We start from the raw sequence: 56,114 nt of genomic DNA, 5'->3' as shown, positions 1-56,114 counted from the left end.
ATGGCGCAGGCGGCCACGCCTGCGTCCACATAGTCGCGCAGCACGCGCTGCAGGCGCACCGGGTCGGGGGTGGTGAGGCCGGTTTCCTCCAGATGCGGCGGCACGCCCACGCCCAGCGTGCCGACCATGGCGCAGCCCCGGCGCTCGCCGAAGGACTGCCGCGCCAATGCATGCGCCAGCCACCAGGCCGTCGTGGTCTTGCCGTTGGTGCCGGTGACGGCCAGCACCTGCAGCGCTTCGCTCGGACGCCCGTACCAGAGCGCCGCGATCTCGCCGCTGGCGGCCTTGAGCCCGGGCAGCGCGGCAATGCGCTCGTCGGCAAAGCCGAAGGCCTCGACCCCCTGCGCCTCGACCAGGCAGGCCGCGGCCCCGCGCGCCAGCGCCGCGGCGACATGCGCGCGGCCGTCGGTGGCGGCGCCGGGCCAGGCAATGAAGGCGTCGCCTGCGGACACCTGGCGGCTGTCGGTCTGCAGCCGGCCGTTGATCCGCCCGCGCAGCCATTGCACCGCCTGCTGCGCCGAAGTCAGTTGCACCAGGCTCACAGCGGCTCCTCCACCGGATTGGCGACGATCTGCGGCACGACGGCGACATCGGGCGGCACGCCCATCAGCCGCAGCGTCTGCTGCACGACCTCGCTGAACACCGGCGCGGCCACCGTGCCGCCGTAGAAGCTGCCGGTGCTGGGTTCGTCCACCATGACGGCGACGATCACGCGCGGCTTGTCCACCGGCGCCAGGCCCGTGAACCAGGCGCGGTACTTGCCCGCGGCATAGTGCTTGCCGACCTGCTTGCGCGCCGTGCCCGACTTGCCGCCCACCGAATAGCCCACGGTCTGGGCCTTCTGGCCGGTGCCGCCCGGGCCGGCGGCCAGCGCCAGCATCTGGCGCACCTGGTTGGCGGTGCGCTCGGAGAAGATCGGCACGCCCACGGGCGGCTCGTCGCGCTTGAGCATGGTGGCGGGAATCACCCGCCCGTCATTGGCGAACACGGTGTACGAGCGCGTCATCTGCAGCAGGCTGGCCGACAGGCCGTAGCCGTACGACATCGTTGCCTGCTCGACCGGGCGCCAGCTCTTGTATGGGCGCAGGCGGCCGCTGGCCGCGCCAGGGAAGGAGATCTGCGGCTTCTGGCCGAAGCCGACGGCGGAATAGCCCTCCCACATCTGCTGCGCCGTGAGCATCTGGGAAATCTTGGTCGTGCCGACGTTGCTCGACTTCTGCACCACGCCGGCCACGGTGAGCAGGCCGTAGTTGTGCGTGTCGGAAATCGTCGAGCCGGTCACGTTGATGCGCCCGGGATTGGTGTCCACGGGCGTTTCGGGCTTGACCTTGCCGGCCTCGAGCGCGATGCCGACGGTGATCGGCTTCATGGTCGAGCCGGGCTCGAACACGTCGGTGATCGCGCGGTTGCGCAGCTGCTCGCCGGTCAGGTTCTTGCGCTTGTCGGGCACGTAGCTCGGGTAGTTGGCCAGCGCCAGCAGCTCGCCGGTGCGCGCGTCCATCACCACCACGCTGCCGGCCTTGGCCTTGAAGGCCTCGACCTGCTCGCGCAGCTTCTGGTAGGCGAAGTACTGCACCTTGCTGTCGATGGACAGCTGGATGTCCTGGCCGTCCATCGGCGGCACCTCTTCGCCCACGCCCTCGACGACGCGGCCCATGCGGTCCTTGATGACGCGGCGCGAGCCGGCCTTGCCGCCGAGCTCCGTGTTGAAGGCCAGCTCCATGCCTTCCTGGCCCTGGTCCTCGACATTGGTGAAGCCGACGACGTGCGCCGCGGGCTCGCCCTCGGGGTACTGGCGCTTGTATTCCTTGCGCTGGTAGATGCCCTTGATGCCCAGCGCCTTGATCTGCTCGCCGATGTCCCAGTCGAGCTGGCGCTTGATCCAGACGAAGGTCTTGTCCTCGTCGGCCAGCTTGGCATCGAGCGCGGCGGGCGTCATCTCCAGCAGCTCGGCCAGCCTGGGCATCTTGGCCGCGACCTCGGGGTCTTCCTTGTCGACGTCCTCGGGAATGGCCCAGATGCTGGCCGCGGGCACGCTCGAGGCCAGGATCAGCCCGTTGCGGTCGAGAATGCGGCCGCGGTTGGCCGGCAGCTCCAGCGTGCGCGCGAAGCGCACCTCGCCCTGGCGCTGGAAGAAATCGTTGCCGAACACCTGTACATAGGCGGCGCGCGCGCCCAGACCCACGAAGCCCAGCGCCAGCATGGCAACAATCATCTTGCTGCGCCACAGCGGCGTCTTGCTGGCCAGCAAGGGGCTCGAGGTGTAGAGCACGCTGCGCGTCATGGGGCGGTCTCCAGGCGGGCGTTGTCCTGCACGTATTGCGTGATGGCCGGCGTGGCGGAATGCATCTTGAGCTGCTCGCGCGCCATGGTTTCCACGCGCAGCGGCGTGGCCTGCGCGCGCTTTTCCACCTCCAGGCGCTGGCTTTCGGTCGCAAGCCGGCGCGATTCGCTGACGGAGCGGTCGAGCTCGGTGAACAGCCGGCGCGACTCGTACTGCGAGTGCACCAGGAAGATGGCGCTGCCCATGACGGCCAGCAGCAGGATCAGATTCAGGCGCAGCATGGCTGGCCTTTCCACACGGCCATGCGGCTGCCGCAGCACGAGCGCAGCGTCTGCTTCATGCTGGAACCTCTGTGCGCTGCGCTACCCGCATGACCGCCGAGCGCGAGCGCGGATTGGCCGCGACTTCCTCGGCGCTGGGCTTGATGCGGTCGAGCGCCACAAGGCGCATCGGCGTGGGCGCCGCAAACGGCGCGCGCCGGTCGAACACTTCCTTGGAATGCTTCGCGATGAACTGCTTGACGATGCGGTCCTCGAGCGAGTGGAAGCTGATGACCACCAGCCGCCCGCCGGGCGCGAGCACGCGCAGGCTGGCTTCTAGCGCCTGTTCGAGCTCCTGCAGTTCGGCATTGATGAAAATCCGAAGAGCCTGGAAGGTGCGGGTCGCGGGGTTCTGCCCGGCCTCGCGCGTGCGGACGGCGCCAGCCACGAGCTCGGCAAGCTCGCCGGTGGTTGCGAGAGGGCCTTTGTCCTGGCGCCGCGCAACAATCGCCTTTGCAATAGGCCCAGCAAACCGTTCTTCGCCATAGTCACGTATCACCTCCGCAATCTGCTGCATTTCCGCATCGGCCAGCCATTCGGCCACGCTCTGGCCCCGCGTGGTGTCCATGCGCATGTCGAGCGGGGCGTCGAAGCGGAAGCTGAAGCCGCGCTCCGGCGTGTCGATCTGGGGCGAGCTCACGCCCAGGTCCATCAGGACGCCCTGCACGCTGGCATCGGGCAGGTCGGCCAGGCGGCTGAAGCCCTCGTGCTGAATGGAAAAACGCGCATCGGTGATGCGCGCCGCTTCCTGGATGGCTTCCGGGTCCTTGTCGAAGGCCCGGAGCCGCCCCTGCGGCCCCAGGCGCTGGAGAATGAGACGGGAGTGGCCTCCGCGGCCGAAGGTGCCGTCGACCCATTCGCCGGCCGGGGCCGGGCCTGCCGCGCCCAGCAGTGCATCCACCGCTTCGTCGAGCAGAACCGTGATGTGTTGGAGGGGCTGGTTCAATCGCACGCCCTTTAAAAAGCAAAATCCTGGAAAACGTCGGGCATCTGGGCCTGCATGGCCTGTGCCTCCTGGGCGTCATAAGTGGCTTTGTCCCAAAGCTCGAAGTGGTTGCCCATTCCCAGCAGCACGGCGTCACGGCTCAGGCCGACGGCCTCGCGCAGTTCGGGCGAGATCAGCACGCGGCCGGTTCCGTCCATCTCCACGTCCATGGCGTTGCCCAGGAAAATGCGTTTCCACCACTGCGCGGACATCGGCAGCTGCGCGATCCGGTCGCGAAACAGCAGCCACTGCGGGCGGGGGAACAACATCAGGCAGCCATGCGGATGTTTGGTGAGAGTGACCTGCCCTTCGGCCATTTCATTCAAGGCGTCACGATGCCGGGTCGGCACCGATAGCCGACCCTTCGCGTCGAGACTGAGCGAAGAAGCCCCTTGAAACATGATTGCCCTTGGACTGGCGCCCGCCGGTTCGGCCGCTGAAAATGGCGGCGATGGCAGGTTTCACCACTTAATTGCACTTTTTTCCACTGTAGCAGCAAATCGCTGCGCCGCCACAGCGGGTGTGACAATTATTTGCAATGAAATCAAGGACTTAGAACGCTCACAGAAACCGTGTTTGGGCAAAAAGCCGTTGCCCCATAAGCACTTACTCAATTCAGTGCATGTGAACTCTCAGGCGCCTCATGACTGCGGATGTACACAGGCAGGTGCACAAGACGTATACAAGCGTTACTGGAACGGCGGCTTTCGTGGCGTAAATGTCACAAAATGAAACGTGACAGATCCTCATCCTGGCTCAGGGTCTGCAGCCGCGCATCGACATAGGCGGCATCGATGGTGACGGTCTGGCCCGAAAGGCGGGCCGCGAGGAAGCTGACCTCGTCCAGCAGCCGCTCCATCACCGTGGACAGGCGGCGCGCGCCGATGTTCTCGGTGCGCTCGTTGACCTGGAAGGCGGTATGCGCCAGCCGCGTGATGCCGTCGGGTGTGAACTCCAGCGCCACGCCCTCGGTGGCCAGCAGCGCCTGGTACTGCTTGACCAGCGAGGCATGGGTCTGCGTGAGGATCGCCTCGAAGTCCTGCACCGACAGCGACTCGAGCTCGACGCGGATCGGAAAGCGCCCCTGCAGTTCGGGAATCAGGTCGCTGGGCTTGGACAGGTGGAAGGCGCCCGAGGCAATGAACAGGATATGGTCGGTCTTGACCATGCCATATTTGGTCGACACCGTCGTGCCCTCGACCAGCGGCAGCAGGTCGCGCTGCACGCCCTGGCGCGAGACATCCGCGCCGCTGGCTTCCTGGCGCGCCGCGACCTTGTCGATCTCGTCGATGAACACGATGCCGTTTTGCTCGGCATTGGCAATGGCGCGGGTCTTGATCTCTTCCTCATTGACCATCTTGCCGGCTTCCTCGTCGATCAGCAGCTTCAGCGCCTCGGCGATCTTCAGCCGGCGCGTGCGCCGGCGCTCCTGGCCCATCTGGCTGAACAGGCCGCGCATCTGCTCGGCCATCTCCTCCATGCCCTGGGGGCCCATGATCTCGAGCTGCGGCTTCGCGTCGGCCAGGTCGATCTCGATTTCCTTGTCGTCCAGTTGCCCTTCGCGCAGCTTCTTGCGGAACACCTGGCGCGCCGTGCTGTCGGCGGGCGCATCGGCCGTGCGCGCCTGGGGCAGCAGCACATCGAGGATCCGGTCCTCGGCCGCATCCTCGGCGCGCACGCGCAGCTTGCGGACCTCGGCTTCGCGCGTCTGCTTGACGGCGATCTCCGCCAGATCGCGGATGATGGCATCCACATCCTTGCCGACGTAGCCGACTTCGGTGAACTTGGTGGCCTCGACCTTGATGAAGGGCGCATCGGCCAGGCGCGCCAGGCGGCGCGCGATCTCGGTCTTGCCGACACCGGTCGGGCCGATCATCAGGATGTTCTTGGGCGTGATTTCCTGGCGCAGGCTGCCTTCGACCTGCTGGCGGCGCCAGCGGTTGCGCAGCGCGATCGCGACGGCGCGCTTGGCGCCCTGCTGGCCGACGATATGGTGGTCGAGCTCGGAAACGATTTCCTGGGGGGTCATGGAGGACATGTGATTTCAATCCGGTGGGCCGGCGGCGCAGCAATGGCGGCCGGCAACAAGAGGCAGTGGCGCGTCAGAGCGTTTCGATCGTATGGTGCATATTCGTGTAGATGCACAGCTCGCCGGCGATCTCCAGCGATTTCTTGACGATGTCCGCCGCGTCCAGCTCGGTATTGGCCAGCAGCGCCTTGGCGGCCGAGTGCGCATAGGCGCCGCCCGAGCCGATGGCGACGATGCCCTGCTCCGGCTCGAGCACGTCGCCATTGCCGGTGATGATCAGCGAGGCACTCCTGTCGGCCACCGCCAGCATGGCCTCGAGGCGGCGCAGCACGCGGTCGGTGCGCCAGTCCTTGGTCAGCTCGATGGCGGCGCGCGTCAGGTGGCCCTGGTGCTTCTCGAGCTTGGCCTCGAAGCGCTCGAACAGCGTGAAGGCATCGGCCGTGGCGCCGGCAAAGCCGGCCAGCACCGTGCCGTGGTAGAGGCGGCGCACCTTGCGCGCCGTGCCCTTGACCACGATGTTGCCCAGGGTGACCTGGCCGTCGCCGCCGATGGCGACCTGGATGCCGTCCGCCGTCTGGCGGCGGACGCTGAGAATGGTGGTGCCGTGATACTGTTCCATAGCGCTGCCAGTTGGGGGCGGATGCGAGGATTGCAAGCCGCGGCCGCACCTGGCCGGCCGCGCCTGGCCGGCCGCACCTGGCCGGCCGCACCTGGCCGGCCGCACCTGGCCGGCCGCACCTGGCCGGCCACACCCTCAGTCGGTGCGCGGCACCAGCTGCGCATGGTCGCCGACACCGACCATGGCCAGGAACACCGCGACGAGCTGGTGCAGGCGCTCGAAGCGCAGCGCCACGCCGCGCGCCTGCAGCCGCGCTGCCCAGTTGAGCAGCGAGCCCGCGGCCGCGAAATCCAGGCGCACCAGCTCGGCGCAATCCACCACCAGCGGTTGCCCGGGCCGCGAGCGGCCCTCGAGCTCCGCCAGCCAGCGCGTGGCATCGCCGTCGATGCAGCCGGCCAGGCCGGTGCCTGCGGGCAGCGCCGGGGCATCGTCGGATGCAGTTTCCTCCAGCCCCTCGCGGTAGCTGCTGCGCGCCGGCACCCAGCGCGGCGGCGAAACCTCGTAGGTGACGCAATAGTCGAGCGCTACCAGTTCGAAGCTGTCGTGCTCGTCCATCAGGCGCAGCGCCGCCATGCGCAGCCGCCAGCCGGCCTCGGGCGCCTCGCGCTCGCCCGACGGGGTCAGCGCCTGCAGGCATTGCGCCAGCACCGGCGTGTCGATGAATACCAGCAGCCCGGGCGCCTGCGCCCATTCGGCGAACACCTGCTCGAGCGGCGCCACGGCATCGGCCTCGATGTGCTCCAGGGCGCTCCAGAACAGGGTCCAGGGCGCGGGCGCAGCCGCCTTGGCCTGCTGCAGCGCCGCCACCGCCTGGCGCGTCAGCACCCGCGGCGCGTTCCAGCGCCAGTCCTGCGCGCCGGAGGGCTCGGCCCCGGCCGCGTGGGGCGCGGCGGAGTCGCCAGCCCAATGGTTCTGTGCGGACAGGGCAAACCACAGCGGCGCCGAGCGCCCGAAACGCGTGGCGAAGTCGATCGCCAACCCCTCGAAGCGCTCGGCCAGCCCGGCCGCGCGGTACAGGTCGAACAGGGCCAGCCAGACGGGATACTGCCGCGCGGGGTACGCGGCGCGCTGCGCCAGCAGCGCCTGCAGCAGAACCTCGGCACCCGCGGCATCGCCATTGGCAAACGCGATGGCGGCCTCCTCGAAATCCGGGTCATGCACGAAGGTGCCTGAAGACAAGGGCTGCGCGGATGCGGCCCAGGCCGGGGGATCGAATGCCAGGGTGCTGGCAAAGCCCGTCTGCGCAGCGTTCGCTCCATGCGCCTGCGCCAGCGCGGCGCCAGTGTCGGCATTCCAGTCCAGCGGCGCGGTCGGTGCAAAGCCGGGCGCTGGCGGCGCGGGCGCGGCAGCCGCAACGTGGACCGAATCGGGCTGCGGAAAGCTGGACAGCAGATACATCGGCATGGTCGAGGCATCGGCGGGCTGCTTCCTGCGCCACCACTGCTGCGACATCTGCTCCTCGATGGCATCGATCTTCTGCAGCGTCACCGCGCGCGCATCGGGCGGGGTCAGGCTGCTTGGCATGCTGGTCGGCTGGCTGGAGGACTCAGCCTGCGCCTGGGCGCCCGCCGCCGCCTTCTGGCGCAGCCGGCGCAGCTGCTCGAACTCGCGCTGGCGCACCAGGTCGTTGCGCCGTTTGCGCTCGAGCGTCTGGCGCAGCACCTGCCGGTCGGCGGTGCCCAGGGGATCGTCTTGCGCCTCGGCTTCGGACCAATGCACGACGGGATGGCGCACAAAGCGCGCCACCCTGGAAAAAAGGCCACCGGGCTTGCTGTCATCCGTACTCATAGATGGTCAGCGTAGCGCAAGTGGCCTTGGGACGAAGCGAATCCTTTTAATCGCCGAACATTTTCTGCTTGAGTTCGCGGCGCTGCTGGGCTTCCAGCGACAGCGTCGCCGTGGGACGCGCCAGCAGGCGGCCTACGCCGATGGGCTCGCCGGTCTCGTCGCAGTAGCCGTAGTCGCCGGCGTCGATGCGGGCGATCGACTGCTCGATCTTCTTGAGCAGCTTGCGCTCGCGGTCGCGCGTGCGCAGTTCCAGCGCATGCTCTTCCTCGATGGTCGCACGGTCGGCGGGATCGGGCACGACCACGGTGTCCTCGCGCAGGTTTTCCGCGGTCTCGCCGGCGTTGTTGTGCATGTCCTGTTTGAGCAGCACAAGCTTGTGGCGGAAAAACGCCATCTGCTTGTCGTTCATGTACTCTTCCTCGGGCATGGCCAGGACTTCTGCGTCAAGCAGCTCTTCGGCGGGTTTGGTCTTCCAGTTGTTGGCCAATTGAGGATCTTTCTTTGCAGCAGTCAGGGATGGTGCTTGCATGGTAGTGGGCATGGTGTTGATGTAACTGGTTTTGGCAGCGTCAAAAGCCGCTGCCGGTGCCATGGAGGGAACGGTCAATTGGGTCAGACGTGCGGAAGGACGGACGCTGCGCGCGGGACCGGAAGAAGGTGCGGCGGCTGCAGGCGCCAGCGGAGGCGGCGCGGCATGGGCTCCAGGCGCCTTGGCAGTCTGGATGGCGGTCTTGGCAGTTGCTTTCGCGGCAGCCTTCTTGGCGGCTGCGGGCTTGGTCACTGCTTTCACTTTGCGGGTCTCGGCATTCACTTCCTGTCTCCTCTCGGTGCGACCGGCCCCTGGCTGGGGAGCAAGCCCAGTGGGGCTTTGCCTTCCGGGTTCTCTTTAGGGGCGCGATTGTATCGACCGCAGCCGGAGTCCAACAGAACGTTGTGTGGAACCTACATACGGGTAAACCAATGAATGCTGTCATTTGAGCCCAAATCCCATCAAAAATTGGCATTTCCCAACAACATCATTGAGCCACGCTGCAAAGCCGACGCAGCTTATAGCTGCCGTCCTACTTTCGAGCTTCCCACCCGAAGTCAGGTGACAAGCTCGACGCGCTCACACCAGGCACTGGTCGAGACCGGAGCGCAGGATGTCCTGCGGCAGGTCGATGCCGATGAAAACCATCTTGCTCTCGCGCTTCTCGGCGCCATCCCAGGCCGGGCCGAGGTCGCTGCCCATCAGCTGGTGCACGCCCTGGAAGATCACCTTGCGCTCGGTTCCCTGCATGTTGAGCACGCCCTTGTAGCGCAGCATCTTCGGGCCGTAGATATTGACGATGGCACCGAGGAAGTCCTCGAGCTTGGCCGGATCGAAGGCACGGTCCGCCCGGTAGACGAAGCTTTTCACGTCGTCATCGTGGTGATGGTGGTGCGGATGGTTGCAGGCTTCGCCGGGCGCATGGTCGTGCCCGGCGTGGGAGTCGTGCTCGCAATGGCCGTGGTCGTGGTCGCAGCCGTCGTGCGCATGGCCGTGGTCGTGCCCATGGTCGTGGCCGTGGTCGCCCTCTTCCTTGAGGAAGTCCGGATCGATGTCGAGCTTGGCATTGAGATTGAAGCCGCGCAGGTCCAGCACCTGGGCCAGGGGCACCGCGCCGAAGTGCACGGCCTGGATCGGCGCGCGCGGGTTCATGTGCTTGAGGCGGTGGATCAGCGCCTGTTGTGCCTCGGCGCTGACCAGATCGGTCTTGGACAGGAAGATCTGGTCGGCAAAGCCCACCTGGCGGCGCGCTTCCTGGCGCGTGTCGAGCTGCTGATCGGCATGCTTGGCATCGACCAGCGTGACGATCGAGTCGATCAGGTAGGTCTCGGCCACCTCGTCATCCATGAAGAAGGTCTGCGCCACCGGGCCAGGGTCGGCCACGCCCGTGGTCTCGATGATGATGCGGTCGAACACCACCAGGCCCTTGCGGCGCTTGGCGGCCAGCAGCTGCAGCGTCTCGCGCAGGTCCTCGCGGATGGTGCAGCAGATGCAGCCATTGCTCATCTGCACTATCTGCTCCTTGGACTCCGTCTTGAGGATGTCGGAGTCGATGTTTTCCTCACCGAACTCGTTTTCAATCACGGCAATCTTCTGGCCATGGGCCTCGCTCAGCACACGCTTGAGCAGCGTAGTCTTGCCGGAGCCCAGGAAGCCCGTGAGGATGGTGACAGGAATGAGAGACATGGAATCGCCTAGAAAGTGGGTGCGCGCCGGGCAGGCACCTGCGGCTCGGGAAGCCGCCGGCCCTGGATGAAAAAGGTGATATGGGGAGTCCAGCGGTTATTTCAAGAGGCCGTGGCGCAGCCGTTCAGCGCTTTCTGCGCGCGCGGGGGTGGGCGTTCTCGTAGGCTTGCGCGAGGTGCTGGAAGTCGAGGCGCGTATAGATCTGCGTGGTGGAGATGCTGGCATGGCCCAGCAGTTCCTGCACCGCGCGCAGGTCGCCGCTGGACTGCAGCAGATGGCTGGCAAAAGAGTGGCGCAGCACATGCGGATGCACCGAGCTCGTCAGCCCTGCCTGGCGCGCGCGCTCGCGCAGGCGCAGCCAGACCGACTGGGTGGTGAGGCGCGCGCCGCGCCGGCCGATGAACAGCGCCGGCTCCACCGTCTGCGCCTGGGCAAAAGCCTGCGGCCGCAGCTCGAGCCAGGCCTGAAGCGCCCGCAGCGCCGCGCTTCCCACGGGAACGATGCGCCGCTTGCTGCCCTTGCCCAGCACATGCGCCTCGCCGGCCGCCAAGTCGATCCAGCCGCGCGCCAGGCGTTCGGTATCGGGGCCGGGTGCGATATCCAGGCCTACAAGCTCGGCGACACGCAGGCCGCTGCCATAGAGGAGTTCAGCCATAGCCGCGTCGCGAGACTCTATCCAGGGATCGGCTTCTTCATCCTTGTGATTCACCAGTTGCAGCGCATCCTCCACCGCCAGCGCCTTGGGCAGCGGCTTGGGCGCGCGCGGCGCACGGACTCCGTCCACGGGGTTCAGCGGCACCAGCGCCTGCTTTGCGGCCCAATCGAAGAAGCCGCGCCAGCCCGAAAGTATCAATGCAATGCCGCGCGGGCTGCGCCCGGCGCTGTGCATCTGCGCGACAAAGCGGCGGATATGCGGGGCCTGCAGCGCCAGCAGTCCGATTCCGGCCGACTGCGCGAACGCCACCAGCTTGTGCAGATCCAGCGTGTAGAGCGTGTGCGTGCGCGCGGCCAGGCGCTTTTCCACGCGCACATGCTCGAGATAGGCCAGCGCCTCGGGCGGCAGCACGCCAGCCACAGGCTCCCGCGTCGCTGGCGCCGCGCGGCCCATGCTCAGACCGAAGCCAGCGTGCGCGGAGCCGGGCGCAGGCGCGCCAGCGCCGCGCTGGCCTGCTCGGCAATGCGCATCAGGAATTCGGTGCCCATGGTGGCGTCGAAGCGCAGCGGGTCGGGCGAGCCCAGCACCAGCATGCCGAATGCCGGCGAAGGCATGGCCAGAGCGCCTGGGCGCAACGGCAGCAGCGCCAGCGACTGCACGCCATCGGGCTTGGCGAGCCAGTTGGTCGGCTCGAAACCCAGGTTGGGGCCGCAGAAGGGCAGCGTCAGCGAGGAGGCAAAGGCCTTCACGTCGCTGCTCACGCCCATGGTGTAGAGCGCGCCGGAGAACGGCGGCGCCACGTCCCAGACGCGGATCGCGGCCTCGGGCACGTCGAATATCCGGCGCAGACCTTCGGTGATCGCATGCGGCAGCTCGCGCGCCTCGACGCAGGACGCGAGATCGCAGCTCCAGCGGTGGATCTTCTGCGCGATGGTCGCGTTCTCGCTGCTGTTGCGCATCATCTCCATGATGCGCTGCTCCAGGCCCTTGATCTTCTCGCGCAGCATCTCGGCCTGGCGCTCCTGCAGGCTCACCGCACGGTGGCCGTGGACGCTGGTCAGGCGCACGCCGGTCAGCACTTCGGCATGGCGTTCAAAGAACTCGGGGACCTCGGTCAGGTAGGAGGCGATGCTGTCTTCGCTGGTGGACAATGCGTGGACGCTGCTGGTGTCGTTCATGGTGCTTCGGGAAGTTCGATCTGGCCGTCAAAAACAAAGGTCGCGGGGCCGGTCATGAAGACGCTGTCGCCCTCGCCACCGGCCCAGGCAATCTGCAGCAGTCCGCCGCGCGTGTGGACCCGCACCTGGGTGTCGAGCAGGCCCTGGTGGATGCCTGCGACCACCGCGGCGCAGGCGCCCGTGCCGCAGGCCAGCGTCTCGCCCGTGCCGCGCTCGTAGACGCGCAGCCGCACCTCGCTGCGGCTCACGCGCTGCAGGAAGCCGACATTGACACGCTGGGGAAAGCGCGCATGCCGCTCGATCTGCGGGCCCACCGCCGCCACGGGCGCGGTATCCGCCTCGTCGACCAGCAGCACGGCATGCGGGTTGCCCATGGACACCGGCATGATCCACTGGGCCGCGCCGTCGGACAGGGGCAGCTGCCAGGTCTGCGCCCGGCCCACGGCACGGGATTGCAGGCCGGCAGCATCGAACGGAACCTGTTCCGGCCGCAGCTCGGGGCGGCCCATGTCCACGCGCACCTGGCCCTCGCCGACGATCTCGGGCGCAATGACGCCGGACAGGGTCTTGACGCGGATCACCTTCTTGGTGGTCAGGCCGCGGTCGTGCACATAGCGCGCGAAGCAGCGCGCGCCATTGCCGCACTGCTCCACCTCGCCGCCATCGGCATTGTGGATGGCATATTCGAAGTCGATGCCTTCGGCGGGCGCGGGGCGCACGCTGAGGATCTGGTCGGCGCCGACGCCGAAGTGGCGGTCGGCGAGAAAACGGTATTGGGCCGGCGACAGGCCGCGCTGGCCCTGCGTTTCATCGAGCACGACGAAGTCGTTGCCCGCGCCCTGCATCTTGGTGAAGCGGATTTGCATGGACGCAGATTATCCGCCACTCGCGCGCCGCTGCCATGACAGGGCCTGACACCGACGGGAAATGCCCGTTCGTCCGCAGGCCGCCTCCAGAGGCAGCCCGGGACCAACGGGCATTTCCATCGACATGCCGGCCCCAGGCCGGCAGGCGATCACATGTTGATCTTGTGGATGCGTGCACCTTGCAGCGACACACCGGCTTCCAGGCCGGCATTGGTCATCACGAAGCTCGACACGGGAGCCTGTGCGGTCTGCGTATCGATCATGCCGTTGGCACCGACGCGGCCGACGGCCACGGTGGCGTCGACGCCAGCCGACCAGCCATTGCCGTTGACGAATTTGTCCAGCGCGTCCTGGGTGTTGAACACATAGATCACGGCCTTGGACTGGCCGCCGGCCTGCCAGCCGATCGAGGCGGCAGTGGTGCTGTAGTAGCCGAGGGTGCGCGAGCCCGAGCGCAGTGCGCCGCGGCCGTGCTCGGCGCCGACCACGAAGCTGCCGCCGACCACCGTCGGGAACACCAGCACGGCCTTGGAGCGTGCCACCAGCTCGCGCGAGCCGGGAACGGTGGAATACAGGCGCGACAGCGTGGCGTCGACCTGCGCATCGACCGAGTTGCTCGTGGCGCGGGGCGCGGTCTTCACGTCGGAGGGAGTGGTCGTGGTGCAACCGACCATGGCCAGGCCGCCCACGGCGACAGCGGCAGCAATCAGCAGAGAGCGAGCGTTTTGGGTCTTCATGAATATTCCTCCTGATGTTGATGGCGCTTGCGCACGGCGAGATGGCGCAGCAAGCGTTTTCTGGGACCGGATTGACGGCCTGAAGCGATCCTAGAGGGGTTCAATGGCTTTGTTTCACTGCAGATGCAGCTCGGCCTGCACGCCTACACGGACCGGGGAAATCGGCTTGCAGCGCGGTAGGCGGTGAACCTTCGCTCACCACATGCCCTCAATTGGCGCGCACGCAACAGTCTTGTGCGCCATCTTGTGGCACAACTGCGGGCAGCCATCCACCTGTTGAGGAAACCCATGAATTTCTGGTCCCACCTGCACCATCCCCGCGCCGCCATCACGCTGCTGCGCATCACGCTGGCACTGCTGCTGCTGTTCCACGGCTGGGCCAAGATCACGCAGGGCATCGGCGGCATCGAGAAGATGGTGGCCAGCCATGGCCTGCCCTCGTGGCTGGCCTATGGGGTCTACCTCGGGGAGGTGGTGGCGCCGCTGCTGCTGCTGATCGGCGTATGGGTCGTGCCGGCGGCGCTGATTGTGGCCGGCAACATGCTGGTCGCACTGCTGCTGGTGCATACCGGGCAGTTCCTGTCGATCGGCAATACCGGCGGCTGGGCCCTGGAGCTGCAGGCGTTCTTCATCGTCACCGCCCTGGCCGTCGCGCTGGGCTACACCAAAGGCAAATAGGAAGCCGCGATGCAACGCCCCAGCCAGCTCCTGCGCCCGCAGCGCTCTCCCGTGGAACCCCGTCCTGCAGCCACCGTGCTGCTGCTGCGCGACCAGGGCGCGGGCGGCGGCATCGAAGTGCTCATGACGCGCCGCTCGCCCCATGCCAGCTTCCTGCCGGGCGCCTATGTGTTTCCGGGCGGCAGCGTCGATGCGCTCGACGCGCTGTCGCACGGCGCCGCCGCGCGCCGCCCGACGCAAGGCGACGCGCACCTGACCCAGGCCATTGCCGCGATCCGCGAGAGCTTCGAGGAGCTGGGCGTGCTGCTGGCGCGCCATGCCGACGGGCGCATGGCCGATGCCGCGGACATCGCGGCGCTGGACCGCGACGCGCCCTTCGTCGCCCAGTGCACGGCGCGCGGGCTGACGCTGGCGGCCGACGAGCTGCACGCGCTGGCGCACTGGACCGGCGACCGCACGATGCCCAAGCGCTTCGCCACGCAGTTCCTGGTCGCGCGCATGCCTGCGGGCCAGACCCCCGTGGCCGACGAGCGCGAGCAGTTCGAGCCGCAGTGGATCACGCCGGCCGAGGCGCTGCAGCGCCACGCGCAGGGCGTGTTCCCGATCATCTTCCCGACCATGAAGACGCTGGAGAAGCTCGCGCGTTTCGAGTCCGTCGACGCGCTGTTCGCGGCACTGGCGCACGAGGAGGTGCTGTGGGAATGCTGCCCGCGCACCGGCCTGATCGGCGGCAAGGAACGGCGCCACATGGAGGACGAGGCGGCCTACGGCGAGCTGGAGATGGTCAGCCCCGACGGCCAGGTGTTCCATCCACTGGACTGGCAGAGCGCGCAGCCGGTACAGCTGCGGCGCAACGTGCTGCGGCTCACGGCGCCCAATGCCGGCATGATGACCGGGCCCGGCACCAACAGCTACCTCGTGGGCGAGCCGCTGACCGGCTATATCGCCATCGATCCCGGGCCGAGCGATCCGGAGCACGTGCGGCGCCTGTTCGATGCCGCGGGCGGCGATATCCGGCACATCGTCTGCACCCACTCCCATGCCGACCACTCGCCCGGCGCCGCGCTGCTGCAGGCGCTGCAGGTGCAAGACGGGCGCGCGCCCGCCGCCGTGCGCGGCCTGCCCTCGGCGCCAACGGCGCGCGCCGCCAGCCGCTTCCTGCCCGACCAGCCGCTGGTGGACGGCGAGCGCCTGGCGCTGGCCGGCACCGGCGCCGAAGGCCCCGTCAGCCACACGCTGCAGGCGGTGTTCACACCCGGCCATGCGGCCAACCACATGTGCTTCCTGCTCGAGGAGGATGCGCTGCTGTTCAGCGGCGACCATATCCTCAACGGCAGCACCACCGTGATCGATCCGCCCGACGGCAACATGGCCGACTATCTCGATTCGCTGGCAAAGCTCGATGCGCTGTGCGCGCAGCATGGCGTCGAGTTCATCCTGCCCGCGCACGGCTATGTGCTGGGCCGGGCGCGCCAGGTGATTGCCCGGCTTCAGGCGCACCGGCTGGCGCGCGAGGCCAAGGTGGCGCGCGCGATGCAGGCCGCGCCCGACGGCACGCCCGAGGACTGGGTGCGCCTGGCCTACTCCGATGCCCCGCCCGCGCTCTGGCCGGTGGCGCAGAGATCCCTACTGGCCCATGTGGAACGCATTCGTGCCTTAGGCTTGAGGGATGTCTCAAACTGAATCCGTCCGCCTGTCCAAGCGACTGGCGGAACAACAAAACTGCTCGCGCCGCGAAGCCGAGCTGTATATCGAAGCCGGCCATGTGCAGGTCGACGGCCAGGTCGTGCTGGTGCCCGGCACCCACATCGGCATCGGCCAGCAGGTGCGCCTGGCCCCCGGCGCCAAGCCCGAGCCCGTGCCCCCCGTCACGCTGCTGCTGCACAAGCCCGCGGGCTACACCCAGGGCGACGCCTACGGCCGCGTGCCCAGCGCGCGCAGCCTGCTGACCGAGAAGAACCTCGCCGCATACGACGCGCCCGCCCCGGTGCGCGTGCTCGAACACCACTTTGCCGGCCAACTGGCGTACCTGCCGATCCCGGTGCCGGGCAGCGGCCTGGTGATCTACACCCAGGACCCGCGCATCGCGCGCAAGCTCGAGGAAGACGCCTATGCGCTGGAGCAGGAAATCGTCGTCGGGGTCAAGGGAAAGATTGCCGAGGGCGGCCTGCAGCGCCTGTGCCACGGCCTGATCGCCGACCGCCAGCCGCTGCCGCCGGCAAAGGTGAGCTGGCAGAACGAAGACCACCTGCGCTTTGCGATCAAGGGCTTCTGGCCCGACAAAATCGAGGCGATGTGCGCGGCGGTGGGGCTGCAGGTGGTGAGCTTGCGGAGGCTGCGGGTGGGGCGCGTTTCGATGGCGAAGCTGCCGCAGGGGCAGTGGAGGTATTTGCTGCCTTGGGAGAAGTTCTGAGGGGTTGCCACTTGCTGACCAACGTTGCGCTATGAATGGCCCGTCTTTTCCTGAAGGACAGGCCCGTTGCCCTTCGACAGGCTCAGGGCGAACGGTCCCTGGTGGCATAGCGTGGTTCTGTACCAAAGCTAGGACGCACAACAAAAACCGTTCGTCCTGAGCCTGTCGAAGGATGCACGTCCTGTCCTCAAGAAAGAAAAAAGCGCCTGGCATCGTCACCGACACCAGGCGCTTGCGCATGAATCTAGGGCGCACAACAAAAACCGTTCGTCCTGAGCCTGTCGAAGGATGGACATCCTGTCCTCAAGAAAGAAAAAAGCGCCTGGCATCGTCACCGACACCAGGCGCTTGCGCATGAAAAGTGTGAAGTCCACCGATAAGCCGGATTCTGTGCACCGCCGATTTCCTTGCGAAAACCGGCCGCGTGACCGCCATTAATCTGGGCTGGTGGTCGCCCAACCAGCTCGATGCTACCTACCCGCACACTCCGGGGGCCCCGTCAACGTGTGCCTACTTGGTATTGCTGCGCGTAGAGATTGCCCGTTTCACCCGCACTCAAGCGGCTCGTCTCTGTTGCTCTGATCCTCACCTCGCGGTGGACAGCCGTTAGCTGCTACGCTGCCCTATGCAGTCCGGACGTTCCTCCAGTGCGGCCTTTCGGCTCCAGCACCAGCGGCGGTCTGGTGGACTTCACGGCGCCGATTATCGCCCAGGCGCAATGCCCCGCGCCCGCACCCCGGCGCCGGAGCATAAGAATATGGCCGGAGCGCAGATCAACTGCGCCAGAATGTGCGTTCCACCGCAATCGCCGAAGGAGATTCCATGAAAGTCGACAGCATCCTGCAAACCATCGGAAACACCCCCCATGTGCGCATGAGCCGCCTGTTTGGCGCCAGCGCCCAGGTGTGGATCAAGTCCGAACGCAGCAACCCCGGCGGCTCGATCAAGGACCGCATTGCGCTGTCGATGATCGAAGACGCCGAGAAGACCGGCCGCCTGCAGCCCGGCGGCACGATCATCGAGCCCACCAGCGGCAACACCGGCGTCGGTCTGGCGCTGGTCGCGGCAGTCAAGGGCTACAAGCTGGTGCTGGTCATGCCCGAAAGCATGTCCATAGAGCGCCGCCGCCTGATGCTGGCCTATGGCGCGAGCTTCGACCTCACCCCGAAGGAAAAGGGCATGAAGGGCGCGATCGCGCGCGCCGAGGAGCTGGCCGCGCAGACGCCCGGCGCCTGGATTCCGCAGCAGTTCGAGAACCCGGCCAACGTCGCGGTGCACGAGCGCACGACGGCGCAGGAGATCCTCGACGATTTCCCCGAGGGCCTGGACGTGCTGATCACCGGCGTCGGCACCGGCGGCCACCTCACCGGCGTGGCGCGCCAGCTCAAGGCGAAGTTCCCGGATCTCAAGGTGTTTGCCGTCGAGCCCGCGGCCTCGCCCGTGATCTCGGGCGGCGCGCCCGCTCCGCACCCGATCCAGGGCATCGGCGCGGGCTTCATCCCGAAGAACCTCGACACCAGCCTGCTCGACGGCGTGATCCAGGTCGAGGCCGAACCGGCGCGCGAATACGCGCGCCGCGCGGCACGCGAGGAGGGCCTGCTGGTCGGCATCTCCTCGGGCGCGACGCTGGCGGCCATTGCCCAGAAGCTGCCGGAGCTGCCCGCGGGCGCTCGCGTGCTGGGCTTCTCCTATGACACCGGCGAACGTTACCTCTCCGTCGACGGTTTCCTCCCGACCTGATCGCCGGCCTGCGCGCCCCGGCCAAGGCACCGCCACTGCGGTGCCTTTTCATTTCCGCGTGACCAACACCTGCGCACGGCAGGGAATAGCCGGCAAGCTCACCCCCAATGCGGTCCTGGGCCTAATATCAGGCGTCAACGAAGGACTGATCTTGTTTGGATTTTTCGAAAAACGCGTTCCCCCCTACCCCGCGGCCGAGCCGCAGCCGCTGCCGCAGGGCTTCCTGGCATTCGTCTGGGCCTGCACCCAGGGCCTGCGCGGCTATGTGCTGTCGATGGCATTGCTTGCCGGCGTCACGGCGGCCTACGAGGCCTGGCTGTTCGCGGTCATGGGGCATGTGGTCGACTGGCTGACCCGCGTCGAGCCGGCGCAGCTGCTCACCGAATACCGTGGCCCGCTGATGGGGCTGGCGGCCATCATGCTGCTGAGCATCGGGCTGGTGGCGCTGCAGACCATGGTCAAGCACCAGGTGCTGGCCATCAACTTCCCGCTGCGGCTGCGCTGGAACTTCCACCGGCTGATGCTGGGCCAGAGCATGGCGTTCTATGCCGATGAATTCGCCGGCCGCATCACCACCAAGATCATGCAGACCGCGCTGGCCGTGCGCGACATGATCTTCACCACCACCGATGTGGTGGTTGGCATGACGGTCTACCTGGTGACGATGATGGCGCTGGCCGCCAGCTTCGACGGCTGGCTGCTGGTGCCGCTGGTGGTCTGGACCGCGGCCTATGTCGCCGCCTGCTGCTACTTCGTGCCGCGTCTGGGCGCGGTGGGCAAGGCCCAGGCCGATGCGCGCTCGCAGATGACCGGGCGCATCACCGACGCCTATACCAACATCGCCACCGTCAAGCTGTTTGCCCACACCCGCCGCGAAGCCGAATTCGCGCGCTCGGCGATGGAGGCCTTCCGCCTCACCGGCAATGCGCAGATGCGGCTGGTGAGCCAGTTCGAGATCGTCAACCACACGCTGGTCGTCTTACTGATCCTGGGCAGCAGCGGGCTGGCGCTGTGGCTCTGGTCGCAGGGCCAGATCGGCGCGGGCGCGGTGGCGGCCGTCACCGCCATGTCGCTGCGCATCTCGGGCCATGCGCAATGGGTGATGTGGGAGATGACCAGCCTGTTCGAGAGCGTGGGCACGATCCAGGACGGCATCAACACCCTGACCCACCCGCCCACGGTGCGCGACGCGCCCCGGGCGCTGCCGCTGCGGGTCACGCGCGGCGAGGTGGTGTTCGAGGATGTGGCCTTCGGCTACCGCGACGGCAGGGCCGTCATGGAGCATCTGAACCTGACGATCCGCCCCGGCGAGCGCATCGGCCTGATCGGCCGCTCGGGCGCGGGCAAGTCGACGCTGGTCAACCTGCTGCTGCGCTTCCACGACCTGCGCGCCGGCCGCATCCTGATCGACGGCCAGGACATCTCCCAGGTCACGCAGGACAGCCTGCGCCAGGCGATCGGCATGGTCACGCAGGACACCTCGCTGCTGCACCGCTCGATGCGCGACAACATCCTCTATGGCCGGCCCGACGCCAGCGAGGAGGAGCTGCAGGCGGCGATCGCGCGCGCCGAAGCCGCCGATTTCATTGCCCAGCTCAACGACCGCCACGGCAACCAGGGGCTCGATGCCCAGGTCGGCGAGCGCGGCGTCAAGCTCTCGGGCGGCCAGCGCCAGCGCGTGGCGATCGCGCGCGTCATGCTCAAGAACGCGCCGCTGCTGCTGTTGGACGAAGCCACCAGCGCGCTGGATTCGGAAGTCGAGGCCGCGATTCAGCAGAGCCTCTACAAGGTGATGGAAGGCAAGACCGTCATCGCCATCGCGCACCGCCTGTCGACCATTGCCGCCATGGACCGGCTGATCGTCATGGACAAGGGCCGCATCGTCGAGGAAGGCACGCACCAGCAGCTGCTGCAGCTCGGCGGCGTCTACGCGCGGCTGTGGGCGCACCAGAGCGGCGGCTTCCTGGGCGAGCCCATGGATGGCCCGCTCTGAAAGAAGCCACCACTGCGGCGCGCGTCAGACTCAACGCGGCTCGTGCACTTCCAGCGGACGGTAGAGATCGCCTTGGCTGCCGGCCTGGTTGCCGTATCCCTGCTGGCTGCTGCTTTGCTTCACGGCCGCGCCATCGGCACGCGTGTCGCTCCACGGCATCCAGGAGCGGACGGTGGAACAGCCGGACAGGGTGAGAATGGCGGCGACACAGGCCGCTGCCATGGCAGATTGATTGCGCTTCATATGTACCTTTCGAAGTTGAGAACACCCGCACGGGTAAACCCGTAGCCGAAAGGATGCGCGTTTGCAGCGGGATGCGGGTGCAGTTGAATATGCGGGCAAGGTAAGTTTCAGCTACAAAGCCAGTATTCGCTTCGACAATGTAATTTTTTTGAAACATGCAGTGCACGGTGCTTAATCCGATCGCCTGCAAAGGTCGCTGCGGCAGCGCATCCCGGCAGTGCGGCATTTGCCTTACCATCGCCGCCTTGCTTGATAGACCCGAGCCATGATCCGCATCGCAGAACTCAAACTTCCCCTGTCGGCGATCGCTTTCGATCCCGAGAACCACACCGAATTCCACCCCGAGGCGCGGCTGCGCACGCTGGCGGCGCAGTTGCTGGACGTGGCACCCGCCGGGCTGGGACGGCTGCAGGTGTTCAAGCGCAGCTTCGACGCGCGCAAGGCCGACCTGCAGGCGGTCTACATCATCGACCTGGAGCTGACCGATCCCGCGCAGGAAGCAGCGCTGCTGGCGCGCTTCGAGGGCCACCCCCATGTCTACGCCACGCCCGACATGGCCTGGAAGCCCGTGGGCCAGGCGCCGGCCGATCTGGCGCAGCGCCCGGTGGTCGTGGGCTTCGGCCCCTGCGGCATCTTTGCGGCGCTGGCGCTGGCGCAGATGGGCTTCAAGCCGATCGTGCTGGAACGCGGCAGGAACGTGCGCGAACGCACCCAGGACACCTGGGGCCTGTGGCGCAGGCGCGAGCTCACGCCCGAATCCAACGTGCAGTTCGGCGAAGGCGGCGCTGGCACCTTCTCGGACGGAAAGCTCTACAGCCAGATCAAGGACCCGCGCCACCTGGGCCGCAAGGTCATGCAGGAATTCGTCGATGCCGGTGCGCCGGCGGAAATCCTATATGCGGCACACCCGCATATCGGTACCTTCAAGCTGGTCAAGGTAGTGGAGAACATCCGCGCGCAGATCATCGCGCTGGGCGGCGAAGTGCGCTTCGGCCAGCGTGTGGAAGACCTGCTGCTCGAGGACGCCGACGCTTCGGGCATGCGCCAGGTGCGCGGCCTGGTCGTGCGCGACCTGGATACCGATAGCGTCAGCGAACTGGCCGCCTCGCAGGTGGTCATTGCGTTGGGCCACAGCGCGCGCGACACCTTCGCGCGGCTCTACCAGCGCGGCGTGAGCATGGAGGCCAAGCCCTTTTCCATCGGCTTTCGCATCGAGCACCCGCAAAGCGTCATCGACCGCGCGCGCTGGGGCCGCCACGCCGGCCACCCGCTGCTGGGCGCGGCCGACTACAAGCTGGTGCACCATGCGGCCAACGGCCGCGCGGTCTACAGCTTCTGCATGTGCCCGGGCGGCACCGTCGTCGCCGCCACCAGCGAGCCCGAGCGCGTGGTCACCAATGGCATGAGCCAGTACTCGCGCAACGAGCGCAACGCCAATGCCGGCATGGTGGTGGCCATCGACCCGCAGGACTTCCCGCGCTCTGCAGAGGCCTTTGCCGCGGCCTTCGACGGCGAGACCCACGGCGTGGAAAAGCTGGCCGAGGGCGAGTTCCATCCGCTTTCGGGCATCGTGCTGCAGCGCCAGCTCGAGTCGCGCGCCTATGTGCTGGGCGGCAGCAACTACAACGCCCCGGCCCAGCGCGTGGAGGACTTCCTCGCGGGCCGGCCGTCGACGGCATTGGGCGAGGTGGAGCCCTCGTACAAGCCCGGCGTGAACCTGATCGACCTGCAGGCGGCCCTGCCGGCCTATGCCATCGAAGCCATGCGCGAGGCCCTGCCGGCGTTCGGCAGGAAGATCCGCGGCTACGACATGCCCGACGCGCTGCTCACGGGCGTGGAGACCCGCACCTCCTCGCCATTGAAGATCGGCCGCGACGAGAGCCTGCAGAGCCTCAACACGCGCGGCCTCTATCCGGCTGGCGAAGGCGCGAGCTATGCGGGCGGCATCCTGTCGGCCGGTGTCGATGGCATCCGCGTGGCGGAAGCCCTGGCGCGGCAGGTCCTGGGCCTGCCCGTGCCCACGGGCCGGCGCTGAACATGACGCACCCCCTGGCTTTTGCCGCGCCCGCGCGGCGTGCACTGCTGCAGGGCGTGCTGGCCATGGCAGTGGTGGTGCTGGCTTCCAACGTCCTGGTGCAGTTCCAGATCAACGACTGGCTGACCTGGGGCGCGATCACCTATCCCTTTGCCTTCCTGGTCAGCGAGCTGGCCAACCGCTCCCATGGGCCGCACCACGCGCGGCGCATCGCCTGGGCCGGTTTCGCGGTGGCCGTGGCCGCCTCGCTGGCGCTGGCGCCGCTGCGCATCGCCCTGGCGTCGGGCATGGCCTTCCTGTGCTCGCAGCTGCTCGACATCCAGGTTTTCCACCGCCTGCGCCGGGGCCGCTGGTGGCGCGCGCCGCTGGTGGCGACGCTGCTGGCCGCGGTGCTCGATACGGCGCTGTTCTGGAGCATTGCCTTTGCCGGGGAAGATCTGCCCTGGGTGACGCTGGCCATTGGCGATCTGGGGGTGAAGCTGGGGATGGGGGTGGCATTGCTGCTGCCATTTCGGATGTGGATTGGGCGCAGGGCGGCTTGCTAACTCTCGGGCTGGCCGTCCATCCTTCGACAAGCTCAGGACGAACGGTTTCAATCCGCTCGTCTTGAGACCTGAGCTTGTCAGAGGACCGACGGACTCACCAAAAAACCGTTCGCCCTGAGCCTGCCTGGGCGGCCCCGTCGAAGGGCAACGGGCCAGCCCTATAAAAAAGCCCACGTCTTTCAACGCAGGCTCAGTTTCCATCAAGAGGGGCCTGCGCCCCCCACCTCAAGCGCGCTGTAGCGCCGCAATCCGCTCTTCCATCGGAGGATGGGTGGAGAACAGCTTGCCGATACCGCCGGTGATGCCCAGCGTGGCTGCGCTCTTGGGCAACTCGCCAGCGGGCATGCCGCCCAGGCGCGCCAGCGCGTTGATCATCGGCTGCTTGCGGCCCATCAGCTGGGCAGCGCCGGCGTCGGCGCGGAATTCGCGCTGGCGGCTGAACCAGGCGACGATCATCGCCGCCAGGAAGCCCAGCAGGATGTCCATCACGATGGTGGTCACGTAATAGCCGATGCCCGGGCCCGAGCTCTCGGAATCGTTGCGGCGCAGGAAGCTGTCGACCGCATAGCCGACGATGCGCGACAGGAACACGACAAAGGTGTTCATCACGCCCTGGATCAGCGTCATCGTGACCATGTCGCCATTGGCGATGTGGGCCACCTCGTGGCCAATGACGGCTTCGACCTCTTCGCGCGTCATGCCCGACAGCAGGCCGGTGGACACCGCCACCAGCGCGTTGTTCTTGAACGCGCCCGTGGCAAAGGCATTGGGCTCGCCCTCGTAGATGCCGACCTCGGGCATGCCGATGCCGGCCTTGTCGGCGAAGCCGCGCACGGTGTTGAGGATCCAGGCCTCGTCGGCATTGCGCGGCTCGGTGATGACGTGCACGCCCGACGACCACTTGGCCACGGGCTTGCTGATCAGCAGCGAGATGATCGCGCCGCCGAAGCCCATGATGAAGGCGAATCCCAGCAGCGCGCCGAGGTTCAGCCCGTTGGCCGTGAGGAAGCGGTTGACGCCCAGCAGGCTGGCGACGATGCCCAGCACCACCACGACGGCAATGTTGGTCAATAGAAAAAGGGCAATACGTTTCATGGGGATGAATTCTCCGTAGAGAGGATTAGCGGCGCATTCACCGCCTGTCCCATGTGGGGGCCGGTGATGCGCGGTTCAAGTCACGCAGCCGCGCCGTCCGTGTGTTGTATTGAGTTGTGGGGACGGGCGCTGCGAAACACGCAGGGATCATCATAAAAGCAAAGCTGTTCATTGCCCGTCCACCACCCCGGCACGCCCAGCACCGGCAAGGGACTAAAGGGCTTTTGCGCCAGCCAGGCCGCGCTGCATTGCGTGGCCAGCGCGGCATCGACCTCGTGCGGCGCTATGTGCTCCGGCAGGCACAGCACATGGGCGGTGATCGACTTGCGCGGCTGCACCAGCTTCTCCAGCAGCGCATGGCCCAGCGGCAGCAAGCGCGCGCGCTGCCACAGCGGGCGCAGGCCTATGCCGAGCTGCTGCCAGTCGCGGCGGCGCAGGGCTTCCTGCAGCGCGGGCGGCGCCAGCAGCAGCGCGCCGTTCTCGTCCAGCAGCGTGGCCGCATCGCGCAGCGGGCCGCGCCGGGCCCCTACGCCGTCCTGCGCGATCTGCTGCGCCTGCAGCGCATTGAGCTGGCGCTTGAGCCGCGGGTAATGCAGCCAGACCATGGCGTTGAAGAAGTCATGCAGGTTGCAGCGCGTGGGCACGGCATGCTCGCGGTGGATGAAGGCCTCGTAGGCCATGCCTGCAGGAAGCTGCTCCTGTGGCACAAAGCGCCATTGCGCAAGCTCTGCGAGCCGGCCCTGGGCCTGCAGCGCCGCCAGGCCAGCGTTCACGGTATCGGGCACGCTTTCACCGGCCGCGATGCGCTGCCACAAGGGCTCGGCCACGGCACGCATGCTCTGCAGCCAGGGCGCGGACCAGTCCACCTCTGCCCATGCCGCTTCAGGCGGCTGGGCCTTCATCGCCCTGCCCTGCAACGCTCAGACCATTTTCCAGGGAAGCGCTTCGCCCGAGCGCAGCGGCTTCAATTGCGCCTCGCCATAGGCATAGCTTTCCGGCGGAGTCCACGACTCGCGGCGCAGCGTGATCGTGCCGGTGTTGCGCGGCAGCGCATAGAAGTCGGGGCCGTGGAAGCTGGCAAAGGCCTCGAGCTTGTCGAGCGCGCCCGCGTTGTCGAAGGCCTCGGCATACATCTCGATGGCGGCATGCGCGCTGTAGCAGCCGGCGCAGCCGCTGGCATGCTCCTTGAGATGGGCCGCGTGCGGCGCGCTGTCGGTGCCCAGGAAGAATTTGGCGTTGCCGCTGGTGGCGGCCTCGACCAGCGCCAGCCGGTGGGTCTCGCGCTTGAGCACGGGCAGGCAGTAGTAGTGCGGGCGGATGCCGCCGGTGAAGATCGCGTTGCGGTTGAACAGCAGGTGCTGCGGCGTAATGGTCGCGCCCGTGAAGCGGTCGGCCTCGGTCACGTACTGCGCGGCCTCGCGCGTCGTGATGTGCTCGAAGACGATCTTCAGCTCGGGAAAATCGCGGCGCAACGGGATCAGCTGCTGGTCGATGAACGCCGCTTCACGGTCAAAGACATCGATCTCGTTGCCCGTGACCTCGCCGTGCACCAGCAGCAGCAGGCCCTCGCGCTGCATGGCTTCGAGCGTGGCGTAGGTCTTGCGCATGTCGGTCACGCCGGCATCGCTGTTGGTGGTGGCGCCGGCGGGATAGAGCTTGAGCGCCACCACACCCGCGGCCTTGGCACGCACGATCTCCTCGGCCGGGATGTTGTCCGTGAGATACAGCGTCATCAGCGGCTCGAAGTCCACGCCCTCGGGCACGGCCGCGAGAATGCGCTCGCGGTAGGCCACCGCCTGCGCGGCCGTCGTGACCGGCGGCTTCAGGTTGGGCATGATGATCGCGCGCCCGAACTGGGCGGCGGTGTGCGGCACGACGGTGCGCAGCGCCTCGCCGTCGCGCACATGCAGGTGCCAGTCGTCGGGGCGGGTGATGGTGATGGAATCGATGGGGGCGGTCATGGGGCGGTATTGTACGAAGCACCCCCTGAGCCGCTTACGCGGCTTCCCCCTCTCATCCTTCGGTGGAGGGGGACGGCAGCCTCGCTGCGGGGCGGCCCTTGCTCGCTGCCCCTGAGCTGAGACCCGCCCTTTGCGGAGGCTGTTGTCCGTAGCGGAAGCTATGGTCAGTGTTGCAGGATCTTGTTCAAGAACTCTTTAGTCCGCGGCTGGCGGGCTTCCGGGTTCTTGAAGAATTCGTCGCTGGAGCAGTCCTCGAGGATCTTGCCGCCCACGTCCATGAAGATCACGCGGCTGGCGACCTTGCGCGCGAAGCCCATCTCGTGGGTCACGCACATCATGGTCATGCCTTCGTTGGCCAGGCCGACCATCACGTCCAGCACCTCGCCGACCATTTCCGGGTCGAGCGCCGAGGTGGGTTCGTCGAACAGCATCACGATCGGGTCCATCGACAGCGCGCGGGCGATCGCCACGCGCTGCTGCTGGCCGCCCGAGAGCTGGCCCGGGAACTTGTCCTTGTGCGCCGTCAGGCCCACGCGGTCGAGCATCTTCAGGCCGCGCTGGCGCGCCTCGTCGGCGCTGCGGCCCAGCACCTTGATCTGGGCGATGGTCAGGTTCTCCGTGACCGACAGATGGGGAAACAGCTCGAAATGCTGGAACACCATGCCGACGCGGCTGCGCAGCTTGGGCAGGTTGGTCTTGGGATCGTGCACTGCGGTGCCGTCCACGAAGATCTCGCCCTTCTGGAAGGGCTCGAGCGCGTTGATGGTCTTGATCAGCGTCGACTTGCCGGACCCCGAAGGCCCGCAAACCACCACCACTTCGCCTTTGTTGATGCTCGTCGAGCAGTCGGTCAGCACCTGAAAGCTGCCATACCACTTGGAGACGTTCTTCATTTCAATCATTTGATGCTCTCCGTATCCATATCAGTTGCCCAATGCACTGGGCGCATTCTTGAACCTGGCGCGGCACAGGCGAGGGACGGCAAGCAAGGGCCGCCCCGCAGCGAGGCCGTCGTCCCTGAGCGGGCCTCCCCCTCCACCGAAGGATGAGAGGGGGAAGCCGGGGCCGGCCATCCGGCGTCAGCGGCTCAGGGGGTGCTATCGAATTATCGCGATCCGCTTGTGCAGCCGCTTGACCAGCCAGGACAGCGCGAAGCACAGCACGAAATAGACCACCGCCGCCGCGATATAGGCCTCGATCGGGCGGCCATAGTTCTTGCCCGCGACTTCGAAGCCCTTGAGCATGTCGTAGGCGCCAATCGCGTAGACCAGCGAGGTGTCCTGGAACAGGATGATGGTCTGCGTCAGCAGCACCGGCAGCATGTTGCGGAACGCCTGCGGCAGCACCACCAGGCGCATGTTCTGGCCGTAGGTCATGCCCAGCGCCTGGCCCGCGTTCACCTGGCCGCGCGCGATCGACTGGATGCCGGCGCGCATGATCTCGCTGAAGTAGGCGGCCTCGAAGGCAATGAAAGTGATGTAGGCCGACAGTTCCGCGCCGATCGGCTTGCCGATCAGCGCCGGCATCAGCAGGAAGAACCACAGGATCACCATCACCAGCGGAATCGAGCGCATGCCGTTGACGTAGACCGTCGCCGGCACTTCCAGCCACTTGCGGCCCGACAGGCGCATCAGCGCCAGCACCGTGCCGAACAGCACGCCGCCGATGGTGGCGACCACCGTCAGCATCAGGCTGAAATACAGGCCCTTGAGCACGAAGTTGCTCACCAGGTCCCAGTTGTAGAAACCAAAGTCGAGTTGCAGGTCCATGCTCAGTGTCCTCCTGCGCTCGAAGCGGAAATCATGCCGGGCACCCGGGCACGCTTTTCAATCCAGGCCATGAGCCGGTTGATCGTGAACGCCGAGACGACATACAGGCCGGTGACGGCCAGATACACCTCGATGCCACGGCCGGTCTCTTCCTGGGCCTGCATCGCAAACATGGTCAACTCCGTCACCGAAACGGCAAATGCCACCGACGAGTTCTTGAAGATGTTCATCGTCTCACTGGTCAGCGGCGGAATGATGATGCGCAGCCCCATGGGCAGCAGCACGTAGCGGTAGGTCTGCCAGGTCGTGAAACCCACGGCCATGCCCGCATAGCGCTGGCCGCGCGGCAGCGACTGCAGCCCGGAGCGCACCTGCTCGGCGATACGCGCGGAAGTGAAGAATCCCAGCGCCAGCACCACCAGCACGAAGCCCGGCACGGACTTCATCGCCGGCACCAGCGCGGGCACCACGTGGTACCAGAGGAAGATCTGCACCAGCAGCGGAATATTGCGGAACAGCTCGACCCAGGCGTTGCCGAAACGCACCAGCCACGGGCTGTCGGGCAGCGTGCGCAGCACGCCGATGATGCCGCCCACGATCAACGCCAGCACCAGCGCCAGCAGCGAAACCGATACCGTCCACCCCCAGGCCGACAACATCCAGTCCATGTAGGTGATGTCACCACCCTTGCCGAAGCACCCCTGCACCACGGTGCGGTCCAGGGTGTCTTCACAGAACACCTGCCAATCCCAAGCCATAGGGTTTCCTTTTCTAGCTCATACCGGGTGCACGCCGCACGCTGCACCACACAAAAAACCCCCTTCAAGACCAGCCAGAAGGGGGTTCATCCCGAACGTGGACCAGAGCTTACTTGTTGAAGGCTTCCTTGGGCTTGTTGTTGGGGTTTTTCCAGGCGTTCTTTGTGGCTTCGGACAGCGGCAGGCCGACCTTCTGGTTCGAAGGCGGGATCGGCTGCATGAACCACTTGTCGTACAGCTTTTCCAGGCTGCCGTCGGCGACCTGGCGCTGGATGCTGGTGTCCACGGCCTTCAGGAAGGCGGTGTCGTTCTTGCGCACCATGCAGGCGATGGGTTCGACCGACAGCACTTCACCGACGATCTTGAAGTCGTTGGGGTTCTTCGACTTGGAGATGTTGCCGGCCAGGATCGAGCCGTCCATGACGAAGGCATCGGCGCGGCCCGACTCCAGCAGCAGGAAGCTGTCGGCGTGGTCCTTGCCCATGACTTCGCGGAAGTCGATGCCCTGGGCGCGCTCGTTCTTGCGCAGGATCTGCACCGAAGTGGTGCCCGTGGTCGTGGCCACCGATTTGCCGTTCAGGTCCTTGATGCCGTTGATGCCGGAATTGGCCTTGGTGGCGATGCGCACTTCTTCCATGTAGGTGGTCATGGCGAAGTCGACATCCTTCTGGCGGTTGGTGTCGTTGGTGGTCGAGCCGCACTCGAGGTCCACGGTGCCGTTGGTCACCAGGGGAATGCGGTTCTGCGAGGTCACGGGCTGGTACTTCACGTCCAGCTTGGCCAGGCCCAGCTGCTTCTGCAGGTCGCGGGCGATCTGGTTGGCCATTTCGGTGTGGAAGCCCACATACTTGCCGTCGCCCAGCGTGTAAGCCAGAGCGCCCGAGGATTCGCGCACGCCCAGCGTGATCGTGCCGGAGGATTTGATCTTGGCCAGGGTGTCATTCGCCTGGGCCATGGCGGTGCTTGCGAGCAAACCCATGACGGCAGCTGCCAACAAATGTTTCTTCATAATCTTCTCCTCAGATGACTGCGAAATAAAAAGAGCGTCCAAACGCGCCGGGCCGGACTTCATTGTGGACCAAATTGACATTTTGCTACCTTCGGTCATTACCTATAGTGACAACCGCAACGAAACGCGTCATCCAAACCACAAACCTTGCCCATCGCAGGGTAAACACCTAGCAATAAGCGGGCCCGAACTGCCACCTGCGTGCCGTGGCTACCCCAATTCCAAGGTATTGCCATGCTCGAGCAGGAAGGTCCATAGATTCTGCGCCACGCCCTTGGGTGCATCCTTGGCCGTGGGCTTTTCGCGGTAGGCGCGCACATCCATGGGCATGCGGAACGACTCCTCCCCCGGCGGCTCGGCGCTGACCAGGCGCCCGGCCTGCAGCTCGTTGCGCACCGCGCTGTAGGGCAGGAAGGCGACGCCATGGCCCTCGAGCGCCATGGCCTTCAGGCCTTCGGCCATGTCGGTTTCATAGACGCGCTCCAGATGGATCGCCCCGCCCGCCTGCTTCAGGATCAGCTCGGTCACCTGGCCCAGATAGGCACCCGATGCGTAACCGAGATAGGGCAGCGGCTGGGACTGGGTGCCGGGCAGCTGGTAGAGCGGGCGGCCCTCGGCATCGGGCTTGGCATAGGGCGCGAGGATCTCGCGGCCCAGGCTGACCATTTCATAGCGGTCGGGATCGAGCTGAAAGGGCTGCGAGGGGTGGTGGTAGGCGATCAGCAGGTCGCAGCCGCCTTCGACCAGACGCAGCACCGCATCGTGCACATTGAGCGCGAACAGCCGGCTGCGGAACGGCCCGAACAGCCCATGCAGATTCGACACCCAGGCCGGGAAGAAGGTGAAGGCCAGCGTGTGCGGCACCGCGAAGCCGATCATGCCCTTGCCGGCGCTGACATGCGCGCGCAGCATGCTGCGCGTGCTCTGCAGCGACTGCAGCATCTCCAGCGCCTGTTCGTACATGGTCTTGCCCGCGGGCGTGAGCCGGGTCGGGTAGGAACTGCGGTCGACCAGATCGGTCCCGGCCCAGGCTTCGAGCGCCTGGATGCGGCGGGAAAACGCGGGCTGGGTCACATGCCGCAATTGCGCCGAGCGGCTGAAACTGCGGGTTTCAGCCAAGCTCACAAAATCTTCAAGCCATTTGGTTTCCATTTCGCCATTATCCGCGCGGCCGGGCCGCGGGCCTCGGGGCAACCCGCATGGTCAGCGCCTGGAGCGGGCTGGATAATGGTTTTGCCCACCCCACCCGGCGGGCGCGCGTCAGGCCCCCCGGTACACGACACCTTCGGGCACGGCGAAAGTCGTTTTCCCGTTGCCCAGCGTTTTCCTGACTGTCCGCGCCATGCCCTCTGCCCCATTGCCCCCCGACCAAGACGCGTCGGCCCCGCCCCGTTCCCTGCGCATCGAAGACTGGCTCACCGTGATCATCATGGCCGCGCTGGCGCTGATCACCTTCGCCAACGTGCTGGTGCGCTATCTCACCAACTCCTCCTTTGCCTGGACCGAGGAGATCTCGGTCTTCCTGATGATCCTGCTGGCCCTGGTCGCGGGCTCGGCCGCCGTGGCGCGCGACCAACACATCCGCATCGAATACTTCTCCCATGGCGGCTCGGCCGCGCGGCGCCGGCGCCTGGCGCGCCTGGGCTCGCTGATGGTGGCGCTGCTCTTCGGCCTGATCGCGGTGCTGAGCGTGCGCGTGGTCTGGGACGATTTCCGCTTCGAGGAAACCTCGCCCGGCATCGGCGTGCCGCAGTGGTGGTATTCGATCTGGCTGCCGGTGTGCTCGACGGCCATCGTGCTGCGCGCGCTGGGCCTGTACCGGCGCCAGGGCCTGCCGGCCGCCCCGACGGAAGACGCAACCCAAGACCGCCAGCCATGATCGCCGCACTGCTGTTCGCGGCCTTCGTGCTGCTGATGTGCGCGGGCGTGCCTATCGGCGCCGCGCTGGGCCTGGCGGGCGCGGCCTGCATCGCGCTGGCCAACGCCGACGCGCAATGGTTCGGCCTGCTGGCCGTGCCGCAGAACTTCTACGCCGGCCTGGGCAAGTACCCGCTGCTGGCGATTCCGATGTTCGTGCTGGTGGGCTCGATCTTCGACCGCTCGGGCGTGGCGCTGCGGCTGGTGAACTTCGCCATCGCCATCGTCGGGCGCGGCCCGGGCATGCTGCCGCTGGTGGCCATTGCCGTGGCGATGTTCCTGGGCGGCATCTCCGGCTCGGGCCCGGCCAATGCCGCGGCCGTGGGCGGCGTGATGATCGCCGCGATGAGCCGCGCGGGTTATCCGGGCTCGTTCTCGGCCAGCGTGGTGGGCGCGGCCGCCGCCACCGATATCCTGATTCCGCCCTCGGTGGCCTTCATCATCTATTCGGTGCTGGTGCCCGGCGCCTCGGTGCCGGCGCTGTTTGCCGCCGGCATGGTGCCGGGCGTGCTGGCCGGCATCGCGCTGATCGTGCCCGCCGTGTGGCTTGCGCGCCGCCACCGGATGGGCGCGCTGGAAGCCACGCTGCCGCGCCCGCCCTTCTGGAAGAGCCTGCGCGAGGCGGCCTGGGGGCTGGCCGCGCCGGTGCTGATCCTGGGCGGCATGCGCGCCGGCTGGTTCACGCCCACCGAGGCCGCGGTGGTGGCGGTGTTCTACGGGCTGTTCGTCGGCATGGCGATCCACCGCACCATTTCGGTGCGCGACCTGTTTCCCATCCTGCGCGAAGCCGGCGAGCTGTCGGCCGTCATCCTGCTGGTGGTGTCGCTGGCCGGCATCTTCGCCTTCTCGCTGTCGACGCTGGGCGTGATCGATCCGGTGGCCGATGCCATCGTGCATTCCGGCCTGGGCGAATACGGCGTGCTGGCGCTGCTGATCCTGCTGCTGATCACCGTCGGCATGTTCCTCGACGGCATCTCGGTGTTCCTGATCTTCGTGCCGCTGCTGCTGCCGATCATGCAGCACTACCAGTGGGACCCGGTCTGGTTCGGCGTGATCCTGACGCTCAAGGTGGCGCTGGGCCAGTTCACGCCGCCGCTGGCCGTGAACCTGATGGTCTCGTGCCGCATTGCCGGCGTGCGCATGGAGTCGACCGTGCGCTGGGTCGGCCCGATGCTGCTGGCGATGTTCGTGGTGATGCTGCTGGTCATTGCCTTCCCGCAGCTGGCGCTCTGGCTGCCACACCGCCTTGGATATTAAGTTCACTACCCGGAGGAGACAAGAAATGAAACTGCGCAGCTTCCTGACCACGACCCTGGCCGCCGCCGCGGCGCTGGCCTTCACCGCTCCCGCGGCGCTGGCCCAGAACAACTACAAGAGCGAGTACCGCATGTCGCTGGTGCTGGGCCTGCCCACGCCCTGGGGGCAGGCGGGCGACATCTGGGCCAGGCTGGTCAAGGAACGCACCCAGGGGCGCATCAACATCAAGCTCTACCCGGGCGTGTCGCTGATCCAGGGCGACCAGACGCGCGAGTTCAGCGCGCTGCGCCAGGGCGTCATCGATATGGCGGTGGGCTCGACCATCAACTGGTCGCCCCAGGTCAAGTCGCTGAATCTGTTCTCGCTGCCCTTCCTGATGCCCGACTACGCTGCCGTGGACGCGCTGACCCAGGGCGAGGTCGGCAAGGACATCTTCAGGAACTTGGAGAAAGCCGGCGTGGTGCCGCTCGCCTGGGGCGAGAACGGCTACCGCGAGATCAGCAACTCCAAGCGCGCGATCCACAAGCCCGAGGACCTCAAGGGCCTGAAGATCCGCGTCGTCGGCTCGCCGATCTTCTCCGACATGTTCAGCGCGCTGGGCGCCAACCCCACGCAGATGAGCTGGGCCGATGCCCAGCCGGCGCTCGCCAGCGGCGCGGTCGACGGGCAGGAGAACCCGCTGTTCATGTTCACCGTGCTGAAGCTGCACACCGTGGGCCAGAAATACGTGAGCACCTGGGGCTACATGGCCGATCCGCTGGTCTTCGTCGTCAACAAGGACATCTGGGCCTCGTGGACGCCCGCCGACCAGGCCATCGTGCGCCAGGCCGCGCTCGATGCCGGCAAGCAGGAGATCGCCATCGCGCGCAAGGGCCTGGTCGAGGCCGACAAGCCGGTGCTCAAGGACATGGCCGCCCTGGGCGTCACCGTGACCCAGCTCACGCCGGCCGAGCGCGAGGCTTTCGTCAAGGCCACGCGGCCGGTGTATGACAAGTGGAAGGGGCAGATCGGCGGCGATCTGGTGACGAAGGCGGAAAAGGCGATTGCCGCCAGGAAGCAGTGACGGACCTGCGCTGATTACCGGCCATCACCGTTCGCCCTAGGCGGTCCCTCCTGAGCCTCCCCAGGCGGGCCCGTCGAAGGGTGAGCGGCCGCTGCGACCAATGAAGTTGAGCCTTTGCGTAGCGAACGGACCCAGACTTGTGGGCAGGCCGTCCATCCTTCGTCCGGGCCGCGCAGGCAGGCTCAGGACCAACGGATGTATTTCGCGCTTAGCCACCCTCACCGTTCGCGCTGGGCCGCCCTCACCGTTTCGCCCTGAGCCGCCCTCACCATTCGCCCTGAGCCGCCCTCACCGTTCGCCCTGAGCCGCCCTCACCATTCGCCCTGAGCCGCCCTCACCGTTCGCGCTGGGCCGCCCTTACCGTTCGCCCTGAGCTTGTCGAAGGGTGAACGGCCGCTCTAAAGACTCCATCGGGCCTTTACGTAGCGAATTGAACCTGCCCCATAAGCAGGACAAAAGGATTCATACCGGGGACACCAGCGCCCTCCCCTACAGATGGCGGCGCACATTCGCCACCGCCGCTTGCGCCGCCTCCGGCGACCAGGCACGGCGGCGTCTGGATCAAGCGGTTCGGCCCGGAGCCATGACTCGCCCTGCCGTTCATGCACCCAGAGCAATAGTCAATAACAATTACTTTTTACAATGGATTGACTGATTGCAACATCTGCCTGGACCTCCTATGCTTTCAAGCAAGTGAAGAAATCACAAGATGGCACTTTCCTCGGGAGTCGCGTTGTCCAGTGCAGATCAAGAACTCGCGCAACAAAGGTCCATCTTTCAGGGCCTCCTCCAAAGCGGGATCGCTAAGGTTGGCGATTCATCTACAAGACCCACAGTAGACAAATATGCCTTATATTCATTTACTTTTGAATCAAGAATTCTCAGGTGATTCTGCCCAAGTCGTCGCCATTGCCAGACAATTGACACAAGCAGAACACAATGTGAAAGCATCCGAATATCAGGACAATGATCCCGAAATCGTCAATCAACTTTCCAGCAACTTGAAAAGCGTGCCAGGAAATGAAACCCATGTTTTATTGCTGAGCGGCAGCCATGGTTTGGATATGCTGAAAAATCAAGCCATGCAATCGGTATTGGAAAAACACAGCATGGTCATCGCCTGGGGTGGACATCAGGATCCAGGGCTCACCCCCTTGGCGGATTCCTTGCAGGTTGTAGGCTTGTTGAAAGAGGCATGCGCCCCCGCCTTACAAGAAACCTTCAAGGATAAACTCATTGCAACCAGCATGATTCCCAGCACTCTGGATAAGTCCAAGGTATTGTCCGCACTCAACGAGTGGAATACGCGCCATGAGAAAACTCCAGACGCCATCCCCCAATGGGATCAAGGATATATGGGGGTTTTCCTCGGCGGCGATGCGCCACAAAAAAATAAAAGCTTTCTGTTTTATGGAGCGGACGAAGCTTATGAGCAAGGCAAGGCATTTGGCTTGGAAGCGGCTCGAAAAAACAAGATGCTGCTCGTCACGAGCGGACCCCGCATCGGCAAATTCTATGCAAATTCACCCGATTTGAAAAATCCCACCCCACGTCAATTCAAAGGTGAATCCTGGCTTGATTTTTCGGAGCTCACTGAAGCACAAAAAACAAACCCTGCTCCAGACGCTCTGCCCCATACCGCCCATGCACCTCTCGATCCCGTCAGCAAAAATTTCTTACAAGGCATCAAAGACAGCTATTTGCCTGAATATCAATACAGGCTTATCGATTTCAAATTCGGCAAATCCGCTTACCAAGCCATGGTTGGCGCACTGTATCAAGCCAAAGACAAAAGTGAGGCCTTTTACAGTGCCGACTCCGTCTCATATGCCGAGTTGGGATTTACCATCCCGGCGACCTATGCTTTCAGAATTGGCAGCACCAACATCGACCATCAACAAACGTTGAAAAGGTTCATCGAAGAATTGCACATCGTTGGCGAAGCCAAGGTTACAGCAGACGGCATATATAGAAGCGTGATCGATCCGATCAAGAAGGAACACACGCTTGTCCACGGACCCGACCAAGACGCCCAGAAAATAGCGCACGCCATTCGTGCTGCCCTGCAACATGTGAAACCGCAGGCCCAGGCAGCCGCAGCCATGGAAAAACCTCAGGGATTGAAGGCCTCCACCCCCACCATGGACTTACAGGTCGCAGACTGACGGCCAAACAGCGCGGCCCATCTGGACTGGGCTGCGCAATCGGGCTCGTCGCTGGACATGCCAAAACCCGGCCCACTGCACGCTTGGGAAGGCGCAGGGCAAACGGAATTCAAACCGGCGACACCAACGCCCTGCCCTCCAGATAACACCTTACATTCGCCACGAACCGGTCCACCGCCGCCTGCACCGCCTCGGGCGACCAGCCGGCCACATGCGGCGTGAGCACCACCTTGTCGAGATCGAGCAGCTCGGCCGGAGGCTTCGGCTCGCTTTCATAGACATCGAGCCCCGCGCCCGCGATGCGGCCGGCGCGGATGGCATCGGCCAGCGCGGCGGTATCGACCACGCTGCCGCGCGCGATATTCACCAAATGGCCGTCCGGCCCCAGCGCATCGAGCACCTCGGCATTGACCAGGTGGCGCGTCTCGGGCCCGCCGGGGGTGGCGATCAGCAGCACATCGCACCAGGCCGCAAGCGCGTGCACATCGCCGAAGTAGCGGTGCGCCACGTCGCTGCGCTCGCGCCGGTTGTGGTAGCCGATCTCCATCTCGAAGCCCAGCGCGCGCTGCGCGATGCGCTTGCCGATGGTGCCCATGCCGACGATGCCCAGCCGCTTGTGCGACAGCTGCGGCGGCAGGGGCAGCGCCGTGCGCCAGACGCCCTCGCGCGTCAGCCGGTCCAGCCGCACGATGCCGCGCAGCGAGGCCAGCATCAGGCCCATCGCGTGGTCGGCCACGCTTTCGTCATTGGTGCCCGCGCCATTGCCCACCAGGATGCCGTGCGCATGCGCATGCTTGATATCGACGTTCTCGTAGCCCACCCCCAGCGTGCAGATCAGCTTCAAGCCAGGCATGGCCTGCATCTGCCCGGCGCTCAGGCCCAGCGTGCCGATGGTCATCACCACCTGCACGCGCGGGCCATGGGCGGCAATGGCCTCGGCCCACTGCGCGATGTCCGGCTGGTACACCAGCTCCAGCGTGGGAAAGGCGCGCGCCACCTGGGCGCGGTGCTCGGGGGAAAGAAAGCTCAGTGCAAGCAGTACAGGTTTCATGGGAACAGTTCAAAGTCCAAGGTAAAAACGGAATGCAGCTTTCAGGCCAGGGCCTCGGCGCCCTGGCTCTGCTGCATCGACCACATCCGTGCATAGCGTCCGCCGAGCGCCAGCAGCTGTCCATGGGTGCCGCGCTCGATGATCTCGCCGGCCTCCAGCACCAGGATCTCATGGGCATCGACCACCGTGGACAGGCGGTGCGCGATCAGCAGCGTGGTCTTGCCGCGCGCCGCGCTGCGCAGCTCGGCCTGGATCGCGCGCTCGTTGGCCGAGTCCAGCGCCGAGGTGGCTTCGTCGAAGACCAGGACCGGCGGGTCCTTGAGCAGCGTGCGCGCAATCGCCACGCGCTGCTTCTCGCCACCCGACAGCTTGAGCCCGCGCTCGCCGACGCGCGTGGCATAGCCCTGCGGCGTGCCGGCAATGAAATCGTGGATGCGCGCGGCGCGCGCCGCGGCCGCCACCTCCTCGTGGCTCGCGCCGGGGCGGCCGTAGGCAATGTTGTATTCGACGCTGTCGTTGAACAGCACCGTGTCCTGCGGCACGATGCCGATCGCCTGGCGCACGCTGGCCTGGGTCACGCCGCGGATGTCCTGCCCGCCGATCATCACCCGCCCCTGCTGCACGTCGTAGAAACGGAACAGCAGCCGCGCCAGCGTGGACTTGCCCGAACCGGAAGGCCCGACCACCGCCACGGTCTTGCCCGCGGGAATCTCGAAGCTGACGCCGCGCAGGATGGGGCGCGCCGGGTCATAGGCGAAGTGCACGTTCTCGAAGCGCACGGCCGGGGCATCGCCAGGCTGCAGCGGCTGCGCATCGGGCGCGTCAGCCACCTCGCGCTCGCGATCCATGAGCGTGAACATGCGGTCCAGATCGACCAGGCTCTGCTTGATCTCGCGGTAGAGCACGCCCAGGAAGTTCAGCGGGATATACAGCTGGATCATGAAGGCATTGACCATGACAAGATCCCCGAGCGTCAGCCGGCCGTCGACCACGCCCTGCGTCGCGCGCCACAGGATGGCGACCAGCGCGGTGGCGATGATGATCTGCTGGCCCGCGTTGAGCAGGCTCAGCGAGGACTGGCTGCGCAGCCGCACGCGGCGCAGCTCCTCGAGGTTCTCGTCATAGCGGCGCGCCTCGAAGCCCTCGTTGTTGAAGTACTTGACGGTCTCGTAGTTCAGCAGCGAATCCACGGCCTTGGTGTGCGCCGCCGACTCCTGGGCATTGGCCTCGCGCCGAAAACGCGTGCGCCAGCCGGTCACCAGCACCGTGAAGGTGATGTAGGTCAGCAGCGCCGCCAGCGTGATCACCGCGAACCAGGCATCGAAGCGCAGCGCCAGGATCGACAGCACCAGCGCCATCTCGATCAGCGTCGGCAGGATGCTGTAGAGCGAATACGAGATCAGCGACTCGGTGCTGCGCACGCCGCGCTCGATGTCGCGCGTCATGCCCCCGGTCTGTCGCTCGAGATGGAAGCGCAGGCTCAGCGCATGCAGGTGCTCGAAGGTCTTGAGCGCGATGGAGCGCGCCGCGCCCTGCGTGGCCTTGGCGAACACCAGCTCGCGCAGCTCGGTGAACAGCGAGGTGCAAAAGCGCAGCGCGCCATAGGCCAGCAGCAGGGCCGCCGGCACCACCAGCACCGCGGCCGGGTCGCCGGGCTTCAGCGTCAGCGCATCGACCAGTTGCTTGAGCAGCACCGGCACGCCGACATTGGCCAGCTTCGCCGCCACCATGAACAGCAGCGCGGCAAGCACACGCCATTTGTAGTCCCAGAGATAGGGCAACAGGCGCTTCAGCGTGGCCCAGCCGGCGCCGGATGCTGGGGAAGCGGATAAGGGTAAATCCGGAGAAGACTCGGCAGAGCGGCGCATCGGGGACAATTTCGGTTGTTGTATTCCCGATTGTGCCAATGCCTCCGCGTCCAGACCTTCCTCCCCACTCCTTGCCCGCAGACAAGGATCTCGTGCTCAAGGTGATTCCCATGCCGGCCGACGTCAACGCCAATGGCGACATCTTCGGCGGCTGGGTCATGGCGCAGGTCGATCTGGCCGGCTCGGTGCTGCCCTCGCGGCTGGGCCCGCGCATGGTGACGGTGGCCGTGAACGAATTCGTGTTCAAGCAGCCGGTGCGCGTGGGCGACATCCTGTCGTTCTACTCCAGCGTGCAGCGCATCGGCCGCACTTCGGTGACGGTGGATGTGGAGGTCTATGCCGAGCGCTTTCACGCCCAGGGCCGTTTCGTCAAGGTGACGGAAGCGCTGCTGACCTATGTGGCCATCGATGCCGAGGGCAAGCCGCAGGCCCTGCCCGAGAATGCGCAGATCGCGGCCTGGCGCCTGGGAATCAAGGAAAGCACCCCCTGAGCGGCTCACGCCGCTTCCCCCTCTCATCCTTCGGTGGAGGGGGACGGCACCCTCGGTGCGGGGCGGTCCTTCCTCGGTGCCCCTTAGTTAAGACATGTCAGTTGAGCCGCGAATATTTCAGGCCGATACGCTGACCGCTTGGCGCGGCTGGCTGGCCACCGCGGCGGGGGCGCTGGCGACCGAGGCCGGGATAGCCGCAGCGGCACTGGCTGCTGCATCCGATGCCTTGCTGGCTGCCGGCGCCGCGGTCTTGGAGGCCGGACCGGCCTCGATCTGGCCTGTCAGCTCGCCGCCCTCCTCGATCACGACCTTGCCGTAGCGGATCTTGCCGCTGACCTTGCCCGTGCCGTAGATGACCAGCTTCTGGCGCACGACCAGCGTGCCGTCGAATACGCCGCGGATCTCGGCCACGTCGATCTCGGCCGTGCCATGGAAGGCGCCCTGCTCGGCAATCTCGATGACGCGCGAATCCATCGTCGCCTCGACCGTGCCCTCGACGACCAGCGTGTCGCAATCGGTGATCTCCACGCCCTTGAGCTTGATGTTCGGCCCGACGATCAGGCGGCTGCCGCCTTCGCTTTGCGACTGCGATGTGCTGGCCGTGCTGGCCGTGCTTGCCGCGCTGGCGCTGCTGGAGCCAGCCGGTTGGCTGGCACCAAAGCTGGTGCCAGTCGAGGCCAAGCCGGTCGTCGCGGGGCTACGGGGGGTGAAACTGTCGTTGTCACGCTTGCCAAAAAAGGGGTTCTGCACAGCCATGGTCTCTCCTAGAAAGCGCCCATCCTAGAGGTCCAACCCAGCGGCAATTTCCCTTATCTCGCAATAAAAGTAACCAATCTGTTCGATTGACGCATCTGCTTGCAAGCGTTTCTTGATTACACAGCTACGAGCATCTGACTGACAGTCAATCATCTTCTACGGCTTGCGTAACCCCCCATTCTTTGAGCAAGCATGGCCCAGCCCAGGGGCACCGAGCAAGGGCCGCCCCGCCGCAAGGGTGCCGTCCCTAAGCCTCCCCCTCTACCGAAGGATGAGAGCGGGAAACGCGGGCCCGCCTAGGGCGACAGCCGCTCAGGGGGTGCACTCAGATCCTGCTGAAATCGGGGTGGCGCTTTTCCATGAAGGCCGATACCGCCTCGCGTGCCGCCGGCTCATGCAGCATGCGGCCAAAGCTCTCCCCTTCCTCGGCCATGCGCGTGCGCACCTGCGTGGCCTGCCCGGCTTTCATCAGGCGCTTGGATTCGATCAGCGCGCTCAGCGGCTTGGCCGCCAGCTTGCGCGCCTGGCGCTGCGCCAGCGCGTTGCACTCGCTGGGCGGCACCACGCGGTTGACCAGGCCGACCTCCAGCGCCGCTTCCGCCAGGAAGGGCTCGCCCAGCAGCAGGGCCTCGGCCGCGCGGTGGTAGCCCATGAGCTGGGGCAGCAGCAGGCTGGAGCCGAACTCGGGGCACAGGCCCAGGTTCACGAAAGGCAGCGAGAAAGCCGCGTTGTCGCCCGCATAGACCAGGTCGCAATGCAGCAGCAGCGTGGTGCCGATGCCCACGGCCGGGCCGCAGACCGCGGCGATGACCGGCTTGGGGAAGTCGGCGAGCTGGTGCATGAAGCGCATGACCGGGGTATCGCCGCCCAGGCTGTTGCCCGATGCGTTCAGGAAGTCGCCCAGGTCGTTGCCGGCGCTGAAGATCGCCAGGTCGCCCTGGAACACCAGCACACGCACCGCGGCGTCTTCGCGCGCCGCGGCCAGCGCATCGGCCATGGCGCCATACATGGCCTGGGTGATGGAATTCTTCTTCGCGACGCGGTTGAAGGTCAGCGTGCAGACACCGGCTTCGGTGTGCACCAGGATATCGGAGGTGGTGGTAGCGGTCATGGCGTCATTTTCTCCTGCGCAGCGCGCGTCTCATTCCTTGAAATAGACAATCTGGTGGCTGGTAGCCAGCAGATACCCGGCCTCGTTCCACAGCTGCGCCGTCTGGTCGAAGAAGCCATTGCGGAATTCCTGCCCGCGCGCCTGGCCCAGCACATAGCCCGTGCCCGTGGTCTGCAGCTGCGCCTGGCTGGCGTGGAAATACACCGTGATCGACACCGTGCCCGCCGGCACGCGGCGCGCGCGGCGCAGCCACACGCGCGGAAAGAACACGTCGGCCAGCGCCGCCAGCGCGCAGAAATCCAGCGGGCGCGGCGGATCGTCGCGCATCCACAGCTGCGACAGGCTGGGGTTGACCGAACCATCCCAGTCGCGCGGCAGCGCGCCGCGCACCGGGCGCATCTCGTAGCGCGAGAGCCATTCGACGCCAAAGCCCGGCGCGATGCGCTTGAGCTCACCGGGCCCGGCGACCTCGGGCATGGGCTCGTCGGAAATGCTCCAGGTCTCGCGGCGCACCGCCGTCACCACCGTGGCGGTGGTCGTCACCACCAGTTCGCCCTCGGCATCGGTCTGCAGAACCGACAGGGTCCAGTGCTGGGTCGAGCGGTTGGTGCGCACCGGCGTGACCTGCAGCGTGAAGGCGCCGGCCGCGAGCGCGCCCGCATAGTTCACCGTGAGAGACAACGGCTCGCCCAGGCGCTGCGGATGCTCCATCACGGCCTTGACCAGCGTCGCGGCCGTGATCCCGCCAAAGGGCCCGACCATATTCCAGTAGGCGGGGCTGGTCTGGCCCTCGTATTGGCCCGGGGAGACGGGCTGAAGCTGCAGTGCCGAATCAAGAGGATGGGTCATGGTCATGCGCCGAGTGTGGGCTGAAACCGGCGCCGGGCCGGTCCTTTTGGTGACTCTACCCGTCACACTCGCTCAAAGATACCGGCCGCCCCCTGCCCCATCCCCACGCACATCGTCACCATCCCGTATTTGAGCTGGTTGCGGCGCAGCGCATGCACCACCGTGGCCGCGCGGATCGCGCCGGTGGCGCCCAGCGGATGGCCCAGCGCAATCGCGCCACCCATGGGATTGACCTTTTCGGGGTCGAGGCCCAATGTATCGATCACGGCCAGCGACTGCGCCGCAAAGGCCTCGTTGAGCTCGAACCAGTCGATGTCCTGCTGGCGCAGGCCCGCATAGCGCAGCGCCGCGGGAATGGCCTCGATCGGGCCGATGCCCATGATCGCCGGCGGCACGCCCTTGCTGGCGAAGCTGACGAAGCGCGCCAGCGGCGTCAGGCCGAAGCGCTGGATGGCCGACTCGCTCGCCAGGATCAGCGCGCCCGCGCCATCGCTGGTCTGCGAACTGTTGCCGGCCGTCACGGTGCCGCGCGCGGCAAACACCGTGCGCAGTTTGGCCAGGCCCTCGGCGCTGGTGTCGGGACGCGGCCCTTCATCGAGCGATACCGTGCGCTGGTTCAATGCAATCCTGCCCGTGGCCAGATCCGGCGCGCGGTCGGTGACCTCGATGGGCGTGATCTCGTCGGCAAAGGCGCCCGCGGCCTGGGCCGCCAGGGCTTTTTGGTGCGAGGCCAGCGCAAACGCGTCCTGCGCCTCGCGGCTGACCTTCCATTGCTGCGCCACCTTCTCGGCCGTCAGGCCCATGCCGTAGGCGATGCCGACATCGCCATCGCGCTCGAAGATGCTCGGCGACAGGCTGGGCGCATTGCCCATCATCGGCACCATGCTCATGCTTTCCACGCCCGCGGCGATCATCACGTCGGCCTCGCCCACGCGGATGCGGTCGGCCGCCATCTGCACCGCCGACAGGCCGGAGGCACAGAAGCGGTTGACGGTGATGCCGCCGACGCTGGTCGGCAGCCCGGCCAGCACGGCCGCGATGCGCGCCACGTTCAGGCCCTGCTGCGCTTCCGGAATCGCGCAGCCGCAGACGATGTCCTCGATGGCGGCCGGATCGAGCCCCGGCACCTGGGCCAGCGCGCTCTTGAGCGTCGTCGCCAGCAGGTCGTCGGGCCGGTAGTTGCGGAAAAAGCCCTTGTGCGAGCGGCCGATGGGCGTGCGCGTCGCGGCAACGATATAGGCGTCCTGGATCTGTTTCATGTTCTTTTCCTTCAGTTCCGAAGAGGCTTGCCCGTGGAAAGCATTCCCAGGATGCGCTCCTGGCTCTTCGGGTGCGCGATCAGGCTGCAGAAGGCTTTGCGCTCGAGCCGCATCAGGTATTCCTCGCTGACCAGCGTGCCCGCATCGACGTCGCCGCCGCAGACCACCTCGGCAATCAGCGTCGCGATATGCTGGTCATGGTCGCTGATGAAGCCGCCGTCGCGCATGTTGACCAGCGAGCCGCGGATGGTGGCAATGCCGCTGCGCCCCGCCACCGGGAACAGGCGTTTATGCGGCGCGCGCCAGCCGCTGGCGGCCAGCGCGCGCGCCTCATTGAGCGCCACGAACAGCACCTCGTCCTTGTGCGCGACGATGATGTCGCTGTCGAGCAGATAGCCCAGTTGGCGCGACTCCAGCGCGCTGGTGCCGACCTTGGCCATGGCCGCGGCGGTGAAGCCCTCGGTCAGGAAGGGCAGCAGGTCCTTGCCCGTCGACGTGGCGGCATTCTCGGCCGCGCGGCGCGCGATATAGGTCAGCCCGCCCGCGCCCGGCACCAGGCCCACGCCGACTTCCACCAGGCCGATATAGCTTTCCATGTGCGCCACGCGGCGCGCGCAGTAAACGGCCAGCTCGCAGCCGCCGCCCAGCGCCATGCCGTGGATGCCGGCCACGACCGGCACCTGCGCGTAGCGCAGGCGCAGCATCAGCTGCTGCAGCTCCTGCTCGATGCTTTCCACCGCGTCGGCGCCGCCGACGACAAAGGCCGGCATCGTCGCCTGCAGGTCGGCGCCCACGCTGAAGGGCGCGTCGCCCGACCAGATCACCAGGCCCGCATACTCGGACTCGGCCAGCTTCAGCGCTTCCATCAGCCCTTCCATCACGGCCGGGCTGATCGCATGCATCTTGTTCTTGATGCTGGCGATCAGAACACGCTCGTCCCCATCATCATCCAGCGTCCACACGCGCAGCGCATCGGTCTCGCTGAGGGTGGTGCCAGCGGTCTCGAAGCCCGCGCCGGCCTCGCCCAGCAGCCGCTCGGGAAACAGCTGGCGCGCATAGACCGGCAGCTGGCGCCGCGGCACGAACTTGCGCAGCGCCGGGCTCCACGAGCCTTCGGCCGTATGCACGCCGCCGGCCTCGGCCACCGGGCCCTCGAACACCCAGGCGGGCAGCGGCGCGCGGCTCAGCGCCTTGCCCGCGTCGATGTCCTCCTGCACCATTTTCGCGACCTCGAGCCAGCCCGCCTCCTGCCATAGCTCGAAGGGCCCCTGGCGCATGCCGAAGCCCCAGCGCATGGCCAGGTCCACATCGCGCGCGCTCTCGGCAATGGATTCGAGATGCACGGCCGCGTAATGGAAGCTGTTGCGCAGGATGGCCCAGAGAAACTGCCCGGGCGCGCCCTCGGCATTGCGCAGCAGCTTCAGCCGCTCGGCCGCGGGTTTCTTCAGCATGCGCGCATAGACCTCGTCGGCCTTTTCGCCGCCGGGCACATAGTCTGCGCTTTCGAGCTCGAAGCGCAGGATGTCGCGCCCCACCTTCTTGTAGAAGCCCGCGCCGGCCTTCTGCCCCAGATGGCCCAGCTCCAGCAGCTTGCTCAGCACCGGCGGCGTGGCATAGCTGGCGTAGAACGGGTCGGTGTCGGCATCGAGGCTGCCCTGCAGCGTCTTGATCACATGCGCCATGGTGTCCAGGCCCACGACATCGGCGGTGCGGAAGGTGCCGCTGGAGGCGCGGCCGAGCTTCTTGCCGGTGAGGTCGTCGACCACGTCATAGCCCAGGCCGTAATTGCCGGCTTCGTGGATGGTGCCCAGCATGCCGGCAATGCCGATGCGGTTGGCAATGAAGTTCGGCGTGTCCCTGGCGCGCACCACGCCCTTGCCCAGCACGCTGGTGGCAAAGGCTTCGAGCTGATCGACCACGCGCGCCTCGGTGGCGGGCGTGGCGATCAGCTCCACCAGCTGCATGTAGCGCGGCGGGTTGAAGAAGTGGATGCCGCAAAAGCGCGGGCGCAGCGCTTCGGGCAGGGCCTCGCCCAGCTGCGTGATCGACAGGCCCGAAGTGTTGCTGGCCAGGATCGCATGCCTGGCGACATGCGGCGCGATCTTCTGGTACAGCTCGCTCTTCCAGTCCAGGCGCTCGGCAATGGCCTCGATGATGAGGTCGCAGCCCTTGAGCAGCTTGATGTGCTCCTCGTAGTTGGCCGGCTGGATCAGCTCGGCGTCGCCTGCCACGCCCAGCGGCGCGGGCTTGAGCTTCTTCAGATGGGCGATGGCCTTTTCGGCAATGCCGCTCTTGGAGCCTTCCTTGGCCGGGAGGTCGAAGAGGATCACCGGCACCTTGACGTTGACCAGATGGGCCGCGATCTGCGCGCCCATCACTCCGGCGCCGAGCACGGCGACTTTCTTCACAGCGAATCGTGACATCTTGGTTTCCATTGATGCGCCCGCGCGCAGGCGGGCGGAGCCTGTTTCATTGCACGCGCGACCAGGTCTGGGTGCGGCCGAAGGGGCCGACCGAGCCGCGCACATCGAGCTTGCTGCCGCCTTCGGCAGGCGTCAGGCGCAGGTTGTAGGTCTTGCCGGATTCGGGGTCGAGGATCCTGCCGCCCTCCCAGACCTCCTTGCCTTCGGCCTTCCTCGCGCCGCGGATGATTTCCAGGCCCACCATGGGCTGGTCCTTGCGTTCATCGGTGCAGGCGGTGCAGCGCGCCGCCGGGTCGGCGCCCGGGCGCAGCAGCTTCTCGATGCGCCCGCTGAGCTCGCCGCCCTGCTCGGTGATGCGGATCTCCGACTTCGGCTCGCCGGTCTTGTCGTCGACGCTCTTCCACAGGCCCACGGGCGACATCTGCGCCCAGGCGGGCGCCGTCACGGCCAGGCACACTACCGCAGCAAAAGCTTTGAACATAAGCACTTCCTGGAAAGAAAAAGCAAAGTCGGGACCGGATCGCGGGCCTCAGGCCAGCGCCGCGTCGCTGTCCATCAGCACCCGGCTGCCGGCGCGCGCGGTGCGCATCAGCGTCGCGGTTTCAGGGAACAGCTTGGCGAAGTAAAAGCGCGCGGTCTGCAGCTTGCCCAGATAGAACGGGTCGGAGTTGCCCGCCGCGATCTGGCGCAGCGCCACCTGGGCCATGCGCGCGAACAGGTAGCCGAACACCAGGTGGCCGGCCACGCGTAGATAGTCCACCGAGGCCGCGCCGACCTCATCGGGGTTCTGCATGCCCTTGAAGCCGATCTCGGTGGTGAACTTGGTCATCTGCTCGCCCAGCGTCGCGATGGGGTTGATGAATTCGGCCATCTTCTCGTTGACGCCTTCCTCCTCCACCAGCCGCGCCACCAGCTTGCCGAACTTCTTCAGGCTCGCGCCCTGGTTGCCCAGCACCTTGCGGCCCAGCAGGTCCAGCGCCTGGATGCCGTTCGTGCCCTCGTAGATCATGTTGATGCGCGCGTCGCGCACGAACTGCTCCATGCCCCATTCCCTGATGTAGCCGTGGCCACCATAGACCTGCTGGCTCAGCACGGTCGCGGCCAGGCCGTTGTCCGTGAGGAAGGCCTTGACGACGGGCGTCAGCAGCGCCACCAGCTCGGCGCTGTCCTTGCGCACCTTCTCGTCGGGATGGTGCAGTTCCTTGTCGATCAGCACGCAGCAGAAAGTGGACAGCGCCCGGCCGCCTTCGGCATAGGCCTTGGCCGTGAGCAGCATGCGGCGCACGTCGGGGTGGACGATGATCGGGTCGGCCGGCTTGTCCTTGGCCTTGGTGCCCGAGAGACTGCGCATCTGCAGCCGGTCCTTGGCATAGGCCAGTGCGTTCTGGAAGGCGATCTCGGTCAGGCCCAGCGACTGGTTGCCCACGCCCAGGCGCGCGGCATTCATCATCACGAACATCGCGGCCAGGCCCTTGTTCGGCTCGCCGACCAGCGTGCCCACCGCGCCATCGAGGTTCAGCTGGGCCGTGGCGTTGCCATGGATGCCCATCTTGTGCTCCAGCCCGCCGCAGAAGATCGGGTTGCGCGCGCCCAGGCTGCCGTCCTCGTTGACCAGGAACTTGGGCACGACGAACAGGCTGATGCCCTTGGAGCCGGCCGGCGCATCGGGCAGCCGGGCCAGCACCAGGTGCACGATGTTCTCGGCAAGGTCATGCTCGCCGGCGCTGATGAAGATCTTGTTGCCCGTGAGCTTGAAGCTGCCGTCGGCCTGGGGCTCGGCCCGGGTGCGCAGCAGGCCCAGGTCGGTGCCGCAGTGGGCTTCGGTCAAGCACATGGTGCCGGTCCATTCGCCGCTGGTCAGCTTGGGCAGGTACAGCTGCTTCTGCGCCTCGGTGCCATAGGTGTGCAGGGCCTCGTAGGCGCCATGCGACAGGCCGGGGTACATGGCCCAGGCCTGGTTGGCGCTGTTGAGCATTTCATAGAGGCACTGGTTGAGGACCATCGGCAGGCCCTGGCCGCCGTATTCCGGATCGCAGCTCAGCGCGGGCCAGCCGCCTTCCACATACCGGGCATAGGCCTGTTTGAAACCGCCGGGCGTGGCCACCTCGTGGGTGTCACGGTCCAGCCTGCAGCCCTCCTCGTCGCCGCTGGCGTTCAGCGGAAGGACCACCTCGGTGGCGAACCGTCCCGCCTCCTCGAGCACCGCGTTGATGGTGTCGGCATCGACCTCGGCGTGCCGCGGCATGGCCTGGAACTCCTGCGTGACCTCGAACACTTCATGCAGCAGGAACTGCATGTCGCGCAGGGGCGGTTGGTAGCTGGGCATGGATGGTCTCCTCTTTGGATGGTGATGTGTCTCAGGTGCCAGGCGCGCCGCAGCGCAGCAGGATGTTCTCGAAACCCTGGTGCGCGCGCTGCATCGCGCCCTGCGCGCGCAGGAATCGGGCCTCGTAATGCAGGGCCAGAATGAGCCCGTGCACTTCAAAGAGCAATTGGCTCTCGTCCGCGTCCGCGCGTAAGTCGCCATGCTCCCGGCACTGCACGATGGTGCGGCGCAGCGCCGCATGCCAGGTGCGCACCGAATCGGCCAGCGCGTCGTGCACCGGGCCGCTACGGTCGTCGAACTCGACCGCGCCGCTGATGTAGATGCAGCCCGAATCGATCTCGACCGAGGTGCGCTTCATCCACAGCTCGAACAGCGCGCGCAGCCGCGGCAGCCCGCGCGCTGCCTGCATGGCCGGATAGAACACCTCCTGTTCGAAGCGGCGGTGGTATTCGCGCACGACGGAGATCTGCAGTTCCTCGCGCGAGCCGAAATGGGCGAAGACCCCGGATTTGCTCATGCCGGTGGCCGCCGCCAGCGCGCCTATCGACAGGCCCTCGAGCCCGGCCTGCGAGGCCAGGTGCAGTGCCGCATCGAGGATATGGGCCTTGGTCTGCTGGCCCTTGTGCGGGCCGCGCGCTTCGCTGCGTGCAGTGGGCGGTTGGTCGGCAAGGGTGGAAGAAGCGGACATGGCACTCAATAAAACGAACGGTCGTACTATTTTGCGAGAAAATTTCGGCCGCGTCAGTGCAATCAAGGGTAAATCCCAGGGCAGGACCGCTAGAAAGCCTGGCGCGGCTGTGGAGTCAGAACCGCATATGCCGACCGCCAGGGCAAGGACATGGAGCGCCAGGCGCTTGGAGCATGTTGGAATTTTCCAACCCGCGGTGCTCTTGCCGTGCGGAATCCAAAAGGGAGAGCAATGAACCGACATTCAACGTATGCGAGCGCCCTCCTGGCGCTGTGTCTGTCCGCAAGTGCCTGGGGCCAATGGAGTACCGACCCTCAGCAGAACACTGCATTGACCAGCATCCCGGGCGCGGCACAGGTGCAGCCGCAGATCGCCGCCACCAGCGACGGCCACTGGTGGATCAGCTGGTTCAGCCGCAACCCGCAAAGCGCGCCACCCGGAGGCTATGGCGTCTATCTGCAGCATCTGGACGACCAAAGCAGCGCAGGGCTGGCACAGCAGGGGCTTGCCGTAGCCAAGCTCGGCCTGAGCTGGTTCGAGAACTATGGCCTCGCAACGGATGCCGAAGGCAACGCCCTGCTGGCCTTCCAGGACGACCGGTCGCACCCTCCGGCACGGCGCATCACGGCCACCAAGATCAGCCCGGAAGGCGGGTTGCTGTGGGGCTTCCAGGGTGTGGCCCCGTCCACCGCGGCCGGTGACCAGCATGCGCCGCAGATCGCGGCCCTGCCCCATGGCCAGGCCATCGTCGGCTGGACTGCGGACAAGGCCGTCCACCTGCAGAAACTCGACGCCCTGGGCCGCCCTGCCTCGCAGGCCACCGTGCTTGCCGCACCCGATGGGCAATACCAGCTGGCCGACCTGCAGGCCGCGGGCGATGGCGGCGTGCTCGTGTCTTTCGTGCGCAGCCGCGGCTTTGCAGGCGCCAGGCATCTGTATGCCAACAAGCTCGACGCGAACGGGGAACTGCTCTGGGGCGCAGAGCATGTCAAGGTGTTCGATGGCGGCTCCCTGCAGAAGGGCAACTTCCCACCCTTGCTGCCCGACGGGCGCGGCGGCGCGGTTTTCGCCTGGTACAGCGTGGCTCCACAGATGCAGGCCCATGTGCAGCATATCCAGGCGGACGGCAAGCCAGCCTTTGCACAGAACGGGGTGCCTGCTTCCAGCGACCAGATCCAGGCACGCAGCGATCCGGCGGCTGCCTACCAGCCGTCCACCGGCGAGATCACGCTGTTCTGGGCGGAATCCGGCAACGCCGCGCAGCAACGCGCGCAGGGCCTTTACGCGCAAAAATTCGATGCGCAGGGCGCACGCCAATGGGGAGACACCGGCCGCGCGATCCGACTTTCGCAGGAGCCCATCGGTAACCTGCGCAGCATTGCCGTAGCGGATGGCACGCTGGCCTTCTGGGTCGAAAGAGTATCCGGCACACCCCATGACAGCATCCAGGCCATCAAGCTCGATGCCATGGGCACGGCACTGTGCCCGCAGTTTGCCGTTTCCACGCGGACTTCCACCAAATCGCGCCTGGTCACCGGCGTATCAGGTGCCGGGCAGATGCTGCTCGCCTGGGAAGACCGGGTCGATGAGCCAGGCAGCGACATCTATCTGCAAAGCGTGCGCGCCGACTGCACGCTGCGCTGAGCGTCAGATCATCAGCGCCAGGCTCTGTTCGAGATGCTCGGTGGGCAGGCGGCGGAAACCCGAGCGCGAAAAGCGCTGCAGCCGGCCCAGGGCAAACGAGGTCAGCACGCTGGCCGCGATCTGCGCATCGACCGTCGGCTTGTCCGAGCCACGCGCGTCGGCCGCGGCGCGCAGGCACTGGCGCAGCGTGGACTCGATGCGGTCGAAGAACTGGTTCATGCGCTGCTGCAGGCGCTCGTGCTCGAACACCAGCGCATCGCCGACCATGACCCGCGCCATGCCCGGATTGCGCTCGGCGAACTGCAGCACCAGCGCGATGACGCGCGCCGCCTGGCGCGCGCCATCGCAGGCGGGCTGGTCGGTATTGAGCGCATCGCGGCCGACGATCTGCTGCACCAGCGAGAACACCGACTGCTCGACGAAATCGATCAGGCCTTCGAACATCTGCGCCTTGCTGGCGAAATGCCGGTAGAGCGCGGCCTCGCTCACCAGCAGATGCGCGGCCAGCGAAGCGGTGGTGATGCGCTCGGCACCCGGCTTCTCCAGCATGGTGGCCAGGGCCTGCAGGATCTGCTCGCGCCGCTCGCCCGGCTTGGGGCGCTTGCGCGGTGCAGGGCTCGCGGTTGTGGAGGAGGCATCGCTGTCGCCAACGCTGGCAGCAGGCACGGAAGGGGGGGACAGGACTTCAGACTCGGACATAGGCGGGTGAGGAATTTGTAAATAATTCTCTCACAGCCTCCCGCTCCCATGTCCTACTTCGTTGGACCTGAATGGCATTGACTTTTCTTGCATTTGTGGCAATACCCGTACAGGCCTCCGGGTTCAGGGCGCCGCCACGGGTTCGGGCGGGAATTCCAGCAGCACGCGCAGCCCCGCGCCGTCCGCGCCCTCGCCCAGCTGCAGCCGCGTCTGATGCAGCTGCGCGATCTCGTCGGCAATGGCCAGTCCGAGGCCCGAGCCTTCGCCGCTGGCGCCGGGCAGGCGGTAGAAGCGCTGCACGATGCGTTCGCGCTCGGCTTCGGGCACCCCCGGGCCGTCGTCCTCGACCTCCAGGAAGGCACTGCCGCCACGGACCCCGCAACGCAGCGTCACGCGCCCGCCGTCGGGGTTGTATTTGAGCGCGTTGTCGACCAGGTTGCTCAGCAGCTCGCGCAGCAGCCAGGCATGGCCCCAGACGCTGGCCGGCACGACCTCCAGGCCGAAGTCGATATCCTTGGCCGCCGCCTGCTCGAAAAACGCCTCGAGCAGGCTCTCGCACAGGTCCTTGAGGTCCACGCGCTGCAGCGGCTGGGCCTGGGCGTGGCGCGCGTCGGCGCGCGACAGCGCCAGCAGCTGGCGCGCGAGTTGCGAGGTGCGGCGCGTGGCATCGCGCAGCTGGTGGATCTGCGTGGCGCCCAGCACCAGCGTGCGCTCGCGCGGGCCGTCGGGTGCGGGCGCGGACTGGACCATCAGCGCCCAGGCCTCGACCTGCGCCTGCAGCGCCGCCAGCGGCGTGCGCAGCTGGTGCGCGGCATCGGCCACGAAGCGCCGCTGCTCCTGGGCCTGGACATCGACCAGCGCGAACAGCCGGTTGAGCGAGCGCACCAGCGGCCGCACCTCGTCGGGCGACGCGGCCTCGTCGATGGGCTGCAGGTCGCGCGGCGAGCGCCGCTCGACGGCGCCGGCCAGCGCCACCAGCGGCTCGAAGGCCTGGCGCACCGACCAGTAGATGGCCAGCCCCGCCGCCGCGATCAGCAGCACGTTGGGCAGCAGCACGCGCATCAGCAGCTGCTTCGCCCACTGCTGGCGCGCGTCCGAGCCATCGGCCAGCGCCACCACCATCTCGCCCGCGCCCGCGGTCTCCACGCGCACCACGGCCACGCGGTACATGATGCCGGCGAACTCCTGGCTGTGGAATTCCGCCGCCTTGGTGCTGGGCACCTCGACCCGGATCCAGGTATCGCCCGCGAGCACCCGGCCCTTGAGGTCGGCAATCGCGTAGCCGGCCTCGTTCTGGCGTTGGCGCAGGAACTCCTCCACCGTCGGCGGCAGCATGATCAGGGGCGGGGCCTGGTTGCTCAGCGACGGCGCCAGCACGGCCTCGGCCAGCGCCGGCAGCAGGCGCATCAGCCGCTGGTCGTGCTGGCCCGCGGCGGCTTCGGCCGAGCGGTAGGCAAACCACGCGCCCATCAGCGCCAGCACGCTCAGCGGCAGCACCAGCAGCAGCAGCAGCCGAAAGCGCAGGTTGGAGGTCATGTCAGGGCGCGCGGCGGCGCGAAAGTCATGCGGGCGCGGCCACCAGTTCCAGCCGGTAGCCGAAACCGCGGATGGAGCGCAATGCCACGCCATGCGGCTCGATCTTGCCGCGCAGCCGCGAGGCATAGACTTCGACGGCGTTCGGGGTGATTTCCTTGTCCCAGCCGGTCAGCGCCTGCAGCAGCTTGTCCTTGCTGGCGGGCTTGGGCGCATGGATCATCAGGTATTCCAGCACCGTCCACTCGCGCGGACCCAGGTCGATGGGCTGCAGGTGGCTGCCCTCGGCCGAGCCATCGCTCACGCGCGCGCCCACGCAGCGCGCCGCGGTGTCGAGCTCGAGCGGACCGAAGCTCAGCACCGCCGTGGTCGCCGCCTGCGAGCGGCGCAGCAGCGCGCGCAGCCGCGCCAGCAGCTCGGGCAGCTCGAAGGGCTTGACCATGTAGTCGTCGGCGCCCATGTCCAGCCCCTGCACCCGGTCGAGCAGCGCATCGCGCGCCGTGAGGATCAGGATCGGCATCGCGGCGCTGTCCATGCTGCTGCGGCGCAGCCGCTGGGTCAGCTCCAGGCCGCTGAGGCCCGGCAGGCCGATGTCGATCACCGCCAGGTCGAAGGATTCGCTGGCCAGCACTTCCAACGCGCGCTCGGCGCTGCCCACCCAGTCGACCGCGTAGCCGGCATCGCTCAGGCCCAGCTTGATGCCGCTGGCCACCATCACATCGTCTTCGACGAGCAGCAGCCGCATGGTGCTCAGTGGCTGCGGATCATCGTGCCGTAGGCCTGTTCGGTCAGGATCTCCAGCAGCATCGCATGCGGCACGCGGCCATCGATGATGTGCACCGCGTTCACGCCGGCCTTGGCCGCGTCGAGCGCGCCGGAAATCTTCGGCAGCATGCCGCCCGAGATCGTGCCGTCCTCGAACAGGGCGTCGATCTCGCGCGCGGTGAGGTCGGTCAGCAGCTGGCCCGACTTGTCGAGCACGCCGGGCGTGTTCGTCAGCAGCATCAGCTTTTCCGCCTGCAGCACGGTCGCCAGCTTGCTGGCCACCACGTCGGCATTGATGTTGTAGCTTTCGTTGTCCTCGCCAAAGCCGATCGGGCTGATGACCGGAATGAACGCATCGTCCTGCAGGGCCTTGACCACGCTGGGGTCGATGGCCACGATGTCGCCAACCTGGCCCAGGTCGTGCTGGATGCTCGGGTCCTTGCTGTCCGTCAGCTTGAGCTTCTGCGCGCGGATCAACCCGCCATCGCGGCCCGTGAGGCCCACTGCCTTGCCGCCGGCCTGGTTGATCAGGCCGACGATGTCCTGCTGCACCTCGCCGGCCAGCACCCATTCGACCACTTCCATGGTTTCGGCGTCGGTGACGCGCATGCCCTGGATGAACTCGCCCTTCTTGCCCAGACGGTTGAGCGCGGTCTCGATCTGCGGACCGCCGCCGTGCACCACCACCGGATTGATCCCCACCAGCTTGAGCAGCACCACGTCCTCGGCGAAGTCGGCCTGCAGGGCCGGATCGGTCATGGCGTTGCCGCCATACTTGATCACCATGGTCTTGCCATGGAACTTGCGGATGTAGGGCAGCGCCTGGGCCAGGATTTCGGCCTTGTCGCGCGGGGCAATGGAGAGAATATCGTTCATGGTGCAGGCAGGGAGGAAGTAATCAACAACAAGCGGGGCATTGTGCCGCAACTGCGGCGCCACGGCGCGCTTGCGGGGGGCGACGGCTCACTTCTGCAGCCAGCCGGGCACCTTGAAACGCACGATGGCCAGGTAGGCACAGACATAGCCAATCATAAACAGGGCGCAAAAGGCCATCAGGACCGGCGTATTGCTCCAGAACAGCACGGCGGGGAGCACCGTCAGCAGGGTGAAGGCCCAGAGATAGGGCGAGGTGCGGTTGTTGCGCATCAGCATCTGGCGCGACTCGTCGTCATGGAACACGCCCCAGACGATGCGCCGGTAGACCAGCTGGTGGAAATGCAGCGCGTCCGCCATGCCCGGCGACACGCCGCGCGCGAGCTTGCGGTACATCGAGAACACCGTCTCCCAGACCGGATAGATCAGCAGCAGCATGGGAAACCAGGGCGAGACCAGGCTGTGGCGCTGCACCAGCAGGATGCTGGAGAAAGCGATCACCACGCCCCAGATGTAGGCGCCGCCATCCCCGGCGAACAGCATGCCGCGCGGGTAGTTCCAGACCAGGAACCCGGCCGTGGCCGCCGCGGTGCTCAGCAGCAGCGCGGCCAGCGCGCGATCGCCCAGCTGCAGCGACACATGCGCCAGGGCCAGGCAGACGATGATCGCCACCATGCCCGCCAGCCCGTTGTAGCCATCGATGATGTTGAAGGCATGCGGCAGCCCGGCAATGGCCAGCAGCGCGATGCCCATGCCGATCCAGGGCCCCCAGGCCAGCAGGCCGTCGACGCCGGGCAGGTCCAGGCGCGGCACGTTCAGGCCCAGCAGCCAGATGCCCAGCACCGCGGTCAGGCCTGTCAGCAGCAGGCGCCAGCGCACCGACAGCCGCTGCGTGAGGTCTTCCGCCAGGCCGCCGAGCACCGCTGGCAGGATCGCCAGCATGAACCAGCCCACCCAGGGCTGCATGCGCAGGAACGAGGTGTCGCCGCGCAAGAGCGTCGAGACCATGCCCGCGCTCCAGCTCAGCAGCAGCGCCAGCAGCAGCGCCAGCCCGCCGATGCGCGGCACGTTGCCGCGGTGGAAGCGCTGGGGCTTGTCCTCGCCGTAGACCACGCGCAGCCGGCGCGACCAGCGCACGGTCATGCCGCCGCAAACCAGGGCGATCAAGAAGGCAGTGACGGATAACCAGACCATGGATTAGGGAACGATATGACCCAGTTGACGCAACTGACGGCGGGCCTGGGCATAGCCGGGAGAGCGCCACAGCCTCCACAGGCTCTGCACATGCCATTTGAAATGCAGCCACTGGCGGCTGCTGGCGCATTGGCCCGCATGCACGATGCGCACCGGCGCCGGCACCAGGCGCCAGCCCCGCAGCTGCACGCGCAGGCTCAGATCCACATCCTCACAGTACATGAAGAAACGCTCGTCGAAGCCTGCGACCGCATGCCAGACGGCTGT

General features: G+C 66.6%; 53 protein-coding genes and 1 other RNA gene (2 of these 54 only partly in view). 14 read left to right on the top strand and 40 right to left on the bottom strand.

Annotated features, from left to right (window positions below):
• The 5 genes in view from M9799_RS10655 to mraZ are tightly spaced (at most 55 nt apart) and all read right to left on the bottom strand, a layout consistent with a single transcriptional unit that may run on beyond the window.
• Positions 1-542 carry the 5' portion of a UDP-N-acetylmuramoyl-L-alanyl-D-glutamate--2,6-diaminopimelate ligase gene (locus M9799_RS10655; protein ID WP_231041658.1) on the bottom strand. The gene continues 958 nt to the left of window position 1, outside the view, so the window shows 542 of its 1,500 coding nt (coding positions 1-542); the start codon lies at positions 540-542; its stop codon lies off the left edge, out of view.
• Complete coding sequence (locus tag M9799_RS10650; protein ID WP_231041657.1) at positions 539-2,284, bottom strand: peptidoglycan D,D-transpeptidase FtsI family protein; 1,746 nt, start codon at positions 2,282-2,284, stop codon at positions 539-541. Before M9799_RS10650 ends, M9799_RS10655 begins: the two co-directional genes overlap by 4 nt.
• Positions 2,281-2,565, bottom strand: coding sequence for a cell division protein FtsL (ftsL, locus tag M9799_RS10645; protein WP_231041656.1), 285 nt, complete (start codon positions 2,563-2,565; stop codon positions 2,281-2,283). The genes M9799_RS10650 and ftsL overlap by 4 nt, the downstream gene beginning before the upstream one ends.
• 55 nt (positions 2,566-2,620) lie before the next feature.
• Complete coding sequence (rsmH, locus tag M9799_RS10640; protein WP_231041655.1) at positions 2,621-3,550, bottom strand: 16S rRNA (cytosine(1402)-N(4))-methyltransferase RsmH; 930 nt, start codon at positions 3,548-3,550, stop codon at positions 2,621-2,623.
• An 11-nt stretch (positions 3,551-3,561) separates the two neighbouring features.
• Entirely contained in the window at positions 3,562-3,990 is a 429-nt protein-coding gene (gene mraZ / locus M9799_RS10635) for a division/cell wall cluster transcriptional repressor MraZ (protein WP_231041654.1), read from the bottom strand.
• On the opposite strand from mraZ, the gene M9799_RS10630 reads away from it, so the two are divergent.
• Complete coding sequence (locus M9799_RS10630; RefSeq protein ID WP_231041653.1) at positions 3,989-4,321, top strand: hypothetical protein; 333 nt, start codon at positions 3,989-3,991, stop codon at positions 4,319-4,321. The genes mraZ and M9799_RS10630 overlap by 2 nt on opposite strands.
• On the opposite strand, the gene hslU is transcribed toward M9799_RS10630, so the two are convergent.
• From hslU to M9799_RS10585, 9 genes are all read right to left on the bottom strand, one after another.
• On the bottom strand, positions 4,311-5,627 hold the full coding sequence (gene hslU, locus M9799_RS10625; protein ID WP_231041652.1) for an ATP-dependent protease ATPase subunit HslU: 1,317 nt from the start codon (positions 5,625-5,627) through the stop codon (positions 4,311-4,313). The two genes, M9799_RS10630 and hslU, sit on opposite strands and share 11 nt — an antisense overlap.
• Before the next feature lie 64 nt (positions 5,628-5,691).
• A complete protein-coding gene (gene hslV, locus M9799_RS10620) occupies positions 5,692-6,237 on the bottom strand; it encodes an ATP-dependent protease subunit HslV (protein ID WP_231041651.1) in 546 nt (181 codons plus the stop codon).
• Between the two features lie 135 nt (positions 6,238-6,372).
• Complete coding sequence (locus M9799_RS10615) at positions 6,373-8,025, bottom strand: STAS domain-containing protein (RefSeq protein WP_231041650.1); 1,653 nt, start codon at positions 8,023-8,025, stop codon at positions 6,373-6,375.
• A gap of 46 nt (positions 8,026-8,071) precedes the next feature.
• Entirely contained in the window at positions 8,072-8,836 is a 765-nt protein-coding gene (gene dksA, locus M9799_RS10610) for an RNA polymerase-binding protein DksA (protein ID WP_422688381.1), read from the bottom strand.
• A gap of 297 nt (positions 8,837-9,133) precedes the next feature.
• Positions 9,134-10,240: a CobW family GTP-binding protein gene (locus tag M9799_RS10605; protein ID WP_231041648.1), complete on the bottom strand. Its 1,107-nt coding sequence runs from the start codon at positions 10,238-10,240 to the stop codon at positions 9,134-9,136.
• 124 nt (positions 10,241-10,364) lie between these two features.
• Positions 10,365-11,348 (bottom strand): tyrosine recombinase XerC, encoded by a 984-nt coding sequence (locus tag M9799_RS10600; protein ID WP_231041647.1) that lies wholly within the window; start codon positions 11,346-11,348, stop codon positions 10,365-10,367.
• Positions 11,349-11,350: 2 nt separating this feature from the next.
• Positions 11,351-12,073, bottom strand: coding sequence for a DUF484 family protein (locus M9799_RS10595; protein ID WP_231041646.1), 723 nt, complete (start codon positions 12,071-12,073; stop codon positions 11,351-11,353).
• On the bottom strand, positions 12,070-12,939 hold the full coding sequence (gene dapF, locus M9799_RS10590; protein ID WP_231041645.1) for a diaminopimelate epimerase: 870 nt from the start codon (positions 12,937-12,939) through the stop codon (positions 12,070-12,072). Before dapF ends, M9799_RS10595 begins: the two co-directional genes overlap by 4 nt.
• Before the next feature lie 149 nt (positions 12,940-13,088).
• Positions 13,089-13,676 (bottom strand): BPSL1445 family SYLF domain-containing lipoprotein, encoded by a 588-nt coding sequence (locus M9799_RS10585; RefSeq protein WP_231041644.1) that lies wholly within the window; start codon positions 13,674-13,676, stop codon positions 13,089-13,091.
• A 288-nt stretch (positions 13,677-13,964) separates the two neighbouring features.
• Here M9799_RS10585 and M9799_RS10580 point away from each other — a divergent pair, with 288 nt between their 5' ends.
• Genes M9799_RS10580 through M9799_RS10570 form a run of 3 tightly spaced genes read left to right on the top strand, consistent with a single transcriptional unit; the run spans position 13,965 to position 16,767 of the window.
• The gene (locus M9799_RS10580; protein WP_231041643.1) at positions 13,965-14,354 is read left to right on the top strand and encodes a DoxX family protein; all 390 of its coding nucleotides are present in this window, start codon (positions 13,965-13,967) and stop codon (positions 14,352-14,354) included.
• A 9-nt stretch (positions 14,355-14,363) separates the two neighbouring features.
• Positions 14,364-16,037 carry an MBL fold metallo-hydrolase gene (locus M9799_RS10575; RefSeq protein WP_231041642.1) on the top strand — a complete coding sequence of 558 codons (1,674 nt, stop codon included), beginning with the start codon at positions 14,364-14,366 and terminating at the stop codon, positions 16,035-16,037.
• The gene (locus tag M9799_RS10570; RefSeq protein WP_231041641.1) at positions 16,024-16,767 is read left to right on the top strand and encodes an RNA pseudouridine synthase; all 744 of its coding nucleotides are present in this window, start codon (positions 16,024-16,026) and stop codon (positions 16,765-16,767) included. Before M9799_RS10575 ends, M9799_RS10570 begins: the two co-directional genes overlap by 14 nt.
• Positions 16,768-17,128: 361 nt before the next feature.
• On the opposite strand, the gene rnpB is transcribed toward M9799_RS10570, so the two are convergent.
• An RNA gene (gene rnpB, locus M9799_RS10565) (RNase P RNA component class A) lies at positions 17,129-17,459 on the bottom strand.
• Between the two features lie 130 nt (positions 17,460-17,589).
• Here rnpB and cysK point away from each other — a divergent pair.
• Both cysK and M9799_RS10555 read left to right on the top strand, forming a co-directional pair.
• The gene (gene cysK, locus M9799_RS10560; protein WP_231041640.1) at positions 17,590-18,507 is read left to right on the top strand and encodes a cysteine synthase A; all 918 of its coding nucleotides are present in this window, start codon (positions 17,590-17,592) and stop codon (positions 18,505-18,507) included.
• Between the two features lie 151 nt (positions 18,508-18,658).
• Positions 18,659-20,500, top strand: a complete 1,842-nt coding sequence (locus tag M9799_RS10555; protein ID WP_231041639.1) for an ABC transporter ATP-binding protein — start codon at positions 18,659-18,661, stop codon at positions 20,498-20,500.
• A gap of 30 nt (positions 20,501-20,530) precedes the next feature.
• On the opposite strand, the gene M9799_RS10550 is transcribed toward M9799_RS10555, so the two are convergent.
• Positions 20,531-20,743 (bottom strand): hypothetical protein, encoded by a 213-nt coding sequence (locus tag M9799_RS10550; protein WP_231041638.1) that lies wholly within the window; start codon positions 20,741-20,743, stop codon positions 20,531-20,533.
• Positions 20,744-21,008: 265 nt separating this feature from the next.
• Between M9799_RS10550 and M9799_RS10545 the strand changes: the two genes are divergently transcribed.
• Both M9799_RS10545 and M9799_RS10540 read left to right on the top strand, forming a co-directional pair.
• Positions 21,009-22,778, top strand: a complete 1,770-nt coding sequence (locus tag M9799_RS10545; protein ID WP_231041637.1) for an NAD(P)/FAD-dependent oxidoreductase — start codon at positions 21,009-21,011, stop codon at positions 22,776-22,778.
• A gap of 2 nt (positions 22,779-22,780) precedes the next feature.
• Entirely contained in the window at positions 22,781-23,323 is a 543-nt protein-coding gene (locus tag M9799_RS10540) for a VUT family protein (RefSeq protein WP_231041636.1), read from the top strand.
• A 225-nt stretch (positions 23,324-23,548) separates the two neighbouring features.
• On the opposite strand, the gene htpX is transcribed toward M9799_RS10540, so the two are convergent.
• From htpX to M9799_RS10500, 8 genes are all read right to left on the bottom strand, one after another.
• A complete protein-coding gene (gene htpX / locus M9799_RS10535) occupies positions 23,549-24,418 on the bottom strand; it encodes a protease HtpX (RefSeq protein WP_231041635.1) in 870 nt (289 codons plus the stop codon).
• 80 nt (positions 24,419-24,498) lie between these two features.
• Complete coding sequence (locus tag M9799_RS10530) at positions 24,499-25,320, bottom strand: DUF3025 domain-containing protein (protein WP_231041634.1); 822 nt, start codon at positions 25,318-25,320, stop codon at positions 24,499-24,501.
• An 18-nt stretch (positions 25,321-25,338) separates the two neighbouring features.
• Entirely contained in the window at positions 25,339-26,379 is a 1,041-nt protein-coding gene (gene pyrC, locus M9799_RS10525) for a dihydroorotase (protein ID WP_231041633.1), read from the bottom strand.
• Between the two features lie 164 nt (positions 26,380-26,543).
• The gene (locus M9799_RS10520; protein ID WP_231041632.1) at positions 26,544-27,281 is read right to left on the bottom strand and encodes an amino acid ABC transporter ATP-binding protein; all 738 of its coding nucleotides are present in this window, start codon (positions 27,279-27,281) and stop codon (positions 26,544-26,546) included.
• A 195-nt stretch (positions 27,282-27,476) separates the two neighbouring features.
• Positions 27,477-28,148 carry an amino acid ABC transporter permease gene (locus tag M9799_RS10515; RefSeq protein WP_231041631.1) on the bottom strand — a complete coding sequence of 224 codons (672 nt, stop codon included), beginning with the start codon at positions 28,146-28,148 and terminating at the stop codon, positions 27,477-27,479.
• A gap of 2 nt (positions 28,149-28,150) precedes the next feature.
• Positions 28,151-28,906 carry an amino acid ABC transporter permease gene (locus M9799_RS10510; RefSeq protein ID WP_231041630.1) on the bottom strand — a complete coding sequence of 252 codons (756 nt, stop codon included), beginning with the start codon at positions 28,904-28,906 and terminating at the stop codon, positions 28,151-28,153.
• Positions 28,907-29,015: 109 nt separating this feature from the next.
• On the bottom strand, positions 29,016-29,915 hold the full coding sequence (locus M9799_RS10505; RefSeq protein WP_231041629.1) for an amino acid ABC transporter substrate-binding protein: 900 nt from the start codon (positions 29,913-29,915) through the stop codon (positions 29,016-29,018).
• A 210-nt stretch (positions 29,916-30,125) separates the two neighbouring features.
• Entirely contained in the window at positions 30,126-31,067 is a 942-nt protein-coding gene (locus tag M9799_RS10500) for a LysR substrate-binding domain-containing protein (RefSeq protein WP_231041628.1), read from the bottom strand.
• 190 nt (positions 31,068-31,257) lie between these two features.
• Between M9799_RS10500 and M9799_RS10495 the strand changes: the two genes are divergently transcribed.
• From M9799_RS10495 to M9799_RS10480, 4 genes are all read left to right on the top strand, one after another.
• Positions 31,258-31,794, top strand: coding sequence for a TRAP transporter small permease (locus M9799_RS10495; RefSeq protein WP_231041627.1), 537 nt, complete (start codon positions 31,258-31,260; stop codon positions 31,792-31,794).
• The gene (locus tag M9799_RS10490; RefSeq protein WP_231041626.1) at positions 31,791-33,089 is read left to right on the top strand and encodes a TRAP transporter large permease; all 1,299 of its coding nucleotides are present in this window, start codon (positions 31,791-31,793) and stop codon (positions 33,087-33,089) included. The genes M9799_RS10495 and M9799_RS10490 overlap by 4 nt, the downstream gene beginning before the upstream one ends.
• 25 nt (positions 33,090-33,114) lie before the next feature.
• Positions 33,115-34,152 (top strand): DctP family TRAP transporter solute-binding subunit, encoded by a 1,038-nt coding sequence (locus tag M9799_RS10485; protein ID WP_231041625.1) that lies wholly within the window; start codon positions 33,115-33,117, stop codon positions 34,150-34,152.
• Between the two features lie 845 nt (positions 34,153-34,997).
• Positions 34,998-36,317: a hypothetical protein gene (locus M9799_RS10480; protein WP_231041624.1), complete on the top strand. Its 1,320-nt coding sequence runs from the start codon at positions 34,998-35,000 to the stop codon at positions 36,315-36,317.
• Positions 36,318-36,426: 109 nt separating this feature from the next.
• Here the strand turns inward: M9799_RS10480 and M9799_RS10475 are convergent, their stop codons facing one another.
• The gene (locus M9799_RS10475) at positions 36,427-37,368 is read right to left on the bottom strand and encodes a 2-hydroxyacid dehydrogenase (RefSeq protein ID WP_231041623.1); all 942 of its coding nucleotides are present in this window, start codon (positions 37,366-37,368) and stop codon (positions 36,427-36,429) included.
• A 41-nt stretch (positions 37,369-37,409) separates the two neighbouring features.
• Positions 37,410-39,236 (bottom strand): ABCB family ABC transporter ATP-binding protein/permease, encoded by a 1,827-nt coding sequence (locus M9799_RS10470; protein ID WP_231041622.1) that lies wholly within the window; start codon positions 39,234-39,236, stop codon positions 37,410-37,412.
• 38 nt (positions 39,237-39,274) lie between these two features.
• Here M9799_RS10470 and M9799_RS10465 point away from each other — a divergent pair, with 38 nt between their 5' ends.
• The gene (locus M9799_RS10465; protein ID WP_231041621.1) at positions 39,275-39,727 is read left to right on the top strand and encodes an acyl-CoA thioesterase; all 453 of its coding nucleotides are present in this window, start codon (positions 39,275-39,277) and stop codon (positions 39,725-39,727) included.
• A 117-nt stretch (positions 39,728-39,844) separates the two neighbouring features.
• Here M9799_RS10465 and M9799_RS10460 read toward each other — a convergent pair whose 3' ends face one another.
• From M9799_RS10460 to M9799_RS10425, 8 genes are all read right to left on the bottom strand, one after another.
• A complete protein-coding gene (locus M9799_RS10460) occupies positions 39,845-40,483 on the bottom strand; it encodes a bactofilin family protein (RefSeq protein ID WP_231041620.1) in 639 nt (212 codons plus the stop codon).
• Between the two features lie 325 nt (positions 40,484-40,808).
• Positions 40,809-41,594 (bottom strand): enoyl-CoA hydratase, encoded by a 786-nt coding sequence (locus tag M9799_RS10455; RefSeq protein ID WP_231041619.1) that lies wholly within the window; start codon positions 41,592-41,594, stop codon positions 40,809-40,811.
• Positions 41,595-41,624: 30 nt separating this feature from the next.
• Positions 41,625-42,449, bottom strand: coding sequence for an acyl-CoA thioesterase (locus M9799_RS10450; RefSeq protein ID WP_231041618.1), 825 nt, complete (start codon positions 42,447-42,449; stop codon positions 41,625-41,627).
• 56 nt (positions 42,450-42,505) lie between these two features.
• A complete protein-coding gene (locus M9799_RS10445) occupies positions 42,506-43,702 on the bottom strand; it encodes an acetyl-CoA C-acyltransferase (RefSeq protein ID WP_231041617.1) in 1,197 nt (398 codons plus the stop codon).
• Between the two features lie 11 nt (positions 43,703-43,713).
• Entirely contained in the window at positions 43,714-46,125 is a 2,412-nt protein-coding gene (locus M9799_RS10440) for a 3-hydroxyacyl-CoA dehydrogenase/enoyl-CoA hydratase family protein (protein ID WP_231041616.1), read from the bottom strand.
• A 46-nt stretch (positions 46,126-46,171) separates the two neighbouring features.
• Positions 46,172-46,606, bottom strand: coding sequence for a DUF2147 domain-containing protein (locus M9799_RS10435; RefSeq protein ID WP_231041615.1), 435 nt, complete (start codon positions 46,604-46,606; stop codon positions 46,172-46,174).
• Between the two features lie 48 nt (positions 46,607-46,654).
• Entirely contained in the window at positions 46,655-48,451 is a 1,797-nt protein-coding gene (locus tag M9799_RS10430; protein ID WP_231041614.1) for an acyl-CoA dehydrogenase C-terminal domain-containing protein, read from the bottom strand.
• Positions 48,452-48,482: 31 nt separating this feature from the next.
• Positions 48,483-49,139: a TetR/AcrR family transcriptional regulator gene (locus tag M9799_RS10425; protein WP_231041613.1), complete on the bottom strand. Its 657-nt coding sequence runs from the start codon at positions 49,137-49,139 to the stop codon at positions 48,483-48,485.
• 330 nt (positions 49,140-49,469) lie between these two features.
• On the opposite strand from M9799_RS10425, the gene M9799_RS10420 reads away from it, so the two are divergent.
• Entirely contained in the window at positions 49,470-50,783 is a 1,314-nt protein-coding gene (locus M9799_RS10420) for a hypothetical protein (protein ID WP_231041612.1), read from the top strand.
• A gap of 3 nt (positions 50,784-50,786) precedes the next feature.
• On the opposite strand, the gene slmA is transcribed toward M9799_RS10420, so the two are convergent.
• The 6 genes from slmA to M9799_RS10390 form a co-directional block, all read right to left on the bottom strand.
• Positions 50,787-51,482: a nucleoid occlusion factor SlmA gene (gene slmA / locus M9799_RS10415; RefSeq protein WP_231041611.1), complete on the bottom strand. Its 696-nt coding sequence runs from the start codon at positions 51,480-51,482 to the stop codon at positions 50,787-50,789.
• Between the two features lie 123 nt (positions 51,483-51,605).
• On the bottom strand, positions 51,606-53,018 hold the full coding sequence (locus M9799_RS10410) for a sensor histidine kinase (RefSeq protein ID WP_231041610.1): 1,413 nt from the start codon (positions 53,016-53,018) through the stop codon (positions 51,606-51,608).
• Positions 53,019-53,043: 25 nt separating this feature from the next.
• Entirely contained in the window at positions 53,044-53,760 is a 717-nt protein-coding gene (locus M9799_RS10405; protein ID WP_231041609.1) for a response regulator transcription factor, read from the bottom strand.
• A gap of 5 nt (positions 53,761-53,765) precedes the next feature.
• Positions 53,766-54,656 carry an acetylglutamate kinase gene (gene argB / locus M9799_RS10400; RefSeq protein WP_231041608.1) on the bottom strand — a complete coding sequence of 297 codons (891 nt, stop codon included), beginning with the start codon at positions 54,654-54,656 and terminating at the stop codon, positions 53,766-53,768.
• 87 nt (positions 54,657-54,743) lie between these two features.
• Positions 54,744-55,847, bottom strand: coding sequence for an MraY family glycosyltransferase (locus M9799_RS10395; protein ID WP_231041607.1), 1,104 nt, complete (start codon positions 55,845-55,847; stop codon positions 54,744-54,746).
• Between the two features lie 3 nt (positions 55,848-55,850).
• Positions 55,851-56,114, bottom strand: partial view of a glycosyltransferase family protein gene (locus tag M9799_RS10390; protein ID WP_318530279.1) — the 3' portion only. It continues 528 nt past the right edge of the window; the window shows 264 of its 792 coding nt (coding positions 529-792); its start codon lies off the right edge, out of view — the gene reads right to left on this strand; it ends in the stop codon at positions 55,851-55,853.

It is taken from the genome of Comamonas endophytica (assembly GCF_023634805.2).
GTDB classification, from domain to species: domain Bacteria; phylum Pseudomonadota; class Gammaproteobacteria; order Burkholderiales; family Burkholderiaceae_C; genus Comamonas; species Comamonas endophytica.
Note: the sequence above shows the minus strand (reverse complement) of the source record. Positions and strands in the feature narration are given on the sequence as shown.

Coding starts and splice junctions, on each gene's coding strand:
- M9799_RS10465 (WP_231041621.1), top strand. CDS start 39,275: ATGCCTCCGCGTCCAGACCTTCCTCCCCACTCCTTGCCCGCAGACAAG.
- M9799_RS10605 (WP_231041648.1), bottom strand. CDS start 10,240: ATGTCTCTCATTCCTGTCACCATCCTCACGGGCTTCCTGGGCTCCGGC.
- M9799_RS10600 (WP_231041647.1), bottom strand. CDS start 11,348: ATGGGCCGCGCGGCGCCAGCGACGCGGGAGCCTGTGGCTGGCGTGCTG.
- M9799_RS10410 (WP_231041610.1), bottom strand. CDS start 53,018: ATGACCTCCAACCTGCGCTTTCGGCTGCTGCTGCTGCTGGTGCTGCCG.
- M9799_RS10460 (WP_231041620.1), bottom strand. CDS start 40,483: ATGGCTGTGCAGAACCCCTTTTTTGGCAAGCGTGACAACGACAGTTTC.
- M9799_RS10550 (WP_231041638.1), bottom strand. CDS start 20,743: ATGAAGCGCAATCAATCTGCCATGGCAGCGGCCTGTGTCGCCGCCATT.
- argB (WP_231041608.1), bottom strand. CDS start 54,656: ATGAACGATATTCTCTCCATTGCCCCGCGCGACAAGGCCGAAATCCTG.
- M9799_RS10650 (WP_231041657.1), bottom strand. CDS start 2,284: ATGACGCGCAGCGTGCTCTACACCTCGAGCCCCTTGCTGGCCAGCAAG.
- M9799_RS10570 (WP_231041641.1), top strand. CDS start 16,024: ATGTCTCAAACTGAATCCGTCCGCCTGTCCAAGCGACTGGCGGAACAA.
- M9799_RS10445 (WP_231041617.1), bottom strand. CDS start 43,702: ATGAAACAGATCCAGGACGCCTATATCGTTGCCGCGACGCGCACGCCC.
- M9799_RS10470 (WP_231041622.1), bottom strand. CDS start 39,236: ATGCGCCGCTCTGCCGAGTCTTCTCCGGATTTACCCTTATCCGCTTCC.
- M9799_RS10510 (WP_231041630.1), bottom strand. CDS start 28,906: ATGGCTTGGGATTGGCAGGTGTTCTGTGAAGACACCCTGGACCGCACC.
- M9799_RS10575 (WP_231041642.1), top strand. CDS start 14,364: ATGCAACGCCCCAGCCAGCTCCTGCGCCCGCAGCGCTCTCCCGTGGAA.
- slmA (WP_231041611.1), bottom strand. CDS start 51,482: ATGTCCGAGTCTGAAGTCCTGTCCCCCCCTTCCGTGCCTGCTGCCAGC.
- htpX (WP_231041635.1), bottom strand. CDS start 24,418: ATGAAACGTATTGCCCTTTTTCTATTGACCAACATTGCCGTCGTGGTG.
- M9799_RS10530 (WP_231041634.1), bottom strand. CDS start 25,320: ATGAAGGCCCAGCCGCCTGAAGCGGCATGGGCAGAGGTGGACTGGTCC.
- M9799_RS10455 (WP_231041619.1), bottom strand. CDS start 41,594: ATGACCGCTACCACCACCTCCGATATCCTGGTGCACACCGAAGCCGGT.
- M9799_RS10450 (WP_231041618.1), bottom strand. CDS start 42,449: ATGACCATGACCCATCCTCTTGATTCGGCACTGCAGCTTCAGCCCGTC.
- M9799_RS10495 (WP_231041627.1), top strand. CDS start 31,258: ATGCCCTCTGCCCCATTGCCCCCCGACCAAGACGCGTCGGCCCCGCCC.
- ftsL (WP_231041656.1), bottom strand. CDS start 2,565: ATGCTGCGCCTGAATCTGATCCTGCTGCTGGCCGTCATGGGCAGCGCC.
- hslV (WP_231041651.1), bottom strand. CDS start 6,237: ATGGAACAGTATCACGGCACCACCATTCTCAGCGTCCGCCGCCAGACG.
- M9799_RS10580 (WP_231041643.1), top strand. CDS start 13,965: ATGAATTTCTGGTCCCACCTGCACCATCCCCGCGCCGCCATCACGCTG.
- M9799_RS10505 (WP_231041629.1), bottom strand. CDS start 29,915: ATGAAGAAACATTTGTTGGCAGCTGCCGTCATGGGTTTGCTCGCAAGC.
- M9799_RS10585 (WP_231041644.1), bottom strand. CDS start 13,676: ATGAAGACCCAAAACGCTCGCTCTCTGCTGATTGCTGCCGCTGTCGCC.
- M9799_RS10405 (WP_231041609.1), bottom strand. CDS start 53,760: ATGCGGCTGCTGCTCGTCGAAGACGATGTGATGGTGGCCAGCGGCATC.
- pyrC (WP_231041633.1), bottom strand. CDS start 26,379: ATGACCGCCCCCATCGATTCCATCACCATCACCCGCCCCGACGACTGG.
- M9799_RS10630 (WP_231041653.1), top strand. CDS start 3,989: ATGATTGCCCTTGGACTGGCGCCCGCCGGTTCGGCCGCTGAAAATGGC.
- M9799_RS10500 (WP_231041628.1), bottom strand. CDS start 31,067: ATGGAAACCAAATGGCTTGAAGATTTTGTGAGCTTGGCTGAAACCCGC.
- M9799_RS10430 (WP_231041614.1), bottom strand. CDS start 48,451: ATGCCCAGCTACCAACCGCCCCTGCGCGACATGCAGTTCCTGCTGCAT.
- M9799_RS10480 (WP_231041624.1), top strand. CDS start 34,998: ATGCCTTATATTCATTTACTTTTGAATCAAGAATTCTCAGGTGATTCT.
- M9799_RS10595 (WP_231041646.1), bottom strand. CDS start 12,073: ATGAACGACACCAGCAGCGTCCACGCATTGTCCACCAGCGAAGACAGC.
- M9799_RS10425 (WP_231041613.1), bottom strand. CDS start 49,139: ATGTCCGCTTCTTCCACCCTTGCCGACCAACCGCCCACTGCACGCAGC.
- dapF (WP_231041645.1), bottom strand. CDS start 12,939: ATGCAAATCCGCTTCACCAAGATGCAGGGCGCGGGCAACGACTTCGTC.
- M9799_RS10440 (WP_231041616.1), bottom strand. CDS start 46,125: ATGTCACGATTCGCTGTGAAGAAAGTCGCCGTGCTCGGCGCCGGAGTG.
- M9799_RS10545 (WP_231041637.1), top strand. CDS start 21,009: ATGATCCGCATCGCAGAACTCAAACTTCCCCTGTCGGCGATCGCTTTC.
- M9799_RS10520 (WP_231041632.1), bottom strand. CDS start 27,281: ATGATTGAAATGAAGAACGTCTCCAAGTGGTATGGCAGCTTTCAGGTG.
- M9799_RS10395 (WP_231041607.1), bottom strand. CDS start 55,847: ATGGTCTGGTTATCCGTCACTGCCTTCTTGATCGCCCTGGTTTGCGGC.
- M9799_RS10540 (WP_231041636.1), top strand. CDS start 22,781: ATGACGCACCCCCTGGCTTTTGCCGCGCCCGCGCGGCGTGCACTGCTG.
- M9799_RS10515 (WP_231041631.1), bottom strand. CDS start 28,148: ATGGACCTGCAACTCGACTTTGGTTTCTACAACTGGGACCTGGTGAGC.
- M9799_RS10490 (WP_231041626.1), top strand. CDS start 31,791: ATGATCGCCGCACTGCTGTTCGCGGCCTTCGTGCTGCTGATGTGCGCG.
- mraZ (WP_231041654.1), bottom strand. CDS start 3,990: ATGTTTCAAGGGGCTTCTTCGCTCAGTCTCGACGCGAAGGGTCGGCTA.
- M9799_RS10475 (WP_231041623.1), bottom strand. CDS start 37,368: ATGAAACCTGTACTGCTTGCACTGAGCTTTCTTTCCCCCGAGCACCGC.
- M9799_RS10485 (WP_231041625.1), top strand. CDS start 33,115: ATGAAACTGCGCAGCTTCCTGACCACGACCCTGGCCGCCGCCGCGGCG.
- hslU (WP_231041652.1), bottom strand. CDS start 5,627: ATGTCCTCCATGACCCCCCAGGAAATCGTTTCCGAGCTCGACCACCAT.
- cysK (WP_231041640.1), top strand. CDS start 17,590: ATGAAAGTCGACAGCATCCTGCAAACCATCGGAAACACCCCCCATGTG.
- M9799_RS10615 (WP_231041650.1), bottom strand. CDS start 8,025: ATGAGTACGGATGACAGCAAGCCCGGTGGCCTTTTTTCCAGGGTGGCG.
- M9799_RS10435 (WP_231041615.1), bottom strand. CDS start 46,606: ATGTTCAAAGCTTTTGCTGCGGTAGTGTGCCTGGCCGTGACGGCGCCC.